The following is a 57154-nucleotide window of genomic DNA, read 5'->3' as shown; positions in this document are numbered from 1 at the left end:
ACGGAACGCTGACTGTGCAGGTCACTGAGACGCCGCAGGTTATCCAGCCTGAACCGTTCTCACGCGGGGTCACCGCCGTTCAGCCGCAGACCTATATCTCTACGCAGAAAACCGGCGGGGCCCTCGCAGTCATCAACGGACCAGACCTTCGAACCCTTGTCGCAGGTCTCAATAACATTGGCGTCAAACCGGATGGTATCATCGCAATCCTGCAGGGTATCAAATCTGCAGGTGCGCTGCAGGCGGAGCTCGTACTGCAATGATCGTTTCGAAATTCGGCCTGAATATCTCTGGGCTGTTGCGGAGCCTCGCGCTGCCGGCTGCCGCAGTTGTCCTTCTGTCCATCCCGGGCGCTTTTGCCCAGGAGGCGGCAAGCCCCACCGGCAACCTCACGTCGGAAGAGGAAATCAAACAGTTCTGCACCAATATTGCCGATCCGGCACGTGACCAACGCTATTTGCTGCAGAAACAGGAACTCGAAAAGCTGCAGGCGGATATCGACTCCCGCATGGCAGAGATGGGCAAGCGCACGGCCGAATATCAGGATTGGCTGAAGCGTCGCAATGACTTTCTCAAACAGGCTCAGGCAGGCCTTACCGACATCTATAAGAACATGAAGCCGGATGCCGCGGCGCTGCAGCTCCAGGAAGTGAAGACCGAGGTCGCGGCCGCGGTGATCATGCGGCTCAGTTCACGTCAGTCGAGCCTGATCCTGAACGAGATGGATCCGCAAAAGGCGGCGGTCCTCGCCAATATCATCGCAAGTGCGTCCGATCCCAATACGTCGAAGGATCCCTCATGAACAAACGTTTCCCGGCTGCCATTGCCGCTGTTGCTCTTCTCGCAGGCTGCCAATCGCCGCAGGCTGTGAGGGAGATCGGCCGGGCGCCTGCCATGAGCCCGATCGGCAGCGGCCTGGCCTATGGCCAGACACCGCAGATGTCGCTTTATCCGAAGAATCCGCACCAGGTGGCGCAGGGGTATTCCCTGTGGAACGACTCGCAGTCAGCCCTTTTCAAGGACGCGCGCGCGCTTAACGTCGGCGATATCCTGACGGTCGATATCCAGATCAACGACAAGGCATCGTTCGACAACGAAACCAGTCGTAGCCGGCAGAATTCGAGCGGGCTGAACTGGGACGTCAACGCGCAGATCTTCGGCTGGACGCCGCAATCGAAGACCGATGTCACCTATGGGTCCGACACCAGCACGGATGGCAAGGGCAAGATCGAACGCACGGACAAGCTAACGCTTCTCGTCGCCGCCGTCGTCACCGGCATTCTGGAAAACGGCAACCTCGTGATCAGCGGCTCGCAGGAGGTTCGTCTGAACCAGGAACTGCGCATCCTCAACGTCGCCGGTATCGTGCGCCCGCAGGATGTCAACTCCGACAACCAGATCTCCTACGACAAGATCGCCGAAGCGCGCATCTCCTACGGCGGCCGTGGCCGTCTGATGGAAGTGCAGCAGCCACCAAGCGGCCAGCAGGCCGTCGATCTTTTCTCGCCGCTCTAGGGCCTCACAGCTATGGCAGACGCAGTGGAAAACGAAGGCAGTCCCAAAAAGAGGCCTGCGATGCTGATCATGGCGATCGGCCTGCTCGCGCTGACCGTGCTCGGCGGCGGCGGGGGCTGGTTCCTTGGCACGATGATCGCCCCGAACGTCAAGAGCGCCGAGCAAGCGGCCGCGACCGAAACGGTCCCGGCTGGCGCCGGGGAAGGCAAGGAAGCAGAAGCCGGGCTTCCTCACATCTCCACCGAAGCAAACAACATCGTTCAGCTTGAGCCGATCACCTCTAACCTTGCCTATCCCTCGGAAAATTGGGTACGGCTCGAGGTGGCGCTACTTTTCGATGGCCCTCCGGACGTGAAGATGGCCGAGGATATCCACCAGGATATCATGGCCTACATCCGGACCGTTTCCCTTCAGCAGATCGAAGGGCCGCGCGGCTTTCAATATCTCAGGGATGACATCCAGGAACGTGTTGACCTGCGCTCCAAAGGGCGCGTATCGAAGGTCATGTTCAGGACCTTTGTCATCGAATGATTCGATTCATAGCTTTATTTGCCGCCATGATGGCGGTGCCGGAACTGGCGTTTGCCCAGCAGCTACCAGGCAATCTTTTGAATATCCCGGTCGATGGCTCCGTCGCGGCCTGGATTATCCGTACCTTCGGTCTTTTGACCGTCCTTTCGATTGCTCCCGGCATCCTGATCATGGTGACGAGCTTTCCGCGCTTCGTCATCGCCTTTTCCATCCTGCGCAGCGGCATGGGGCTTTCTTCAACGCCTTCCAACATGATCCTGCTCTCGCTGGCGCTCTTCATGACCTTCTACGTCATGTCGCCGACTTTCGATCAAGCCTGGCAGAACGGCGTGCAGCCGCTGCTGGCCAGTCAGATCAACGAGCAGGAGGCGGTGCAGCGCATCGCCGAGCCTTTCCGAACGTTCATGGCCGCCAACACGCGCGACAAGGATCTGGCGCTCTTCGTCGACCTCGCCCGTGAGCGTGGCCAGACGGTCCAAACGGGTGCCCAGATCGACTACCGCGTTCTCATTCCGGCATTCATGATTTCGGAAATCCGGCGTGGGTTTGAGATCGGCTTCCTGATCGTTCTGCCGTTCCTCGTCATCGACCTGATCGTTGCGACGATCACCATGGCGATGGGTATGATGATGCTGCCACCGACGTCGATCTCGCTTCCCTTCAAGATTCTGTTCTTCGTGCTGATTGACGGCTGGAATCTGCTGGTCGGCAGCCTCGTGCGGTCCTTCCACTAATTCGCACACCCGATCGACCAGAGTGACCGCAAATGAAAACCGCCGGGCGCGTGACCGGCGGTTTCGTTCACCTCGTGCGGCCTGTTACTCGGCCCTATCCAAGAAGGGGGCTGCGCGCGCGGGCAGCGCCGGCACGTCGATGTGATCCGGCTCCAATCCTGCCCTGGCGCGCTCAACCATCATTTCATAGGCCTTTTCCAGATGACGGCAGAGACGTTCTGCGTCAAACAATGGCTTGACAAACCGGTTGGCGATCAGCCGTTCTTTGTATGCCGCGACGCGTCCGTGATCTTCCGCCAGCGCCACCGCCATTTCCTCGTACTCGTCGACGTCCTGCGCCACCAGCTCCGGCAGCCCGATTGCATTCAGCAAGCTCTCGCTCACGCGGGAGGCAAAATGCGTTCCCTTGACCGTCAGCACCGGCAATCCGCTCCAGAGCTGCTCCGAGGTCGTGGTGTGGCCGTTGCAGGGAAAGGTATCGAGCGCAAGGTCGGCCGCCGGCAGGCGATTGAGGTGGAGCTCGAACTTCAGCTTCGGAGCAAAGAAGATTCGCTTCGGGGAGATGCCGCCCTGCTGAAATTTTTTGATGATATTGGCTTCTGTGCGCGGATGTTGCGTCATGATCCAAATCACGCTGTTTTTCGTCCGCTTCAGGATCCGGGTCCACAGCTCGATCGTCTTCAGCGATATCTTGCGGTTGGCGTTGAAGGAAGCAAAGACGAAGGCATCGTCCGGAAGCCCCAGTTCAGCACGCGTGACAGGTTCGGGAAGCGGCCGATGCACAGCGTCGTTGGGCTGGTAGCTCTCCGGAAGCCGGGCTAGCTTCTGGTCATAGTGGGGCTTGCATACCTCTGGCAGGACATAGGGGTCGCCGATGACATAGTCGAGGTCGACGTGGATGGTGCTGCCGGGATAGCCAAGCCAGGATACATGTACCGGGGCCGTCCTATGATTGAGGATAGCAGCCCTGGTGAAGTGCGTGTGGCCTTTCAGATCGACGAGAACGTCAATGTTATGCTCACGAATCAGTTGAGCGGCAGCCTGGTCGCTGAGATCGTGAATACGTACGACTTTCCCCCACTGGGAGCGCAGAGTGTCGTCTTCCGTAATGAACTGCAGCGGCGTATGGCAGAACAGCGTTACGTCAAAACGATCCCTGTCATGGACCTCGAGGACGCGCCGCAGCAGCTTCATGGTCGCATGGTCGGCGAAAAAATCCGCGGAAAGATAACCGATCCGGATTTTTTCACCCCAGACATGGGGCACCTGACGCCGCTCTTGCGTGATGTTCGCCGGCATCGTGGGGGTGGTGGCTTCCGCCAAGCGATTGATGCTTTCATCCCCGCACCAGGTGAAGTTATAGAACGCATTGTCCTTGCGGAAGATCTCGTGATTGCCCGAAGCAATGATCGCATCCAGATCGCGTTGATGCTTCTCGACCGCATCGTATTCGCAAAATTCACGGCAGAAGATGAGATAGATGAAGCGGAATGTCGCATCGCTCGCGTATTTGCTGAGGATCTTGCGAGCAAGATGCAGGTTCGCCTCGTCCCCCAGATCGTTGGTCAATAGCCGCGTGGCCAGATGCAGATGCTTTGGATCCGAGCTGTCGGTCAGCGGCTTGCGGAAGGGGGGAAGCAGGTCGTCCTTGCCCTGTTTCAGAAAAATCGAAGCCAGGGCGTATGCAATTTCGGCTTCGTTGGGATGCTTAATGAAAAGCTTCATGCCGATGAGAAGCACCTGCTCGTCATCCTGCAGTTCGAAGTAGATCCGCAGTGCCTGCTTCTGATATTCTGACACGTTTTGAGTAGGTTGTTCCGACGCGAGTATGTATGCCCTGGCGGCGTCAGCCTTCATTCCGAGCGTCTCGAGCGTTTTGGCAAGAAGCGCGTATGTTTTCGCATCTTTCTGGACGTCGATGAGTTGGTTAAGCATCTCGAGGGACTTCGTGTACTGTCCCTTTTGAAGCGCCTGCGACGCGGCTGAGAAGGTTACGGCTGCTTTCAATTCTTGCTACTCCCTCAAAGCTCGGAAGCCATGTCGGTCGTTCGACCCTGTGCTGGCTGGCAGTTTGCCGCAGTAACAGTTGAATCTTGCTCGAAACAGGTGGATGCGGCCAGGCGAACTGTCACTCCCGTGGCACACTTTTTGCGCACGACCTAACTTCGGCTTAACCATATAATGGCGGGGCGGTTCAGCCTTTTCTGGGCTTAAGGAATTAGCAAGCAATAGCGACGAGATTGGCCTGACATGACGGGTTTGGTTTTAAGATTGATGAACCGAGTGGCATGAGGCTGGTCCGTCATTACCGGTATTAAAAGTCCGGTATGTCCTCCTTTTTTGTACCGAGTTTCAGGGGACAACTATGACAAGTATTGTAACGAACACGTCCGCAATGGCCGCTCTGCAGACGTTGCAGGGAATCAACAAGAGCCTTTCGAATACGCAGGCTCACGTTTCGTCCGGTCTGCGCGTCGGTTCCGCTTCCGACAACGCCGCCTACTGGTCGATCGCAACGACCATGCGCTCCGACAACAGCGCGCTTTCCGCCGTTTCCGACGCGCTCGGCCTGGGTTCCGCCAAGGTTGATACCGCCTATTCCGGCATGAACGCCGCCATCGACGTCGTCACCCAGATCAAGCAGAAGCTGGTCGCCGCTACCGAAGACGGCGTCGATAAGGCGAAGGTCCAGGGCGAAATCAAGCAGTTGCAGGACCAGCTGAAGAGCATCGGCGATGCTGCCTCGTTCTCCGGCGAAAACTGGCTCCAGGCCGACATCAGCGGCGGCTCAGTGACGAAGAACGTCGTCGCCTCCTTCGTGCGCGATGGCTCGGGCAACGTCTCGGTCAAGAAGGTCGACTATGCCCTCGACAGCACCTCGGTTCTGTTCGACACCGGCGCAACCGGCGGCTACGGCAACGGCCTTCTCGACAATAACGTCCGGTTCACCGGCACCGACGGTGTAACGGTCTCCGTCAACATCAATGGTGTTGCGTCGACCCAGACGGTCAAGGGCTACTCGACCGACAATCTGCTGAATGCGACCCCCAGTCTGACGTTCTCGACGAACGCCAGCGGTCAGACGGTGGCCCTCGATGCGGGCGGTACGCCTCAGTATCTGCAGCTCAGCGGTCAGGACAAGTGGGTACAGCTGACTGCGGCTCAGCCGACGGCAGGGCAGGAAGTGGCCTATGACGACGGTGCCGGCACGTCCTACTATATCGATACCGGCAATGCGGCGACCGCAGTAACGAACCAGGCGGCCGGCTTCTCGGTGTCAAATCTTGACATCACCGATCTCCAGACTGTGGCAACCAATATGGGCGGCAGCTTTACCGCGTCGGATGCTCTGGACTTTATGATCCAGTCTGTCGACTCGGCTCTCAAGCAGATGACCAGTGCGGCAGCGTCGCTCGGTTCGCTGAACTCGCGCATCGACACGCAGACCGACTTCGTCTCGAAGCTCATGGACTCGATCGACTCCGGCGTTGGCAAGCTCGTAGACGCCAACATGGAAGAGGAATCCAGCAAGCTGACAGCCCTACAGACGCAGCAGCAGCTCGCCATCCAGTCGCTGTCGATCGCCAACTCCTCGTCGCAGAACATCCTGTCGCTCTTCCGCTAAGAGCGACGCAGGATTTCGAATGAACTCGCGGCCGGGTCGTTCCCGGCCGCGAATTGTTTAAGAGTAGGTTAATGTTGGCCGTGTAAGTTACGGTTTTGTTTACACTTTTTCAATCCAGCGTTCAGTGTTCCTTAACCATATTGGTGTCTTCTAGGACCATCGAAACGGCGGTTAACCTAACTAACCGGTTAGCAGGCATGATGCTGATAGCCGTTCCCGGTAAAGGTCCGGAATGTCCCCTCCCATTCCTTTTCAATAAGGGACACTAGTATCATGACGAGCATTCTCACCAATGGCGCGGCCATGGCCGCTCTGCAGACGTTGCAGGGCATCAATAAGAGCCTTTCGAATACGCAGGCTCACGTTTCGTCCGGTCTGCGCGTCGGTTCCGCTGCCGACAACGCCGCCTACTGGTCGATCGCAACGACCATGCGCTCCGACAACAGCGCGCTTTCCGCCGTTTCTGACGCTCTCGGCCTCGGTTCCGCCAAGGTCGATACCGCTTATTCCGGCATGAACGCCGCCATCGACGTCGTCACCCAGATCAAGCAGAAGCTGGTCGCAGCCACCGAAGACGGCGTCGACAAGGCGAAGGTCCAGGGCGAAATCAAGCAGCTGCAGGATCAGTTGAAGAGCATCGGCGATGCTGCCTCGTTCTCCGGCGAAAACTGGCTCGAAGCCGATATCAGCGGCGGCGCGGTGACGAAGAACGTCGTCGCTTCCTTCGTACGCGATGCCTCCGGCAACGTCTCGGTCAAGAAGGTCGACTATACCCTCGACAGCACCACGATCCTGTTCGACACCGGCGCGACAGGCGGCTATGGCAAGGGCATTCTCGACAACGAGGCCCTGTTCACCGGTACGGATGGTGTATCCGTAACCGTCAACATCAATGGCGTGGCAACGACTCAAGCGATCAAGGCCTATTCGACCGACACTCTGCTGAACGCGACCCCCGCCCTGACGTTCCAAACGAACGCAAGCGGTCAGACGGTTGCCCTCGATGCCGGCGGTGTGCCTCAGTATCTGCAGCTTAACGGCCAGGACAAGTGGGTAGAGCTGACCGCGACTCAGCCGACGGCAGGGCAGGACGTTGCTTATGACGACGGTGCCGGTACCTCCTACTATGTCGATACCAGCAAAGTGGCGACCGGCGTAACGGCCGCACAGGCCGGCTTCTCGGTATACGATCTCGACATCACCGACCTCGCCACGGTACAAGGCAATATGGGCGGCAGCTTCAGCAACTCGGATGCCCTGGACTTCATGATCCAGCACGTCGACTCCATGCTCAAGCAGATGACCAGTGCGGCCGCGTCGCTCGGCTCGATGAACTCGCGCATCGACATGCAGACCGACTTCGTCTCGAAGCTCATGGACTCCATCGACTCCGGCGTCGGCAAGCTCGTAGACGCCGACATGGAAGAGGAATCCAGCAAGCTGTCGGCGCTGCAGACGCAGCAGCAGCTGGCTGTCCAGTCGCTGTCGATCGCCAACTCCTCGTCGCAGAACATCCTGTCGCTCTTCCGTTAAGAGCGTCAGGCTCGTCGGATTGGCTGACGAAAACAGGCGCTGGCCGGCTTTTCTCCGGCCGGCGTCATTTTCGCTATTCGGCGTTAACCCTGCGTTAACCATATTGCTGTTTCTTGGCTGCATAGAAACGGTGAGTTAACCGACTTTAAGCGCGGGTTAACAGGCATGAAGCTGGCACCGTTGCCGGTGAAATCCGGAATGTCCCTTTTTTAAGCAGCCAACAGGGGCACCCTTTCCATGACGAGCATTTTGACGAATACGTCCGCAATGGCCGCACTCCAGACGCTGCGCGGCGTTAACGCCAGCCTGGAGGATACGCAGAACCGTGTTTCCTCCGGTCTGCGCGTCAGCGACGCTGCCGACAATGCCGCCTACTGGTCGATCGCAACGACCATGCGCTCCGACAATGGCGCGCTTTCCGCGGTTTCCGACGCTCTCGGCCTCGGTTCCGCCAAAGTTGATACCGCCTATTCCGGCATGAACGCCGCTATCGACGTGGTCACCGAGATCAAGAACAAGCTGGTCGCCGCCACCGAAGACGGCGTTGACAAGGGAAAGATCCAGACCGAAATCAAGCAGCTTCAGGATCAGCTGAAGAGCATCAGTGACGCTGCCTCGTTCTCCGGCGAAAACTGGCTCCAGGCCGACATCAGCGGCGGCTCAGTGACCAAGAACGTCGTCGCCTCCTTCGTGCGCGATGCCTCCGGCAACGTCGCAGTTACGAAGGTCAACTATATCCTCGACAGCACCACGGTCCTGTTCGACACGGGAGCAGTGGGCAGCTACGGCAAGGGCATTCTCGACACCGAGGCCGTGTTCAGCGGTACTGATGGCGTATCAGTGAACGTCAACGTCAACGGCGTGGCAACGACTCAAATCGTCAAGGCCTATTCGACCAATACTCTGCTAAACGCTAGCCCCGCCCTGACGTTCTCGACGAACGCCAGCGGTCAGACGGTTGCCCTCGATGCCGGCGGTGTGCCCCAGTACCTGCAGCTTAACGGCCAGGACAAGTGGGTATTGCTCACAGCGACTCAACCGACGGCAGGGCAGGAAGTTTCCTATGACGACGGTGCCGGCACACCCTACTATGTCGATACCGGCAATGCGGCGACCGGCGGAACGAGCAATGCCGGCTTCTCGGTGGCCGATCTCGATATCACCGACCTCACGACGGTGTCTGGCAATATGGGCGGAGGCTTCGACGAGAAAGATGCCCTAGACTTCATGATCCAGTTCGTCGACACCACCCTCAAGCAGATGACCAGCGCGGCAGCGTCGCTCGGCTCGATGAACTCGCGCATCGACATGCAGACCGATTTCGTGTCGAAGCTGATGGACTCGATCGACAAGGGTGTCGGCAAGCTCGTAGACGCCGACATGGAAGCGGAATCCAGCAAGCTGACGGCACTGCAGACGCAGCAGCAGCTCGCTGTTCAGTCGCTGTCGATCGCCAACTCCTCGTCGCAGAACATCCTGTCGCTCTTCAAATAAAAACAGCAACGCCGGCAGCGCACCGGCTCTGCGAACGGAGAATCAGAGCCGCGCCTCCCGGGCGCGGCTCTTGCGTATTTACGACCAGGAATTGCCCGCTCACGGCGACTTCTCTTTCGCGAAATCAAGAGCTTGCCTAAAGCTTGCGTCGACGGTTCGCGGGCACTTGCCGCCGAGGTAAATGTCAGGTTAATTTCAGCGAAGAGTTGATTTGATTGCGACGCACCGGTTGGAGGGACCAGCCGGAGGCATGAAGCCAGCTAGGTCGCTGCCGGGAAACCGGCCTGTCCCTTTTCCTTCATTTCGAGGATTTATCGATGGCCTACACCATAACAGACGTAGGCGCGTTGAACGTGCTCACCGTTCTTCGCGGCGTTAACAAGGAGGCTGACTCCATTCAGCGGCAGATATCGTCGATGATGCGTGTTGAGACGGCCGCGGATAATGCGACCTCCTGGGCGGCTGCGACGACTCTGCGATCCGACGACAACGCGATGAAGACGATCGACGACGCCCTCGGTGTCGGCGGCGCCAAGGTCGACACGACGTATACCGCGCTGACCTCTCTCATCGATGTGGTTTCGAAGATGCGCTCTACGATTGTTTCGGCGACCGACCCGGCCAACGACCGGGGTAAGCTCAACATCACCCTGGATCAGTACAAAGCGCAGCTGAATACCGTCGTAAATTCCGTGAATTTCAACGGCGAGAACTGGCTGCTGAACCGCGACGCGACCGCGCCGACGCAGCGGTCCGTTACCGGCGGATTCGTGCGCGGCCCGAATGGTGAATTCTACCCGCAGAACATTACTTACCCGGCTGCCGACGCAATCATGATCGATACGGCCGACGCCAACCGCGGCCTGCTGACGAAATCGATAAGTGCCGATCCAGCTGCCGTGCCAGCCCGCAACTACTATCTGCTCGATGCTGGTTCGACCACGCCCGCAACTGGCACCCAGATATCGATCTCGGTCAACTCGACGTCGCAAGACCTGCAGGACATGCTCAACGTGTTGGATAACGTCCTCTCGAGCCTCAATACCACGGCCACCGGGCTCGGCACGATGAACGCGCGCATCGAGGATCGGCAGAGCTACGTGGAGACGCTTTCGAAATCCCTGAAGACGGGCATTGGCGCTCTTGTCGATACCGATATGGATGAAGCTTCGGCCCGACAGGCCGCGTTCGAAACGGCGCGGGACATGGGGACTGAAGCACTCTCGATCATGAACACCTCCGCGAGCAAGATTCTCATCCTGCTTGAGTAGTTGCGCCTCGCGAATGGCAGGCGGGAGACTGCCATTCATCCTCGCGCAAGTTTGGCTTTCTAGTTTCGACCAGAGACGTTGTGAGCCGTGCCGAGGGCTGCCGAAGGCCTTCGAAGCCGCTGCTGGCGTAGGTTTGATTCGTTTGAGGCGGGACGCGCGCATGCCGAAACTGATTGCAAAGGCCGGGTGGTTTTGATGAGCGCTATGCTTTCCCGGTATTTGAAGGACTTCGGAGAGACGAAACCCGCTGAGCCGGTCATCGACCTTAACAGCTTTGCGGACGATAGCTACGGCGGCTTGCCGGACACATCGGAAATGCCGCCGGCGGTCGACGTCGAGGCCGAGCGCCGCGAGGCCTACAGCGAAGGCCACGCGGCGGCTACGGCCGAGTTGACCGAGAAATACGAGCTCGAGGCCCAGGCAATCGCGCTTGTCCACCAGCGGGAGAAAGACGACCTGGTGGCAAAGCATGCAGAAGAGATGGCGGGGGTGATCGCACGCCGGCTAGATGCAATTGCCGCGGAGGTCGCCAATCTCGTGAGCGCCGCGACCGCGAAAGCGATAGCGCCGGTGCTGACGGAAGCGGTTGCTGCCGAAGCCGTCTCAAGTCTTGCGACGTTATTGCACGAGGCAATCTTGGAAGGCGCGCCAGGCTCGATGACAGTCAAAGGCCCGGCACAGCTCTTTGAATTGCTCAAGGCCGAAATGGGCGAAAGACAGAATCTGCTGCGCCATCAGGAGACCGATGATGTCGATCTCGCTGTTGAGGTCGAGGATTCCGTCCTGGTCACGCGCATTTCCGCTTGGTCTGCCAGCCTGAAGAAAGTTCTTGAATGAGCGAAAGCGAAAATCATCACCACGGCAGGAACGAAGTCATCATCGTCAAACGGCATGGTGGCGGCGACCATGAGGGCGGGCATGGCGGAGCATGGAAAATCGCTTATGCCGATTTCATGACCGCGATGATGGCGTTCTTCCTCGTCATGTGGCTTGTCAACGCCGCGAACGAGGAGACGAAGGCGTCGGTGGCCACCTACTTCAATCCGATCAAGCTCGCGGATGAGAAGCCGACCGAAAAAGGCTTGAAAAAGCCTGTCGACCAAGCCGACGGCGAGGAGAAGCAGGACAAATCAAAGGAAAAGGAGGATGAGCCCACCAAGGGCGCGTCTGCAGCCAATGGTGACGATCAGACCTCGTCCTCCGGCGACAAGACGAATTACTCCGAAGCCAATTTCTTCGAAAATCCTTACTCTGTTCTGGCTGAGATTGCACAGGAAGTCGGTCAGCAGGCAAATGTCAGCGTTAAGGGAGAGGGTGGCGCGAGCGATTCCGGCCCTGCAACCGGCGCCGATGGCGGGCAGGCTTATCGCGATCCGTTCGACCCGGATTTCTGGACGAAGCAGGTCGAGGTTTCACAGACAGACAAGGCCCCCCAGACCCCAGCCGAAAAGACCGCACAGGCTGCAGCCGATCAAGCCGACCCGAATCCAAAACCCGATGCGACGGAACTAGCGAAGGCGGAGGCTGTCGCCTCGAGCGCGGATCAGGCAGCAGAACCTGTCAATTTGCCACAGGACAAAGCGCCCAATGAAAGCGCCGCCCTATCCCCGGGCAAGCCGAGTGCAGCCGCAACTGGCGGACAGACATCTGCCGCGCAAACGGCGGCCGACGCACAGAAGCAGGCCGAGGAACTGCAGCAGGAAATCGCCAAGCAGATCGGTGGGGTCGCGGGTAAGCTTGCGGAGGGCTTGACCGTCACACCGGCGGAAGGCGGGCTGCTCGTAAGCCTCTCTGACCAGAGCGACAGCTCCATGTTCAATGTCGGCTCCGCCGTTCCGCGCAAGGAAATGGTGCTGGCAATGGAAAAGATTGGCGAAATTCTAAAGGATCGTCAGGGAGCGGTGGTAATCCGCGGCCATACGGATGGCCGCCAGTACAAGGGAACCGACAACGCAAACTGGCGCCTCTCGACGGATCGTGCCCAGGCAGCCTACTACATGCTCGTCCGCGGCGGGCTGGATGAGAAACGCATCTCCCAGGTTTCCGGCTTTGCCGATCGCAAGCTGAAGCTGCCGGATGACCCATTCAATGCTGCCAACCGCCGCATTGAAATCCTGGTTCAGGCGGATCAAGGATAAGCTCATGGCGCGCTTGCAGCACCGTCATCTTCTTCTGGCTGTCGGACTGGCGATCGCTTCGCCTGCCGTCGCGGCCGGAGGAGATCAGGAAAACGCGGCGCCGTACAAGATGCTGCGTTCGCTCCAGTTCGTGCAGGACTCGGTTGCTCTCGGGGATAGCTCGGCCGGCGAGATGCAGCGCTTCATGCTGGGGACGATAGATCAGCGCCTGCGGTCCGTGGACCCTTCCGTCTTCGAGGACGCCCGCAATGTCGATGCCGCACTCATCTATGCCATGAGCGGCGGCAATCCGGCTACGCTCGAGTATCTGATCGCTCGCGATGTGAACGGCTATTTCGACAATCGCGTGACCGATGTTCTACGCAAGTATCTAAGCGGCAAGGGCCTGCTCGTCGCGAAGTCACTGGTCGATATCGCCAACGAGTATCAGGACAAGAAGATCGGTCCTTACCTCGATCTGGTCGCGGGTAATGTCATGGTGGCGCAGAACCCTACCGAAGCGCTCAAGCTCTACGATCAGGCACGTCTTGTTGTCCCAGGCACGATCGTCGAAGAAGCAGCGCTTCGCCGTTCTGTCGCGATCAGCGTCCAAGCGGGCCTGGTCGACAGGGGGCTCGGCTACTCGCAGCGCTATGTGCGGCGCTTCCTTCACTCGCCCTATGCAAGCCAATTCGCTGATCTCTTCGTCAAGCTGGTGATCGAACACAACGAAGTGAAGACGGAAGATATCGTCGCCATCCTGTCCTTCATGGATGAGCCAAGGCGGCGCGAGGTCTATCTTCGTATCGCGCGCGCTGCCGGCATTGCGGGCAAGGCCGAGCTTGCGAAAACAGCGGCGACATATGCGCAGTCGCTTGCCGGTGCAGAGGATAATGCCCTCGGCCCGGTTGCGGATTTTTACGGAAACATGGCCTCAGTCTCCACCGCCGATGTCGACGCCGCGGCCAAAAGCATCAGCAGCGTTGCCGACAGCGAACTCTCCCCGCGTGATCGTGCGCTTCGAGCCGCGGCGCAATCAATTGCGGAGCAGGTGTTGCAAGAACCGGACGTGGCAAGCCTGACGCAAGCATCAAAATCTAAGCCTGCTAATGAAGAAAATACTTCTGGACAGGCTGCCGCATCGGCCAGCGATGGATCTCTGCCCGGGTCTTCGGCACCTTCCGAGCCCGTTGACGATGGGGCAGCGCCAGGCCCGGCATCCGGCAGCACTGAGGGTCAGCAGGATGCTGACTCGGCATTCACATCTTTCATGACGACGAGCCGTGCGAAACTCGATGAAATCGACGGGCTTTTAAGCAAAGAAGGCAATTGACGATGGACATGAGCGTTCCGGGAGGAGGCGTCGCCGCCGAGGCAGCGCAGGCTGCCAGAGGCAATGGTGCGGCTGCAAAGCGCAACGATCAAGATAAGGGCGGCTTTTCCGACCTGGTCTCCAAGGCCGGAAGCAGTTCTCAGAACAATGATTCTGTAAACCAGGCCGGCACCGACCGTGGGGATGCGCCAGGTAGTGAAGATGCACATGCAGCAGATGGCGTGCGCCAAGGCGCCCGGATGAAGCCCATGATTGATCTTCGCGACGCGTCCTTGAAGCAACAGGTGCTGACGCCGCCGGAAGCAGCAATCACGATTGGCAAATCCGGCAAGGGTCAAATCGAGGACGGCGGCGATACGGCCGCAGAGACGCTTGACGTGAAGAACGGCATAAGCCGCGACGACAAGGCCGAGGCTCATCCGGTGAAGGGAACCAAGCCAGCGAAAACGAGCGGGACCCGTGGAGACAAAAACGCCGACCCGGACCCAAGCTCCCTCTCTGGCACAGACTCAGCCTCTGATGTGCTCGGCCTGCTGAACAGCGATTCACCGGATGCCCGCGTCGCCACGGCGATACCCCTCGTGCATATGAATGCAAAGAACGACACTGCCGGCGAGAAGGCGAGTGGCGGCAAGGGGGGCGCGTCCACTGCGCGTTTACGCGGGGTGGAGACGGCTGAGCCAGGTGCTGCACAGACAGCCTTGGCGGCAATCGGTGCCAACACGAGCGGTGAGCAACTGCCTGCCACCGACGGGGCTGCCGACGCCGATGGAAAGACGAAATTCCGGCTAAGTCGCGCAGACGGACGTGGCCAGTCGATGGACATGCGTATCGCTGTTGATCAGGACAGCTCGGCCAGCGGCAAGGTCAAGGGCGATGGCGAGACCGTCACGGTCCTCGATTCGCGCCGCTTTATCGGACTCGCACAGAATTCTGCGTCCCTTACAGCGGCGATCAGCGGTGACAGCGAATGGGCGCGTGCGATGCAGCCCGGTTCCGCGCTCTCGAATGCTGCCGAATGGACGACCACCGGAAAGGTGGTCAATACCCTGAAGATCCAGATGGCGCCGGTCGATCTCGGGGTCGTCACGGCAACCATGCGGCTTTCCGGCGACGCTCTGAACGTCGATCTGAAGGTTGCGACCGGCGCCGCATACCGTCAGCTCAAGGAAGATCAGGACCACATCATCGAAGCGCTGCGCAGTCAGGGTTATGCCGTCGACAAAGTGACGATCAGCATGACCCCTGCGGCGCAGCCGGATGCCGGCAACCAGCCAAATGCGCAGGGACAGTTTCCGCAGCAGCAGCAATCGCTGCAGCAGGGGCAGGGCGGTGAAGCACGCGAGCGACACAGCCAACCGCAGAGCGGAAACGGAGGCTTCAATGGTGGAGGCGAGACCGATGCTGAGACTGCTTCTGGCGCCTCTGGCAGTAGTGCTCCTGGCAGCGTTTACCTCTAGCGCAAGTGCCTCCACCGGAGCCTGCGAGAAGGAGATCCAGTCTGCTGCCGCGAGATACGGCATACCGGAAGGCATTCTCTATTCCGTGGGGCTAACGGAGACCGGGCGCAAGGGTTCGCTTTATCCTTTCGCGCTCAACATAGAAGGCAAGGCAGTCTTTCCTCCGTCCGAGCAGGACGCGTTGAGACAGTTCTATTTGGCGCTCAATAGCGGTGCCAAGCTGATCGATATCGGGTGCATGCAAATCAACCATTACTTTCATGGTGAGAACTTCCGTTCAGCGGAAGACATGTTCGACCCGCATCGCAATGTCGAATATGCGGCGAAGTTCCTTCGCAATCTCCACGACCGCCATGAGACCTGGACCATGGCGGTAGCCAGATACCATGCTGGGCCGAACAATAACCCTGCCCAGAAGCAATATGTCTGTCGTGTTATCGCGAATCTGGTCGCTACCGGCTACGGCAAGTGGACTCCCAATGCGAGTACTTTTTGCCAGAACTGATACAATCAAAAATTGAAAAATGTGAACAAAACGGAATCGTGCCGCAATGTGGCAACTTTTGGCCCAAAATTGGATTCGCAAGGCCTAATTTACAGTTCATTAAACTTTCCACGCGATTTTTGTGTCGAAAGTCGATGAGACATACTAAATATAGAGCAAATCGCGGCCAAATTGTTAATCAACTATTAATTTCTGCCATTGAGTTCCAGCAGCTTGTCCCAGAATCGCGCGATTCGTACCCATAGGCGCATCGAGGTGCCACACTGATTCGGAGGCGGACGAATGATCGTCGTGGTTGATGAGCGTGAGCTCGTGAAAGATGGGTACACATCACTGTTTGGCCGTGAGGGCATTCCCTCCACCGGCTTTGATCCCAAGGAATTCGGAGAGTGGGTGCAGACGGCGGCCGAATCCGATATTGCGGCTGTCGAGGCTTTTCTGATTGGTCAGGGCAGGCAGACGTTGGAGCTGCCGCGCGCCATCCGGGATCGCTCCCAGGCGCCGGTGATCGCGGTCAGCGATCAGCCTTCGCTCGAAAACACGCTTGCACTTTTTGATTGCGGTGTCGACGATGTCGTTCGCAAGCCGGTTCATCCCCGCGAGATACTCGCGCGGGCTGCTGCAATCCGGCGGCGCCTGAAGGCGATTTCGACGCACACCGACATCGGCGCGATCCGCGTCTTCTCGGACGGCCGCGATCCCGAAATCAACGGCGAAGTCTTTGCGCTTCCGCGTCGCGAGCGCCGTATTCTCGAGTACCTGATCGCCAACCGCGGCCGCCGCGTCACGAAAACCCAGATCTTCAACGCCATCTACGGCATCTTCGACGAGGAAGTCGAAGAGAACGTCGTTGAAAGCCACATCTCCAAGCTCCGCAAGAAGCTGCGCAAGAAACTGGGCTTCGATCCGGTCGATTCCAAGCGCTTCCTCGGTTACTGCATCGACTGGAATTGATTTTACGGCAGCGGGCCGACGCGGACGTGCCTTTCAATATTTCGGTCAGGCAGTCCGTCCCAGACAGCTTCACGCAAGGCCCGCCAAATACTCTCCAGGCTATCAAGGAAAACGAGGTTTTCAGATGAGTATTTTCGGGAGCATGAAGACGGCCGTGTCGGGCATGAATGCACAGGCAAACCGCCTGAGCACCGTCTCCGACAATATCGCGAACGCGAACACGACCGGCTACAAGGCGGTTTCGACCTCCTTTTCTTCGCTGGTTCTGCCGTCGACTGCGGGCAACTACAATTCGGGCGGCGTGCAGACGTCGGTACGTCAGTCGGTCAGCGCCCAGGGTGATATGACCTACACCACGTCGGGTACCGATCTGGCGATCTCTGGCGACGGCTTCTTCATCGTGCAGAGCCCGGACGGCATTCCGGTGCTGACCCGAGCTGGCGATTTTAGCCCGGACAAGAACGGCAATCTGGTGAATGCTGCCGGCTTTACGCTCATGGGTTATCCCTACACCTCCGGCCCGCCGGCGGTCGTCGTCAACGGCTTCGATGGTCTCCTTCCGATCAATGTCAACCAGTCCGGTCTGACCGCCATTGAATCGACGGCAGCAAACTTCAAGGGCAACCTCGACTCCGATATGCCGGTCGTCCCCGTGGCTGACCTGCCAAGTGCAAACCAGGATCCGGGTGTTGACTCCACAGGCAAGGCGAACACCTTCAAAACGTCGATGGTTGTCTATGACAAACTCGGCGCGAAGGTTCAGTACGATCTCTATTTTACCAAGAGCGCGGGTGCGACGGGCACCACCTCTGGCGAGTGGGACGTCGCCGTCTATAGACACGACGCCGCCGCCACCGGCAGCAGCCCGTTCCCCTATTCGGCCGCTCCGCCTGCTGCCCCTGGTGACGCACTCGTCGGCTCAGGCACTATGGTTTTCGATACGAAGGGCAACCTCATAACGGACGCAACCGATCCGGATGCCGGCACTATCACGAGCAATCTCCCGCTCGTTGATAACATCAGCAACCTGAACATCGACATGGACCTCTCGCAGTTCACGCAAAAGGCTGCATCCAACAGCGGCACCGGCACGCCGAATGGGCAGCCGGCGAGCGAGGTAACCGGCGTCACAATCGACAAGGACGGCACCGTTTATGCCAACTATGACGAAGGCGATCCGAGGCCCATCTACCGCATTCCTCTTGCGACCGTCGCAAGTCCCGACGAACTGACCCTCCTCAGCGGCAACGTGTACCAGGCAAATGGACGTTCGGGCGTCACCGTTACCGGTTTCCCGCAGACGAACGGTCTCGGGTCCATCCAGTCCGGTGCCCTTGAAGGCTCGAATGTCGACCTCGCTGGCGAACTGACGGAAATGATCGAGTCGCAGCGTAGCTACACGGCCAATTCGAAGGTCTTCCAGACGGGCGCGGACATCATGGACGTCCTCGTCAACCTCAAGAGATAAGTAAGGTAACGACCAAGCCATGTCGCTCACTTCCGCACTTAATACGGCTCAAAGCATATTCAATACGACGGGCACTCAGAGCAGCGTCGTATCGAACAATATCGCCAATGCCGGCAATAAGGATTACGTGCGTCGGCAGGCGTTAATCAGCACATCGCTGAACGGGGCTCAGGTCGTCAAGATTGACCGCGCGAAGGAGGATGCCCTCCTTCGCCAGTTTGTGAATGCCAATTCAAAAGACAGTGCGCAGCAGACGCTCCTGAACGGTCTCGAGGACCTGAAATCCATTGTCGGTGGCAATGACTACGAAACCGCCCCTACCACATATTTGGCGAATTTCCGGAATGCGCTCTCCGCGTTCCGGACTACGCCGAACAACGCGATTGCCGCTCAGGGCGCGATCACCGCGGCGCAGGACCTCGCGAACTCGCTGAACAATTCGACGGACGCTGTCCAGCAGGTCCGTGCGAGTGCGGACAAGTCGATCAGCAACTCAGTTGACCAGCTCAACACGCTTCTCTCCCAGTTTGAAACCGCGAACAACGCGGTCAAGAATGCCGTCAACACGAATGCCGATCCTTCAACGGCGCTTGATGAACGCGACCGCCTCCTGAAGCAGATTTCCAATATTGTTGGCGTCAACGCCGTCACGCGCAACGGCAACGATATGGCGCTCTACACGCCGGACGGCGTCGTGCTTTTCGATACCGTCCCGCGCTCCGTCACGTTCCAGGGCCAAAGCACCTACGACACAAGCACAGTCGGAAACGCGGTTTACATTGACGGCGTGGCGTTGGTCCCTGGAAAGGGTGGAACGACGTCCGCAAGCGGCAGCCTCACGGCGCTTCTCCAGCTTCGCGACGAAGTCGCGCCGACATTCCAGTCGCAGCTCGATGAAGTCGCCAAGGGTCTCGTCAGCCTCTTTTCGGAGACGAATACGGCCGGAACCAGCACGCTGCCAGGTCTTTTTACATGGACGCAGCCGGACGGCACTGCGGGCGACACACCAACCGCCGGTGCCGTCATCGATGGAATTGCAGGCAGCATCAAGGTCAATCCGGCGGTGGTGACATCACTCGGCGGCGACCCGATGAAACTGCGCGATGGCGCGATCAATGGCGCCGCGTTCGATCAAAACCCCGCCCCCAACAAGAATGGCGGCTACGCGACACAGCTCGACAAGCTCTACAACGCTATGGGCGCCAAGATGGACTTCGATCCCGGCGCAGGCGTCACCGGCTTCAATTCGGCGACCGGTCTCGATTCGAATGTCAGCATCATGGACTTCGCATCGAACTCCATCGGCTGGCTGGAACAATACCGCAGCGACGCAAGCGGTGCGGCGGAAAATACTGCAGCAGCGCTTTCCCGATCGGATGAGGCTTATTCCAACGAGACGGGCGTCAATCTTGACGAGGAACTGACGCTGCTTCTCGACATCGAGCAATCCTACAAAGCAGGGACGAAGATTCTCAACGCCGTGGATGAGATGCTGAAGTCATTGCTGGATATAGCGAGTTAAGCCATGAAGAGCTCTTTCATTTCTAGTTCAGCCATTCAGAATGCCATGCGCCTGACGATCCGTCAGTCGCAGAACCAGATGGTCCAGGCCTCAATCGAAGCCACAACGGGAACCTACGCCGACATCGGCTTATCGCTCGGCATCGATTCGGCTAAAAGCATAAACTATACGCGCGAACTCGATCGCATTTCGTCCTTCAAGGACAGCAATTCGACCGTCGCGCTTCGTCTTGAAATGTCCCAGAGCGGCTTGGCCGAGATGCAGAAGGCCAGCGACACTCTTGTTGGCAATCTGACAGCGCTCAAGGGAAGCCAGACAGCGACCTCCATTGCTGTTACTCTCCAGTCCGCCACCTCAGCATTTGCGCAGCTGATGGACACCGGAAACATGATTTCCGGCGGTGAATACCTGTTCTCCGGCGTCAATACAGACGTTCCGCCGCTGACGGATCGCAGTGCGGCCGTAGAGGCGCAGATCGTCGCTGATTTGAACAGCTATGCGACCGGGTTGGGCAAGGGGGTCAGTGATCTGTCGGCGGCTGAAATGAATACCTTCATGACCAACACGGTCGAGCCGATGTTCAGCGTGGCGAGCTGGACGGATCCGGTGACCGGCTGGTCCCAGGCATCGAACCAGAACATGACGAGCCGCATCAGCAACTCGGAAGTCATCACGTCGTCCACCAATGCTAATTCCGACGGCATGCGTTATCTCGCGATGGCTACGGTGATGACGAACGCGCTGATCGATCAGGGCCTTGGTTCCGATGCCATGGACGCCGTCTCCGACCGGGCGATCGGCTATGCAGCGCAGTCGACCGCGGGTCTCGTCGCGCAACAAAGCCAGCTCGGTCTCTCGGAGGAGCGCGTCACGAAGGCGAACGATGCTCTCGATGCGCAGGCCTCCATCATCAACAACAAGGTCGTTGATCTTCAGGGTGTAGACCCGGCGGAGGCCTCCACCCTCGTCAAGTCTTTGCAGACACAGCTGGAAGCGGCCTACACGATCGTATCGAAAATACAGCAACTGAGCCTTGTAAATTACCTTTGATGATCAAAGGCGCGTAATCCAAAGAAGGATGCATGAATGTATCAGTTCTCTTATTCCGAGGTTATGCAAGACTCGGTGACCGATGCGAAGGAGCGGGAACGGCAAGTTCTCGATCGGTCAATAGAAATGCTCAAGGTGGCGCGCGACAAGGAAAAATACACCCAGGAAGCCGTTGAAGCACTGTTCTATACCCGGCGTGTTTGGGTGAGCTTTATCGAAGATCTCAAGCATCCCGACAATCAGCTCGAAATCGAATTGCGGGCCAATCTGATTTCGATTGCAATCTGGATCTTGAAGGAATGCGACAAGATTCGGCGGCGCCAATCAAGTAACTACCAAGGCGTTATTGACGTTACCACCATCATCAGGGATGGACTTAAATGAAAAGTACACTTCGTATTTCGCTTAAAGCTGGGGAGAAGATCTTCATCAACGGCGCAGTTTTGCGCGTTGATCGAAAGGTCGCACTGGAATTCCTGAATGATGTGACGTTCCTTCTTGAAAACCATGTTCTCCAGCCGGAAGAGGCCACGACGCCGCTGCGTCAGCTCTACTTCATCGCCCAGATGATCCTGATCAATCCGGAAGGCAAGGAGCAGTCGACGGCGATGTTCCGCAAGTCGATCACCATGCTGCTGACCTGCTTCAGGAACGAAGAGGTTCTGGCCGAATTGAAGCGCATCGACGGTCTCGTCTCGACCGGCCGTGCATTCGATGCCCTGAAGGCTATCCGCAGCCTCTATCCGATAGAGGACGGCATTCTGAACAACCAGGAAATGCATCCGACGATGGTCGAGCAGATTCGCAAGGAGATTGCGCCATGGCGGTAGACGGCGTTAGCGGGGTAGGCTCTTCGACCACCTCGGACGGCACACAGGCTGCGCAGCAGAAAGCCACGCTCAACTACGACAATTTTCTGCAACTGCTCGTCGCGCAGATGAAGAACCAGGATCCCACGGACCCGGTAGATGCCAGTGAGCAGATGGCGCAGCTTGCAAGCTTCTCGCAGGTCGAGCAGACGATCCAGACGAACAGCAAGCTCGACACGCTGCTTGCCAGCTCGAGCCTCACTCAGGCCGGCAGCTACATCGGCAAGTATATGGAAAGCGCCGACGGCAGCGTCAAAGGCGTCATCTCTTCGGTCAAGGTTTATTCCGACGGCATCATTGCAACGACGAAGGATGGCGGTAAGATTTTGGTCCAGGCCGGCGTCACCATTGCTGATTCGGCCCCAGTATCGAGCGGCGATAACGAAACCGATGGTGCTGGCGAAACCGATGGTGCTGGCGAAACCGATGGTGCTGGCGAAACTGGCGGTACCGGTACTTCGAATGAGACGCAGTCCAGCTGACGCTGGCTGCTTTCCAACGGCAATATGAGGTTGCCAGACGATGAATGAAGCCGACGCGCTCGATATTTTCCAGGCGGCCATCTGGACCGTTCTCATCTCGGCGGGCCCCGCGGTTGGCGCGGCCATGGTCGTCGGCCTCATCATCGCGTTGATTCAGGCGCTGACGCAGGTTCAGGAAGCGACGCTTACCTTCGTTCCGAAGATCGTGGCGGTTTTCGTTACCATAGGCTTATCGGCACATTTCGTCGGCTCGCAGATTTCCATTTTCACCGATATGGTTTTTTCGCGCATCCAGACAGGCTTCTGAGCCACCTTCGCGCAAGCTTCGCCAGTTAACTCTCGATCCGGAACTGGGCAGGACTGTACCTGCCTCCTCTCATGAAGAGACGGAATCGAAATGGCGCAACCACCTGCACTACCCCTTCCGAAATCTGCTCCGAACATGCGCGATATCGGCTTTGCCCTCGGCATCGTCGTCATCATCTGCATACTCTTCCTGCCGATTCCGCCTTTCTTGATCGACCTGGGGCTGGCCTTTTCGATCGCTTTTTCCGTTCTGATCCTGATGGTTGCACTCTGGATTCAGAAGCCTCTCGAATTCTCGTCTTTCCCGACCATTCTGCTGATCGCGACCATGACGCGATTGGCGCTGAATATTGCGACGACGCGTGTGATCCTTTCGCACGGCAACGAGGGCCATGATGCGGCCGGCGGCGTGATCGCGGGCTTTGCAAGCCTGGTCATGTCGGGTGACTTCGTGATCGGTCTGATCGTGTTCCTGATCCTGATCACCATCAATTTCATCGTCATCACCAAGGGCGCGACGCGTATCGCGGAAGTGGGCGCGCGCTTCACCCTGGATGCGATTCCCGGTAAGCAGATGTCGATCGACGCCGATCTTTCGGCAGGCATCATCGACGAAAAGGAGGCCCAGCGCCGCCGTAAGGAACTGGAAGAGGAAAGTTCCTTCTTCGGGGCCATGGACGGTGCGTCCAAGTTCGTTCGGGGCGACGCGGTCGCCGGTCTCCTCATCACCTCCATCAATGTCTTCGGCGGCATCATCATCGGCTATTTCCGGCACGGTATGCCGATCTCCCAAGCCGCAGACGTTTTCGTCAAGCTTTCGGTCGGTGACGGTCTGGTCTCCCAGATGCCGGCCCTTATCGTTTCGCTGGCGGCCGGCCTTCTCGTTTCGCGCGGCGGCACCGTCGGCTCGACCGATCAAGCCGTCGTCAATCAGCTGAGCGGCTATCCGCGTGCGCTTTCCGTCTCCGCCGTGCTGATGGCGGTCCTGGGCTTGATGCCCGGTCTGCCAACAATTCCTTTCATGTTGCTCGGCGGCCTGATGGCATTCGGTGCATGGTTCATTCCACGGCAGATCGAAGCGGAGAACAAAGCCCGCCGCGAGCAGGAGGAGAAGAAGGTCGTCCAAAGCAAGGAGCTGGAAAAGGACTCCGTCAAATCGGTGCTGCGGACGTCGGAAGTCGAACTTGCGCTCGGCAAGATGGTTTCGACGCGCCTCCTCGGCGCGCATCAGGAACTCGCCTTCCGTGTTGGCAAGATGCGCAAAAAGTTTGCGACCCAGTACGGCTTCGTCGTTCCGGAGATCAAGGTCACCGATGACATCACCATTCCCGAGAAGTCTTACCAGATCCGTATCCATGGCACGACAGTGGCATCGAACGAGCTGCGCGTCGGCGAAGTGCTGGTCGTCACCGGTTCCGGTCGCAAGCCGCGCATTCCGGGGGACGAAATCCGCGAACCGGCATTCGGCATGCCCTCGGTTTCCATTCTTGAGGCCTTCACCGAGGATCTGAAGCGCGAAGGTTTCCAGCCGATCGACAACGTCTCGGTCGTCCTTACCCACATGAGCGAGGTCATCCGCAACAACCTGCCGCAGCTTCTGTCCTACAAGGACGTCAAGGTACTGATCGACCGCCTCGACCCGGAATACAAGAAGCTCGCCGACGAAATCTGCACCTCGCATATGTCCTATTCGGGCCTGCAGGCCGTGCTCAAGCTGTTGCTTGCCGAGCGCGTCTCGATCCGCAACCTGCACCTGATCCTCGAAGCCGTAGCCGAGCTCGCGCCGCATGTCCGCAAGACCGAACAGATCGTCGAGCATGTGCGCGTCCGCATGGCACAGCAGCTTTGCGGCGACCTGGCGGACAATGGCGTGCTTCGCGTGCTGCGGCTCGGCAGCAAATGGGACATGATCTTTCACCAGGCGCTCAAGCGCGACAATAAAGGCGACGTCATCGAATTCGACATCGACCCGCGCAGTCTCGAGGAGTTCAGCGAACAGGCGACGAGGGTTATCCGTGAATTCATGGACCGCGGTCTGCCTTTCGCCCTTGTCACGTCACCGGAAACACGCTCCTATGTGCGCATGATCGTCGAACGCTTGTTCGCCACACTTCCGGTTCTCTCGCATGTCGAACTGGCCAAAGGTATCGAGATAAAGATTTTGGGCTCGATTTCATGATAACCGACCCGCAAGGGACAGTTCTGGCGGTCTTTCTGGTTTTCTGCCGGATCGGCGGCTGTGTCCTCGCGATGCCGGGCTTTTCCTCGGCGCGGGTGCCTGGATTGCTAAGGGTCTTTGTTGCGGGCGGCTTGTCGATCGCCGTGCTGCCGGTTCTTTGGAACACCGTTTACCCGGCAGTCAGCAATCCGGGAGCAACCTATATCGGGCTTATCTTCAGCGAATCGCTGATCGGCGTCATGTATGGCCTGCTGGCACGTCTTTACACGTTGGGCTTTCAGTTCGCGGCCAGCATTATCGCCATGATGCTCGGATACTCGTCCCCGGGCGGGATGGATATCATCGAAGATTCGCCGGAAACGAGCCTTTCCGGTTTCATCACCTTCGCGGGAATGATGATTCTCTTCATGATGGACTTCCATCATACTGTGTTCCGGGCGCTGATTGACTCCTACACGACCATGCCCTTTGGCGGCAGTGCCGACATGCGGGCCAATCTGATTTCGCTGACCGATACGCTGGAATCGACGACTTATATCATGTTGCGGCTCGCGAGCCCGTTTCTCATCTACAACATGATGTTCAACGTCTCGATCGGCTTCATCAACAAGCTGGCGCCGCAGATTCCGGTTTACTTTATCTCGACCCCTTACATGCTGCTTGGCGGTTTGTTCCTCTTCTACGTGTCGGTTGCCGCTTTGATTGGCCAATACGCGCAATCGTTCCCAAGCGTGTTTGTCGGTAGGTAGCCGGCATGGCGGAGAAGACCCGTTCCGAGAAATTGAAGCGGCTGGTCGCCGTTCAGCGGCATCTCGAACAGATGGCCGAGTACGACCTTGCAGAAACGAATCGCCAGCGTGCCGAGGTTAGCCGGTCGATTGACGCTGTCGTCACGGCCCTCGGCTCCATGGATCCGATTCATCGCGCCTTTTCCCAAAATTACGCTGATCGATTCGAACGGTTGAGTACCAAGGACAAGCAACTGACCGGCATGGAACAGCTGCACGAGATGCGCCTGCAGCAGGAGAGGGCCAAAGGCGACCGGCTGGAGGAGAGCATGAAGGGCGCTCTTGAGGAGGAACGCCGCGAGGCGGACGACAACGCGGTCTACGACATCATCGATCAGAAATTCGCGACGCCAGCCTCCAGCAAGCTTCAAAAACCATAATCCTCACAACGTAATTTAGAGGATTGCAACATTGGCTATATCACCTCCAAGTGATCTGGTGCTGGACGTTGTCAAAGCTGCCGACCCGACAGAGGTGCAGGCAGCCCAGGAGAGATTGAAAGCGACCCGCGCCGCTTTCCAGGCAACGAGCCTTGCCGAGAATGGCAACGGCTTTTCTTCCAAGCTCGATGTGGTTGAGAGCCCCACTCAGAAGACCGGGCTCGGTGACGTCAAGAACCGGACCAAGGCCGAAGAGATTCCGGAAACCTACCGGAAGTTCGAGGCGATGGTCCTGCAGAACTTCATCAAGAACATGCTGCCCAGCGATAGCGAACAGGTTTACGGGAAGGGCGCTACCGGCGATATCTGGAAAGGCATGATGGCCGAGCAGCTCGGCAACGTCATTTCCCAGGGCGATGGCATCGGCATTGCCAAGGAGATGTATCACGACGCGCTTCGCAAGAAGGAAGGCGCGATCGTCAATGCGTCGGCGGATCAGGATGACCGCAAGGTTGCCTTCAGCATGATCGACGAATTCCAGCGTAAGACATTCGGCACCCCCACGGCGGAAGCCAAGGCGGCCAAAGAAGCATAACCGAGGATAAAAATGGAAATAATCTCGAACGAATTCAGGATCAAATCGGTCCTTGGCCGGCTGGAAATGATCATCGACAACGAGAACTCTCGGATCGGCAGCGATCCCCAGTTCGATCTCAAGGTCTCGAATGCCCACAAGAGCCGCTGCCTTTATGAGCTTTCCATGCTCTTTCGCGATACCGATCCGGCCGAGCTTGCCGCCTCGCATCTCGAACAGCTTCATGGGCTGAAGAAGAAGCTGACGCTCAATGCCCGGCGCGTCGAGGCGCATCTCGAAGCCGTTCGTGCAGTGGCGGATCTTCTGAAGAATGCGGTTCAGGACGCTGACGCTGACGGCACCTATTCCCAGGAACAGTTCGTCGCGCGTGATGCCTGATGGTGAAGCTCGTTCTTACAGGCATCTGGGTCTGCGCCATCACGCTGGCTTCGGTCTATTTTTCGGTGAAGATGGCCACAGCACCGGCGGCGCCGGTCGACAGTTCGAAAGAGAGCCAGCTTGAGCTTGTTAAGGGCGAGACGATCACCGTTCCGATCATCGGAAACGGCGCGGTAACCGGTTATTTTCTAGGCCGCGTGTCGTACATGATGAACAAGGATACAGTAAAAGGCGTGACCCTGCCGCTGACCGAAATGACCACGGACGAGTTGTTCACGCTGCTTATGGGCAACAAGATGGTCGATATCAGCAAGCTGAAATCCTTCGATCCGCAGGCCTTCCGAGACGCGATCAAGAAAGACATGAACGAAAAGCTCGGGGGCGATTACGTGTCCGAGGTTATCCTGGAGCAGCTTGAGTACCTCTCGAAGGAAGAGGTGAAAGCAAACGCTTCCGGCCAGCAGCAGAAAACGGGCAACCCGATCAAAATCATCGATGCGCCGTCGCCTGCTGCAGCAGCCGCCGCTGCCGCCCACTAATCTAGCCGGCTTCGCTTGTGCCGTTCAGGTGGAGCGCGAAGCCGGTCGCATCCGGCTCCTCCAGCTCCGGGCGGAGCTGCATGCTGGGGATCAGATAGTCTCCGCCATTCTGCAGCCGGTAGGGGATGGGCGGAGTGTTCTCCAGCGTGCGCATCCTCGCGCGCAGGCGTTCAGCTGCGAGCTCGAAGCCCGCCCCATCGAGGCGATCGACCCTGTAGGCCACGAAGGGCGGAAGCACCTCATAGCCCGGATAATAGAGAATTCCGTGATTGATCGGGAACAACAGGTCGTCGATCGGTCCGTTGACCCCGCGGGCGGAGTAATGCTCTTCCCAGCCGCCGACAGTCACGATCAACATAGCCCGCTTGCCGGCCAGTGTTCCTTCACCGTAGCGGTCGCCCCATCGCTTGTCGCTGTGCTCGCCGACGCCATAGGCGAATCCATAGGCATAGACCCGCTCGACCCAGCCTTTGAGGATTGCCGGCATGCTGAACCACCAGAGCGGAAACTGGAGGATTAGGGCATCGGCCCACAGAACCTTGTCGATCTCGGTCTTGACGTCTTCGGTCAACCCGCCCGTTTCGAAGGCTTTCTTCGATGCCTCGACTGGTATGAACCGCGTGTCGGACGCCAGCGAGGGAAAGTCGGCACGGTCGATCTCGGACTTCCAGTCCTCCGCATAGAGGTCGGATACGCGCACGTCGTGGCCTTGGGCCTCGAGTTCCGCGATGGCGACGTCGCGCAGCGCGCCGTTGAGCGAGCGTGGTTCGGGATGAGCAAAGACATGCAGAACTTTCATGGTCGTGATCCTGTGACGTGAGAACTTGCCCGAAGGTAGACACCGCACAAATCATCCACTAGATGTAGCTAATGCATAAGATTATGCCGAATAATGGATAATTCAGACGTCACCTTGGAGCGCATGCGAACCTTCGTCCGCGTTGCCGAACGCGGCAGCCTATCGGCGGTTGCGCGCGAGTTCGGCGTCGGTCAGTCGACCGTCACGCGGCACTTGCGGGAGCTCGAGGAAGCCGTTGGCGTGCCTTTGCTCAGCAGAACCACCCGGCGTGTGACGCTCACCGATGAAGGCAGCCGCTACTATGCCAACGGCGTCCAGATCCTGCGCCTCGTGGAGCAGGCCGGTGATGAGGCGCGAGGCAAGCGCGGCGCGCCGGCGGGCATGATCCGGATATCTTGCACCGCGGCTTTCGGAGTCCTGCATGTCAGCCGGCGGATCTTCGCGTTTCAAGACCGCTATCCCGACATCGGGATCGACCTCAGTCTCACCGATGAGCGCGTCGACCTCGTGCGGGAGGGCGTCGATATTGCCCTTCGGCTAGGCCCGCTCACCGACAGCTCCATGAAGCTGCGGGCGCTTGGTCAGTCGCGGCGTTTGCTTGTCGCAGCACCGGCCTATCTGGCGGCGCGGGGCAGGCCGGTCGCTCCACAGGATCTGTCCGCCCACGAAGGCATCCGCATGTCGAATGTGGCGGGCAGCGACACGCTCGCCTTGAAGGGGCCAAACGACGAGCGCCATGTCGTGCCATTCGGAGGGCGCTTTCGGGTAGACCATGGGCTTGCGGCGCGCGAGGCCCTTATCGCCGGACGCGGCATTGCACCCGCTCATCGATGGCTTGTTGATGATCTCCTGGCGGTCGGCCGGCTGGAAGCGATCCTGCCCGAGTATTCGCTTCCTAGCACTCCACTTAGCATGCTGATTGTCCCAGAACGGGCGGGCATTGCCCGGGTCCGGCTACTGGTCGACTTCCTCGTAGAGCAGGCTGGCGGCATTCCCGGGATCGAGAGGGTGCAGCCGGAGCGATAGCCGGTGAGCATCAAGGGCACATTGAGGCCGCTTTGCTTTGCCCCGCAAGCTTAACAGAACCTTGAGAGCACCCTCGGAATTCGAACGACTTTTCTAAGAGTTGTTTGAAATCATCCTGCTATAGCTCGCCTTACAGCCTTGGAGCGGCATTCGGAACTACGGATGCTGCACGCGGCCGGCGCTGCCGGTTTACCAAACCTGCCGGCGCGGAATGTGTCTGATGTTTTCCGCAATGCTGGGCGCATGAAGCCCCTGCTGGAGGTTGGAATGAACCTGATCGCGAATTTCGCGGTTCTTGCATCACGCCGCACGATCTTCGACGTGCCGGTATGCGATCTCGGATGGGATGACGCACTCGTCTTCATCAACGAGCTTGCCTCGCTTCCCGTCGGCCAGACCGTCATTGCCTTTGCCAATGCTCACAACATGCTGATGACGCTACGCGATGGCGAATACCGGAATATCCTCCTGCAGAATCTCGTTCTGCCCGATGGCGTCGGTCTGAATATCGCTTCGAAGATTGCGCATGGCGCGCCATTTCCGGCCAATCTCAATGGCACGGATTTCGTTCCTGCGCTGTTGACCTTTATGGAAAACCGGCGCCGTGTCGGCCTTATCGGCGGCAGGCGCGAGGTTGTTGAAAAGGCGGCTGCAAAGTTTCGCCAGCATGCGCCCTGGCACGAATTCATCGTCATTTCGGACGGCTATTTCGACAAGGACGACCCGCGGGAGCTTATCGACGAGCTCAACCGCCAGAAGTGCGACATTCTCATCATCGGCATGGGGACGCCGTTGCAGGAGAAGTGGACGCACCGTCACGTTCGTGCCGATCACGCGCGGCTCGTCCTGACCGTCGGCGCGCTCTTCGATTTCGTTTCAGGGACCGTTCCCCGTGCTCCGCAGACCGTTCGTGCGATGCGGCTGGAATGGGCCTACCGCCTGCTGCAGGAGCCAGGCCGGCTCTGGCGGCGCTATGTGCTCGGCATTCCGGTCTTCCTGCTTCATGTGATGCAATACCGCTTCAGCCGCCGCGACCGCATCCTTAGCCATTCGGAGGAGCGCAGCGTTGCACTTCCTGTTCCGCAGAGGCGAAACGACCTGGCAAGCTGAGGTTGCTTCTTGCCTTCCGAGTTAACCATTTCTTTGCCGTAAATATTTAGAGTGCCTTAATCATCCGCTTCACGCGGCAAGGCAGTTCGGTTTGCGTGCACGAGATATGGCGTCATGTACGACAGCAGATTAAGAAGCAGCACTGACAGGAGACGATCGACAGCGGCGCGCGTCGAAGCGCTACCCATTCGTCCTTCCGAGGCCGAACTGTTGAGAGTGATCGGCAAGGCGCTTGAAGAGCAGCGCCTGCAGCGTAGCGTGCCTCCCGAACCTCCGCTCGTCGACCGCATCGAGACGATTCTCGGAACCCGGCTGCAAGCTGCCAACGATGTCCGCTCGCAGGAAGAGCCGCCCAAGCCACTGGCGCCGCCTGCCGTTCACGGCGAGATCGACGATGCAGATATCGGAAGGCCTCCGGAGCGTCGCGGCAGCGTGGCAAAGCCGCTCGCCGCAATCGCAGTTGCGGTCATGATCGGGGCGGGCATTCCGCTGTTGATGCCGACAGAACCGGCGCGTTATGCGGCGGAGACGGCATTTCGCATTCAGGCGGACAGTGCCGAGCGCCCAGCGATGACCGCCGCGGCCGTGCGGCGCCTGCTCTCCGCCAGCACCATATCCGCTGCGGTCGGGGCGCTGAAACTTGATCGCGACCACGAATTTACCGGCGGGCCGTCAAACGCCATCGGCGTCGCGTTCGACCTTCTCTCCGGCAGCGGCGCCGCTGCCGATGCGGCCTCCCGCGCGGAAAAGACGCTTGGAGGAATGATCGAGGCCGATGCCGACGCGGCTTCGGGAAGCGTGCACCTGAAAGTGACGACGGCCGATGGCGCCAAGTCTTCGCGCGTCGCCGTCTGGCTGTCGAACATGCTGACCTCCGGCGGCAATTCCGCGTCGGCGCAAGAGCGCACCGGGCTCCGCAAAGCCTATGACGATGCGCAGGCGGAACTGGGCGCCTTCACCGCCAGGAGCGGCGAAGGCAACGTCAAGGTGGCGGCCGACCTTCAGCAGCGCATCAATCAACTCGATGCCGATCTCAAGATTGCCGAACAACGGATCGCACTGGCAAAGGAGCAGGCTGATCGCCTGAAGAGAGCCAAAGCAGACGATGTCCTGAATGGTTCGCTCCCAGCTGAAACCATTTCGCCGGCGCTGCAGGCCGAGCGCGACAAATTCGTTACAGAGAAGGCCACTCTTTCTCAGCTTGCGAGCGACCTCGGCCCGCGCCATCCCCGCCTTCTTGGGCAGCAGGCAGTCGTCGATGGCATCAAGGAGAAGGTCGCGAAGGAACTTGCCCGACAGGCCCAGGACGCCAATGTCAGCCTCAAGACTGCTACGGACGCCCGAAAGCCGCTGAACGATCGGCGCAACGCACTGATTGCCCAGAGCCGCGATACGGGTGTCGATCTCGCCAAGCTCACCGAACTGCACGACAAGGCGGAAGCGGCAAAATCGCGGATGGAGAATGCCGTCACGGCGACCGCTTCCATTGTTCCACCGGTTGCCGTTGTCAAGCCGATGCACACCACCGTTGTCTCTTCAGGCAGCACGCTACCGCTTCGATCAGCGATTGGTGCCGCGATCGGATTGGCGCTTGGCCTTGCGGGTATGGTTGCTTTTCGCCGCCTGCGAAAACGTCCCGCACCCTTGCCTGAGACGATAGCGCCAACGCCTGCGGAACCACCGGAGCCGCAGGTCGACGAACTTGAGCAGTTGCGCGACCAGCTCGAGAGCCTGCGCGACAGGCTACAATCCTACGGTCCGGGCCGCCGTTGATCTTGCGATGCGGCATCATTGCTCTTGCATTTGCCGTTTTTAGGCAGGATAGGGCGTTCTGAGGCAATCAGCACGGCGCATGAACGCCTAGCTTGGCGCCATGGCATGGCAGGAGAATCGCGTGGCGACAGTGATCGATGGCAAGCAGGTGGCCGGTTCCGTAATCGAAACCGTGAAGATGGCGACCGCCGCACTTGAAAAGCAGAGCGGCGTCAAAGCCGGTCTTGCAGTCGTAATCGTTGGCGACGATCCGGCAAGCCACGCCTACGTCAATTCGAAGAGCAAGATGGCGAAGGAAAGCGGCTTCAAATCCGTTCAGCACACCTTGCCGGCGGAGACGACGCAGGAAGATCTTGCGGCGCTCGTCTCTTCTCTTAACGCCGATCCGTCGATCCACGGCATTCTCGTGCAGCTGCCGCTGCCGAAGCCTTTGAACAGCGAACCGATTATTCAATCGATCCTGCCGGAAAAGGACGTCGACGGCCTTCATGTCGTCAATGCCGGAAAGCTCGCGACCGGCGATCTGGCCACCGGTCTTGTCTCCTGCACGCCGGCTGGCGCGATGGTCTTCGTCCGTCGCGTGCACGGCGAGGACCTGTCAGGCCTGAATGCCGTCGTCATCGGCCGCTCGAACCTCTTCGGCAAGCCGATGGCGCAGCTGCTGCTCAATGCCAATGCGACCGTGACGATCGCCCACTCGCGCACCAAGGACCTGCCTGCGGTCTGCCGCAATGCCGATATCCTGGTCGCCGCCGTCGGTCGTCCGGAGATGGTCAGGGCCGATTGGGTGAAACCCGGCGCCACGGTCATCGACGTCGGCATCAACCGCGTTGCAGCTCCGGAAAAGGGTGACGGAAAGACGCGGCTCGTCGGCGACGTCGCCTTCGCCGAGGTGGAAAAGGTTGCTGGGGTGATCACGCCCGTCCCAGGCGGGGTCGGCCCGATGACCATCGCCATGCTGATGGCCAATACGGTCATTGCCGCGTATCGCTCGGCACGCCAGACGCCGCCGATATTCTGATGTTTAGCCCGGGGCAGGGCCGGTCGAGGCCCTGACGATCAGCTCTGCCTTCCAAAGTTCATGCTCGGGGAAAGGACCGGACTGCGTGACGGTGCCGATGAGCCGCTGGGCGATGCGCGCGCCCGCTGCGCGCAGCGACGAACGAGTGGTCGTTAGCGGCACGGAGAAATTTTCCGGCTTCAGCAGCGGCAGCACGTCGTCATGCGCGATCAGCGAAATATCCTCGCCGAGCTTGAGACCAGCCTGATTGATGGCCTGGATCGCCCCGAGGGCAAGCACCGTACTCGAGCAGAGAATGGCCGTCGGTCTCTCCGGAAGCTGCAGGAAGCGCTCCATGGCGATGAGACCTTCCTCGTCCGTCATCGGCGTGTGGCTCGTGCGGTTTTCGGAAAGCTCCAGTCCGCGCTCGCCAAGTGCTGTGACCACGCCATTCTTGCGCCGGATCGCGAAATCGAGATGCGCGGGGCCGTTCATCAGCGCGAAGTGCCTATGGCCGAGCTGCAGGAGCAGTTTCGCCGCATCGTAGAAAGCCGCCTCGTTGTCGATATCGAGATAGGGGTAGTCCGGCTCCGAGCCGAACGATCGACCATGGACGATGAAGGGCATCGACAGCGATTTCAGCATCACGAGCCGCGGGTCATGGCCACGCATATAAGCTATGAAGAGGGCGTCGACGTTGCCGCTTATCGCAAGGCGGCGAAGGGCCGCCACTTCGTCATCCGGATGCGCTGGCATGATGACGAAATGGAAGTCATGCCTTACGGATTCCTCGCCAAGCCCGGCCAGGAATTCGCCGAAGTGCACGTCTGATTGATGACCGGGGGCGGTCGGCATCACCAGCCCGATCGAGCCCGCCTTGCCGGTCGCAAGGCGTTGCGCGGCCTTGTTCGGCCGGTACCCGGTTTCCTTGACGGCGCGAAGGACGCGCTCGCGGGTCGCCTCATTGACTTCGGGGTAGCCGTTGAGCGCGCGGCTGACGGTCGTCTGCGAAAGACCGAGCAATTCCGATAGCTGTTTGAGATTCACGTGTTATGATTCCTCTCTAAAGGCTTTGGGCGCATCCCCCGTGCTCCCAAAGCGCTTTAAATTATGTACCAGCTGCGGCGCTTGACTCAAGAAAAATCGCTCCATATTCCCGTGAGGCGCGCTTGCATTCTACAACTTAGACACTTCATTTTGCTTATTTTCGAAATCACTTGACTCTTTTCTGCCGGGAGTTGAAATGCGTGATGTGTCAAAGCGCTTTGAGAATTCCTGAGGAGGGCGAAAGCGTGATTGCGATTGTGATGGGAGGTTGATCACATGAAGAAGATCCTTTTGATGGGCGTCGCCGCGGCTGCGCTTTTTGCCGGAGCGGCTTCCGCTGCCGACCTGAAATTCGCTCCGGGCGAGGACGCGAAGTTCAACTGGAAGAGCTACGACGATTTCAAGGCCGCTCACGCCGACCTGAAAGGCCAGCCGCTGACGATCTTCGGACCGTGGCGCGGCGAGGACGAAGCCTTTTTCCGCAGCATTCTTGCCTATTTCACGGAAGCGACCGGCGTTGACGCCACTTACTCGTCATCCGAAAACTACGAACAGCAGATCGTCATCGATACGCAGGCGGGCTCTCCGCCGAACGTTGCCATTCTGCCGCAGCCCGGTCTTCTGGCCGATCTGGCCAGCAAGGGCTTCCTGACGCCGCTCGGCGACGAGAACTCCAAATGGGTGAAGGATAACTACGGCGCCGGCGATAGCTGGGTCGGTTACGGCACCTACAAGGGCAAGGATGGCAAGGAAGCCTTCTATGCCTTCCCTTACAAGGCCGACCTGAAGTCGCTCGTCTGGTATGTGCCGGAGAACTTCAAGGAAGCGGGCTACAAGATCCCGACCACCATGGAAGAGCTGCATGCCCTGTCGGATCAGATCGTCAAGGACGGCGGCGTTCCGTGGTGCATCGGTCTGGGCTCGGGCGGCGCCACCGGCTGGCCGGCGACCGACTGGATCGAAGACATCATGCTGCGCCAGCAGAAGCCAGAGGTTTACGATAAGTGGACCACCAACGAGGTGAAGTTCACCGATCCCGCCGTTGTTGCTGCGATCGAGGAATTCGGCTCGTTCGCCAAGAATGAGAAGTATGTCGATGGCGGCGTTGCCGCGGTGGCGGCAACCGATTTCCGCGACAGCCCGAAGGGCCTCTTCGCCGTTCCGCCGAAGTGCTACATGCACCGCCAGGCTTCGTTCATCCCCTCCTTCTTCCCGGAAGGCACGAAGCTCGGCCAGGACGTCGACTTCTTCTACCTGCCGACCTACGCGGCGCATGCGGATCTCGGCAAGCCGGTTCTCGGCGCAGGTACGCTCGTGACCATCACCAAGGACTCCAAGGCGGCGCGCGCCTTCGTCGACTTCCTGAAGACGCCGATCGCACATGAGGTCTGGATGGCGCAGTCGAGCTTCCTGACGCCGTACAAGGGGGTGAGCACGGCAGCCTATGCCAATGATCAGATGAAGAGGGAAGGCGAGATCCTGACGACAGCTACGACCTTCCGTTTCGACGGTTCGGACCTGATGCCTGGCAAGATCGGGGCGGGTGCGTTCTGGACCGGCATGGTCGATTTTGTCGGCGGCAAGTCGGCGGAAGATACCGGTAAGGAAATCCAGGCCGCTTGGGACGCCATCAAGTAACCGTCGTGAGCCGGTGCCGCGGGGCAACCCGCGGCATTTGGCATGGGTGGCCGGAAGCATGGGGACCGGACAGCGCCGGACAATTTGATCAGCGCAACAAAGACGTTGACGGTAACCGGCGCCAGCCTTTCAGGGTCGACAAGTAGCAGGGGGAGGGACGAATGCTGTCGCAGATAGTTTCCGCGTTGGGCGTTGTGATCGTGGCGGTGTTTGCCTGCTCCGCCTATTTCTATTTCTCGAACAAGCTTCTCGATCTGGCGCTACCGGTCAAGGACGGCGACATCCACTCGGCTGCGCGCAACCTGAACCGCCGGGGCATGATTCGCCCCTGGCTGTTTATCGGGCCGGCGTTGTTTCTGCTGATTGTCTATCTCGTCTACCCGGTCATCGCGACGCTCATCCTGTCGTTCTACGATCGCTCAGGCTCGAACTTCGTAGGCTTTGCCAACTATCAGTGGGCGTACAATGACCGCGAATTCCGCCAATCGATCTTCAACAACATCCTCTGGCTCGCCGTCGTTCCGGCCGCCTGCACGTTCTTCGGCCTCGTCATCGCAGTCATGACCGATCGCATCTGGTGGGGGAATATTGCAAAGAGCATCGTCTTCATGCCGATGGCGATCTCCTTCGTCGGCGCGTCGGTCATCTGGAAATTCATCTATGAATACCGCGGCGGCAACGACGTCCAGATCGGCCTTCTCAACGCCATCGTCCAGCTCTTCGGCGGCTCGCCGCAAGTCTGGATCTCCGTTCCCTTCTGGAACAATTTCTTCCTGATGGTGATCCTCATCTGGATCCAGACCGGCTTTGCGATGGTCATTCTCTCTGCCGCCCTTCGCGGCATTCCCGAAGAAACCATCGAGGCCGCTGTGATCGACGGCGCCAACGGCTGGCAGATCTTCTGGCGCATCATGGTGCCGCAAGTCTGGGGCACGATCGCCGTGGTGTGGACCACGATCACCATCCTCGTCCTCAAGGTTTTCGACATTGTTCTCACAATGACGAACGGTCAGTGGGATTCGATGGTGCTCGCCAATCTGATGTTCAACTGGCTGTTCCGCGGCGGTGGCGATTCCGGCCGAAGCGCCGTCATCGCCCTCATCATCATGCTCGCGGTGACGCCGATCATGGTGTGGAACGTCCGCCGTGCGAACCGCGAACTCGGAGGCCACTGAGATGACCTTGTCGGAACGCTTCGTCAGGATTGGCGCGGCTCGTCTCTTCGTTCACTTCTGCGTCCTCCTGATCGTGATCATCTGGCTGATCCCGACGCTCGGCATCTTCGTCAGCGCCGTCCGCGACAAGAACCAGATCGTTGTCTCCGGTTGGTGGACCGCCTTTGCCGGCTCGACGCGCACGGTTGCCGGCCGCGTCGGAACCGCCGACCAGCAGAAACAGGAGGGAGCCGTCTACGTCATTTCCGGCAATCTGCTGGAGGGCCAGGAGGGCCGTTCGCTAACGGCTTTCGGCACGCGCATCCAGCAGCCGTCGGCCTACAAGGCGGGCGAGACCGCTGATCTCGGTGAGGGCCTCAGCCTTCAAGTCAATGAGGACGGCACGTATCGCTTCGTAAAAAGCGCGCCCTTCACGGATGACGATGCCGGCCGCCGCGTCTATCTTGCGGTTTTGACGCCTCCGGAATTCACGCTGCAAAATTACAAGACAGTTCTGACCGGCGAGGGGATCGGCCAATCCTTCATCAACTCTCTGACTGTCACCATCCCCGCGACCATCATCCCGATCCTCATTGCGGCCTTCGCCGCCTATGCGCTGAGCTGGATGGAATTCCCCGGCCGCGCCTTGCTGATCGCCCTCGTCGTCGGCCTTATCGTGGTGCCGCTGCAGATGTCGCTGATCCCGCTGCTGCGTCTCTACAACATGGTGGGTTCGGCTTTCGACGTGCCGTCAAAGACCTATGCCGGCATCTGGCTGGCGCATACTGCTTTCGGCATGCCGCTCGCCATCTATCTGCTGCGCGCCTATATCGCGGGTCTGCCAAGGGAGATTATCGAATCCGCGCGCGTCGATGGCGCAAGCGATTTCGAAATCTTCACCCGCATCGTCTTGCCCCTTTCTTTCCCCGCTCTCGCGTCTTTCGCGATCTTCCAGTTCCTGTGGGTGTGGAACGACCTGCTTGTGGCGATGGTCTTCCTCGGAACCGACCGGCAGCACCTCGTGCTGACCGGCGCGCTGAATGCGCTGCTCGGTTCCCGCGGCGGCAACTGGGAAATTCTAACGGCGTCCGCCTTCGTCACCATCGTCATACCGCTGCTGGTGTTCTTCGGGCTGCAGCGCTATCTGGTGCGCGGGCTGCTTGCGGGTTCGGTCAAGGGTGGCTGATCCAATTGAATATGCATATCCCACAGGAACAAACATGAGCATGCAATCCCAACCTGATTTAACGGTCGACAAGGACTGGTGGCGCGGCGCTGTGATCTATCAGATCTACCCGCGCTCTTTCCAGGATTCGAACGGCGACGGCATCGGCGATCTAAAGGGCATTACCGCCCGCCTGCCGCATGTCGCTGGCCTCGGCGCCGACGCGATCTGGATTTCGCCGTTCTTCACCTCACCGATGCGAGATTTCGGCTACGACGTTTCCGACTACGAGAACGTCGATTCGATCTTCGGCACGCTGGTGGATTTCGACACGATGATCGCCGAGGCCCATCGCCTCGGGATCAAGGTGATGATCGACCTCGTCATCTCGCACAGTTCGGACCAGCACCCCTGGTTCGTCGAAAGCCGTTCCAGCAAGACGAATGCAAAGGCGGACTGGTATGTCTGGGCCGATGCAAGGCCGGACGGCACGCCGCCGAACAACTGGCTGTCGATTTTCGGCGGCTCTGCCTGGGCCTGGGATCCCACCCGCATGCAGTATTACATGCACAACTTCCTGACCTCCCAGCCAGACCTCAACCTGCACAATCTTGAGGTCCAGGACCGGCTGCTCGATGTCGTCCGCTTCTGGCTGAAGCGCGGCGTCGACGGTTTCCGCCTCGACACGATCAACTTCTATTTCCACGACAAGGAATTGCGCGACAATCCCGCGCTGGCGCCGGAACGCCGCAACGCCTCGACCGCGCCGGCAGTCAACCCGTACAATTTCCAGGAACACCTCTACGACAAGAACCGGCCCGAGAACCTGGCGTTCCTGAAGCGCTTTCGCGCCGTTCTGGAAGAGTTTCCGGCAATCGCAGCCGTCGGCGAAGTGGGCGACAGCCAGCGGGGTCTTGAAATCGTCGGCCAATACACGTCCGGAAACGACAAGATGCATATGTGTTATGCCTTCGAGTTTCTTTCTCCCGATCCGCTTGCGCCGGAGCGCGTCGAAGAGGTGATGAAGGATTTCGGTGCTGCTGCCCCCGACGGCTGGGCCTGTTGGGCGTTTTCCAATCACGACGTCATGCGCCATGTCAGCCGCTGGGGCTCGCTCGTTGCGGATCACGACGCCTTCGCGAAGCACTATGCTTCCCTGCTGCTGACGCTGCGTGGTTCCGTCTGCCTCTACCAGGGTGAAGAACTTGGTCTGACGGAAGCTGACCTCGCCTATCAGGACCTGCAGGACCCCTACGGCATCCAGTTCTGGCCGGAATTCAAGGGCCGTGACGGCTGCCGCACGCCGATGGTGTGGGACAGTCAGGTCGCCCAAGGAGGCTTCTCGACCGTCAAGCCGTGGCTGCCGGTGCCGGTCGAGCACATCCTGCGCGCCGTCAGCGTGCAGCAGGGCGACGAGAACTCCGTGCTTGAGCACTACCGCCGCTTCCTCGCCTTCCGGAAGCAGTATCCGGCGTTCGCCAAGGGCGAGATCGAGTTCGAGCCGCCGCAAGGCGAGGCGCTTGTCTTCACGCGCAGATACGGCAACGAACAACTGCTCTGCATTTTCAATATGAGCCCGGCGGAAACCAACGTCACCTTGCCAATGGGAGAATGGCAGGCGCTGACGGGACACGGCTTCACCAGCAACAACTATGGCGACAGGATCGATATTCCGGCTTGGGGGGCGTATTTCGCCCGTCTTGCATAAGGAATCGGGAGGGGATCAGATGACTGGAGTTATGTTAAAGGATATCCGCAAATCCTACGGGGCCGTGGACGTGCTTCACGGCATCGACCTGGAAATCAATCAGGGCGAGTTCATCGTCTTCGTCGGACCGTCCGGCTGCGGCAAGTCCACGCTGCTGCGCATGATTGCAGGCCTCGAGAAGATCACCGGCGGGGAGATGTACATCGATGGCCAGCTCGTCAACGAGGTCCCGCCGTCGAAGCGCGGGATCGCCATGGTGTTCCAGTCCTATGCGCTCTATCCGCATATGACGGTCTTCGACAACATGGCTTTCGGCATGAAGATCGCCGGCGAGAATAAAAGGGAGATCGATCGGCGTGTGAGAGCCGCCGCCGAAACCCTGCAACTCACCAAATTCCTCGACCGCCTCCCCAAGGCGCTTTCCGGCGGCCAGCGCCAGCGCGTGGCCATCGGCCGCGCCATTTGCCGCAATCCGAAAGTCTTTTTGTTCGACGAGCCGCTGTCGAACCTTGACGCAGCGCTGCGCGTGGCGACCCGTATCGAGATTGCCCGCCTTAGTGAGCAGATGGCGGACACGACGATGATCTACGTCACCCACGACCAGGTTGAGGCCATGACGCTAGCGGACAGGATCGTCGTGCTCTCGGCCGGGCACATCGAGCAGGTCGGCGCGCCGCTGGAACTCTATGAGCGTCCGGCAAACCTGTTCGTTGCAAAGTTTATCGGCTCTCCGGCGATGAACATCATTCCCGCCACCATCAGCGAAACCGGCGCCGCGACGAGGGTCACGCTGACCGGCGGCAAGTCCGTCACGCTTGATATTCCGACGGCCGGATCAGAGAAGGACAAAAGAGCAAGTTTCGGAGTCCGCCCGGAAGACCTCCAGGTCGCCGATGGCGATGATTACCTTTTCGAGGGCGAGGTTGCGCTCGTTGAGGCGCTCGGCGAAGTGACGTTGCTTTATATCGAGGGGCTGGTGCCGGGCGAGCCGATCATCGTCAAGATTCCGGGAATAACCGGCATAAAGAAAGGTCAGAAGATGAGGTTCGCCGCCGATCGGTCGAAACTGCATCTTTTCGATGCGGAGGGGTACACTTACAGAAAGTAGGACTACATTGCCGGACTGCTCCTTTCTGCCTTGAGGGATGCGATCATCACCTTCTGTTAAGCAACCGATGCTAGGTTTTTCCCTGTCGTTTTTTAAGGGGAATTAAGGTTGTGGGTGCATCCAATCCATTGCCGCCAGGGCATTTTCTAAACAAGGAAGAATCCTTCATGTACGACCGCGAACAGCGGTTTAGAATGGAGGATACGATGAACGCAGCGCGCATCGAATATACCGAAAAGGGTGTCATGCACATGGCATCCCGCCGCTGCGATATCGTCCGAATCTCGATGAGCAGCGCAACGCTCGCCCTCCTGACGCAGTTCAATCTGCCAAAGCAGTTTTATCTGGATATTCCGGATGCGCGCATCACAAAAGTCGGCTGCATGCTGATGCGGGTAAACGCCAACAACACCATCGAAGTGCGGTTCCTGCGCATGCTGACGCAGAAGGAGATGAACAAGATATTCGTCTACAGCACGCATCCGGCCCATCGCGATTACGTTCTCGACGTTCGCGGCTGATCGGAGCACATTGCACTTGAAAAAGCCCGCGATTGCGTCGCGGGCTTTTTCTTCAGTGGAAGAGGACGGTCGCACCGTGGTCCGAGGCGCCGACGGCCCGGCGGAACGGGGCGAAGAGCTCGCGGCCCATGCCGAATTCGTTGTCGGACAGATCGGCCGTCACCGGCTCACGCTCCGCCATGGTGGCTGCGTCGACGAGGACTTCCAGCGTGCCGCGGACAGCATCGAGGCGGATGATGTCGCCGTCCTGAATACGGGCGATCGGCCCGCCTTCGACAGCTTCCGGCGTGACGTGGATCGCGGCCGGAACCTTGCCCGAAGCACCGGACATGCGCCCGTCGGTGAGGAGCGCAACGTGGAAACCGCGGTCCTGCAACACGCCGAGCGGCGGTGTCAGCTTGTGCAGTTCCGGCATGCCGTTCGCCTTCGGTCCCTGGAAGCGCACGACCGCCATGAAATCACGGTTCAGCTTGCCCTCCTTGAAGGCGTCCTGCAGCTCCTGCTGGCTGTGGAAGACGATGGCGGGCGCCTCGATGATATGGCGGTCCGGCTTTACTGCAGAAATCTTGATGACCGCCTTGCCGAGATTGCCGCGCAGCATCTTCAGGCCGCCATTCGCCTGGAAGGGCGTTTCGATGCTGGCAAGCACCTTGGAATCGTGGCTCTTTTCCGGCGCGGGCTCGCGGACGACAGTGCCGTTGTGTCCCAGGCGTGCGTCGATCGTGTAGGCCTGAAGCCCCTGGCCGACGACTGTGCGCACGTCGTCGTGCAGCATGCCTTTTTTCAGCAGTTCCTTGATGAGGAAGCCCATGCCGCCTGCGGCGTGGAAATGGTTCACGTCCGCCAAGCCGTTCGGGTAGACGCGGGCGAGCAGGGGGATTTCTTCGGAGAGTTCGGCAATGTCCTGCCAGCTGAGCTGGATGCCAGCGGCGCGCGCCATCGCGACGAGATGCAGCGTGTGGTTCGTGGAGCCGCCCGTCGCATGCAGGCCGACGACGCCGTTGACGATGGAGCGTTCATCGATCATCTCGCCGGCCGGCGTGAATTGGTTGCCGAGTGCGGTGATCGCCAGAGCGCGTTTGGCGGCCTCGCGCGTCAGCGCTTCGCGCAAAGGCGTGCCGGGATTGACGAAGGAAGAACCGGGCAGATGAAAGCCCATGATCTCCATCAGCATCTGGTTGGAGTTGGCGGTGCCGTAGAAGGTGCAGGTGCCGGGGCCGTGATAGGACTTGGACTCGGCCTCCAGCAGCTCGGCGCGGCCGACCTTGCCTTCTGCATAAAGCTGGCGAACGCGCGATTTCTCATCGTTCGGCAGCCCGCTCGTCATCGGCCCCGCCGGAACGAAAATCGATGGCAGGTGCCCAAAGGAGAGCGCGGCGATGACGAGGCCGGGCACGATCTTGTCGCACACGCCAAGGAAGAGCGCGGCATCGAACATGTTGTGCGAGAGACCGACGCCGGCAGACATGGCGATCAGATCACGGGAAAACAGCGAGAGCTCCATGCCCGGCTGGCCCTGCGTGACGCCGTCGCACATGGCCGGAACGCCGCCGGCGACCTGGGCAATGCCGCCCGCTTCGGCGGCGGCTTCGCGGATAATCGCTGGATAGGTTTCGAACGGCTGGTGGGCCGAAAGCATGTCGTTATAGGCGGTGATGATGCCGAGGTTGGGCACGCGCTCACCCGCCAGCGCATCCTTCTCGGCGGGGGAACAGACCGCAAAGCCGTGGGCAAGGTTGGCGCAGCCAAGGATCGAGCGCTGGACGCCCTTGGAAGCCGCGGCATGCAGGCGCTCGAGATATCGCTCGCGTGTCGGTTTCGATCTCTCGACAATGCGGGACGTGATCGCAGATATGCGTGCGTTAGCGGACATGGGAGTTATCCTGCCTTGGTTGCTGTTCAAATTGTACGTTCGCGGCTCGGCCCGGAGGCTTGGTCTTACGGAGCCCAGTAGATATCGACCGGCGTCACTGCCCGCCGCAGAACGGCGCGAATTGGCATCTCCGACTCGTCTCCGGCCCCTTCGGCTTTCGTCAGGGCGTCCTTCTTGCCGTTGCCTTCGATATGGAGCACCAGGAGCCCGGCATCCTGGAGGCTGGAGAAGGTGAAGGTCAGCCGAGGCTCGCCGGCACCCTCCGCCTCCATGGAAATGAGGCCACGCGGCGTCGCCGGATCGAGCGCCACGGCAAGGTTGTTGCCGCCGGGAAAGAACGATGCGGTGTGGCCGTCGCCACCCATGCCGAGGATCACCACGTCGAACGGATTGCCGATCGCTTTCGTCTCGACAGTCGCAAGCTTCGCCGCCTCTTCGGCGGAGCCCGCCTTCTGGTAGAGCGGCACGAAGCGCGCCGCTTTCGCCTTGTTCTGCAGCAGATTGTCCGCGACCAGAAGGTGGTTCGAACGATCATTGTCGGCTGGGACCAAGCGCTCGTCGACAAGCGTCGCCGTCACCTTGCCCCAGTCGAGATCGCGGGTAGACAGCTCCTGAAAGAACGCCTTCGGCGTCGAGCCGCCGGACACGGCAATGCTCGCCGCACCGCGCGCGGCGATCGCGGCCGAAAGCCTCTCCACCACCTTGTCCGCAAGGCTGCGGGCAAGATCTGCGGCATTGGCAAAAGCATGCATGGTCGCGGCCATCGCTAGTGCTCCTAAATGTTGTCGTGCCAGGTGCGGCCGTCACGCTCGATAAGCGCAATGGCTTGGCTCGGGCCCCAGGTGCCAGCGGTGTAGCCCTGAACGAGCTGGCCGGTCGTTTCCCAACCCTTGAGAATCGGATCGACCCACTGCCAAGCGGCCTCGACCTCGTCGCGGCGCATGAAGAGTGTCTGGTTGGAGCGGATAACGTCCATCAGCAGGCGCTCGTAGGCGTCCGGATTGCGCACATGGAACGCTTCCGCAAAGCTCATGTCCAGAGAGACGTTGCGCAGGCGCATGCCGCCTGGGCCAGGGTCCTTGATCATCAGCGACTGCTTGACGCCCTCATCCGGCTGCAGCCGGATGATGAGCTGGTTCTGGCTGATGCGTCCGGCCGCCTGATCAAAGATTGCGTGCGGGATCGGCTTGAACGTGATGACGATTTCCGACACGCGGCCAGCGAGCCGCTTGCCGGTGCGGATGAAGAACGGAACGCCTGCCCAGCGCCAGTTGTTGATCTCGGCCTTGATGGAAACGAAGGTTTCGGTGTTGGATACGCCGCCCTCAAGCTCTTCGAGGTAGCCCTTGACAGGGCCGCTGCCGGAAGCCCCGGCGCGGTATTGCCCGCGAACGGTCACCTGTTCGACGTTGGAGGCATCGATCGGCTTCAGGGCGCGCAGCACCTTCAGCTTCTCGTCGCGAACCGCTTCGGAATCCATCGATCCCGGAACTTCCATGGCGGTGAGGCAGAGAAGCTGCAGAATGTGGTTTTGCACCATGTCACGCAATGCGCCGGCGGTGTCGTAGTAACCGGCGCGGCCCTCGAGGCCGACAGCCTCGGCAACGGTGATCTGCACGTGATCGATGTAATTGGCGTTCCACAGCGGCTCGTAAAGGGCGTTTGCAAAGCGCAGCGCCATCAGGTTCTGCACCGTTTCCTTGCCGAGATAATGGTCGATGCGGAAGATCTGCTCTTCCTTGAAGACGCGGCCGATTGTGTCGTTCAGCAACCGTGCCGAGGAAAGATCACGGCCGATGGGCTTTTCGACGACGATACGCGACGCCTTCGTGATCAGCTTGTGCTCGGCAAGCTTCTGCGAGATGTCGCCAAAGATCGCCGGCGCGACGGCGAGATAGAAAGCGCGGTCGCGATCCTTGCCTTCATCGAGCAGCTTCTTGAGCTGATCCCACCCGGCGTCCGACCGTGCATCGACGGGAACGTAGTGGAGGCGCCGGCAGAATTTTTCGACCTCTTCCTCGTTATATTCGCCCTTTTTGAGATGCTCCTTGAGGGCATCCTGCGCGAACTTCCGGTATTCGTCATTGGAAAGCGGGCTGCGCGAAGCGCCGATAATGCGTGTCGGCTCGGTGAACTGAGCCTCAATCTGGCGATGATAAAGGGCAGGAAGGAGCTTGCGCTCGGCAAGGTCGCCGCTGCCGCCGAAGACGACGCAGTCGAAGGGTTCAACGGGAATGATCTGGCTGCTCATGAGCTTTTCTCTCAATCAGGCTGGTTGCGGCCTTTTAATCTAATCGATTTAAAAAAGCCAGCGTTCGATGCGATGAATTTGTCGGCTCCCGGTTTTAGAGCGAATTGCCCAACGAGGAAATCCCGCAATCGCGTTAAAACTTATCCCGTAGCGCAAACCATGACAAAGCCAGGAACAGCAGTGGTGCGCGCATTGTCGCACCCCCGGGGAACGCCGGGATATCGAGTGACTTGAAGAGCTCGAGATCGGCCGACTTTCCCAGTACTGTTTCTGCATAAAGTTTGCCGCAGTAATTTGACAACATCACTCCATGGCCCGAATAACCACCGATCGAGGTAACGCCCGGCATGACTTCGCGCACAAAGGGCTGGCGCGGCATCGTTATGCCGACGGAACCGCCCCAGGCATGAGTGATTTCGATCTCCTCGAGAGCTGGGTAGATCTCGGCGATCTGGCGCCGGATATGTTTGCTGATATCGCGCGGGTTGTCTGAGGTGTACGCCTCGCGGCCTCCGAAGAGCAGCCTTCCGTCCCTCGATTTTCGGAAATAGCGCACGACGAAACGCGAGTCCGCGACGGCCTCGCCGCCGGGAAGCACGGCTGGATATTGGTCAAGCGGCACGGTAGCGCCGATGAAGGAGCGGATCGGCATGACATGGCTTGCCGTCACCGGCTCCAGATTGCCGATATAGCCGTTGCATGCGATCAGCGCACGGTCGGCGTTGATCAGGCCTCTCGGCGTTTCGATCGTCACCTTGCCGCTGCCTTGACGGATGGCCGTCGCCTTGGTCATTTCGAAAAGCTCAGCCCCGGCATTGGCCGCAACGCGCGCCAGCCCGATCAACAATTTCAGCGGATGAATATGACCGGTGCCCGTATCGCGCACGCCGCAGTAGTAGCGCTTCGAGCCGAGACGCTCCTGCGTCTCCTCCGCATCCATGAAACGCAGATGCGGATAGTCGTAACGCAGGGCGGCGATTTCCGCGTTCTCGGAATAGAAACGCTTGTAGCTCGCCTTATGCGAGACATTCATCTGGCCCGGCATGAACTCGATATCGATCTGATGCTCGTTCGCGAAGTCGAGGAGATGTCTCTTGGCGGCTTCGGCAAGGTCGAAGAGCGCCTTGGAACGCTCGTGACCGATCTTCTCTTCAAGTTCCTCCGGCCACGCGCGCTGGCCGGTGCCAAGCTGTCCGCCGTTGCGGCCGGATGCCCCGTCGCCGAAGCGGCAGGCATCGATCAGTACAACCGAAACGCCGGCTCTTGCCAGGTTGTAAGCCGCCTGCAAACCGGTATAGCCGCCGCCGACGATGGCGACGTCGCATGTCTTCGACCCATCGAGCTCGGGATAGGTCGGCCGCTCGCCCACCGTTGCCTGATACCAGGAAACGCCGGGCGCGATTGGGCTCTGCCAGTTCTCTTGCACCGTCATGAGGCGGGCCTCCTCATACGTTGAGCAGCAGGAATTCGCGTTCCCAGGGGCTGATCACCTGCATGAAGGTCTCGAATTCGCCTCGCTTCACGCCAGCATAGAGGCCGATGAATTCCTCGCCGAACACCTCCTCGAATGCCGGCTCGTCTTCCAGCAGAGCCACGGCCTCGAGCAGGCCCCTGGGAAGGTCGATAGACCCCTCGTTGGCCGCGTCTTCGGTCGGTGCCGTGGGCTCGATCTCCTTCATGATGCCGAGGAGGCCCGAAGCCAGTGAGGCGGCGAGCGCCAGATATGGGTTCGCATCGGAACTCGGCAGACGGTTTTCCACGCGTCGCGCCTGCGGATCGGAAACCGGAACGCGGAATGCCGTCGTGCGGTTGTCGTAGCCCCAGGCGTTGTTGACCGGGCAGGACATGTTCGGTGCAAGGCGCCGGTAGGAATTGACGTAGGGCGCCAGCATCACAAGTGCGCTCGGCACGTATTTCTGCATGCCGCCGATGAAGTGGAAGAATTGTTTCGAAGCCGATCCGTCGGGATTGGAAAATACGTTCTTGCCGGTCTCGATATTGACGACCGACTGATGGATATGCATCGCCGAGCCTGGCTGGCCCTGCATCGGCTTCGCCATGAACGTCGCGTAGATATCGTGCTTCAACGCAGCCTCACGGATGGTGCGCTTGAACATGAAGACCTGGTCGGCAAGCTCGATCGGGTTGCCGTGGCGCAGGTTGATCTCAAGCTGCGCCGGGCCTTCTTCATGGATCAGCGTGTCGATCTCGAGGCCCTGCTTCTCGGAGAAGTGATAGATATCGTCGATCAGTTCGTCGAATTCGTTGATGCCGGCGATCGAGTAGCCCTGACCGCCGAGGATGGAGCGGCCGGAACGGCCTTTCGGCGGCCGCAGCGGATAATCGGGGTCATCGTTGTTGGCGACCAGATAGAATTCGATCTCTGGTGCGACGACCGGCTTCCAGCCGCGTTCCGCATATAGCCCCATGATCCGCTTGAGGAGGTTGCGCGGCGTATAGGGAACTTCCTCGCCTTCCGAATTGACGATATCGCAGATCACCTGCGCCGTCGGATCTGTCTCCCATGGAACCACGGAGAGCGTCGAAAGATCAGGCATCAACTTGAGGTCGCTGTCGCGCGGCTCGTAACGGAAGCTTTCGGTCTCCTCCGGATATTCACCGGAGATTGTGTGCCGGTAGATCGCCGAGGGTAAGGCGAGCGACGTATTCGAGGTAAATTTCGAGGTCGGCATCATCTTGCCGCGCGGAACTCCGGCGAGGTCCGGGGTGATGCATTCGATGTCCTCGATACCACGTGCGCGAAGCCACTGCGCCGCTTCCTTCCAGTTTGCCACACCGCGCGAAGATCCGGGATCCGGAGGAATTTTCGTGGAGGCAGGCACGTTTCTGGCAGGCTTCAGCGTAGTCTTTTTTGGTGACATGACACACATGTTCGCGTTGATCGAAAGGCCATCATAACCGGAGTTTGGCAATTGGCGAGAGGTGGCGTTGACTTTCGCCGTCTGATGGAAAAAGAAGGCGCCTTCGCAGAGGAAAATGGGTTTGAGACGCAAGAGCGACGTGATCGTGATAGGCGCGGGCGCCGCCGGAATGATGTGCGCCATCCGCGCCGGGCAACGCGGCCGCTCGGTCGTCGTGCTCGATCACGCGAAGGCGCCGGGCGAGAAGATCCGGATCTCGGGCGGCGGGCGCTGCAACTTTACCAATGTCAACGCCGGCCCGAAGAACTTCCTTTCGGCGAACCCGCACTTCTGCAAATCCGCACTCGCACGCTTCAGCCCGGCCGAGTTCATCGCCATGGTCGATCGGCACGGAATCTCCTGGCACGAAAAGACGCTCGGCCAGCTCTTTTGCGATGATAGCGCCAAGGACATCATCCGGATGCTGCTCGACGAGATGAGAGCTGCGGGTGCTGAGCTGCAACTGCAGACTGAGATACAGGCTGTCGAAAAAAGCGGTGACGGTTTTCGGATCCGGACCTCCGATGGCGAACATGAATGCGCCGCGCTCGTCGTGGCGACCGGCGGCAAATCGGTTCCGAAGATGGGCGCGACGGGTTTTGCCTACCGCATCGCCGAGCAATTCGGGCTGGGTCTTGTCGAAACCCGCCCGAGCCTCGTGCCGCTGACCCTCGATCCGATCTTGCTGGAAAGCATTGCTGCGCTTTCGGGCATCTCGGCACCTTCCGAAATCCGGCATGGAAAAACCGGCTTTCGCGAGGCGCTGCTCTTTACCCACCGCGGCCTCAGCGGACCGGCAATCCTCCAGATCTCGTCCTATTGGCGCGAGGGAGACGAGATCGCCGTCCATATCGAGCCTGATGTGGATCTGCTGCTGCATCTGAAGAAAGCCAAGCAGGAGAACGGCCGCCAGTCGGCACAGACGGCACTCGGCGAAATCCTGCCGAAACGGCTGGCACAATATGTGACGGAGCGGGAAGGCATCTCGGGCAAGATGGCCGACCTTGCCGACAAGGCACTCGCCCGCCTTTGCGATGCCGTGCAGAACTGGAAGATCAAGCCGTCCGGCTCGGAAGGCTATCGCACGGCCGAAGTGACGCTTGGAGGCATCGATACTTCTGGGCTCGATTCCCGGACGATGCAGGCGAAGGGCGTGCCCGGCCTCTATTTCATCGGCGAATGCGTCGACGTCACCGGATGGCTTGGCGGCTATAACTTCCAGTGGGCCTGGGCTTCGGGCTTTGCCGCTGGCGAATCCTTATAGATAGGCACGGATCTGGAGAAAGAGATTCAAGACTTCTTAAGAAGGGTGCGCCATCGTGTCCCAATGGTGGTTTGGAAAGAGCTTCCTAAATTAAGCTTTACCGGCAAGCCATTTTAGTGGATTGTTGAGTTATGAAGGAAGTGAGGTTCTCGCATGAACAGGAACACACGACGCGCCCGCGCCATTGCAATCGCTCAGGCCAAGCCTGATACAAAGCTCGTCACCCTCCGCTTTCTGATGCTCGCGACCGGCGCAACCGCAGCCGTGATCGCATTTCTGATCTCTCACGCGATCTGATCTCTTCCATCCTATTTCACGAAGAGCGTTTGCCTGCCGCAGTGCTTATTTATGCTTGCCCGCGGCATACCTGATCCCGCCTTAAGCGCTTATCCGAATATTAATAGATGTTCGGTCAGAATTGCCGATGAATATTGGGCGTTTCCTTCTTACGGAAGCGTATTGGCAATGACTGCCGCCTGATCCGTCGGGTTCCCAGAGTCCACAAGAAATCAGCTCGAGATGCACTCGGCAGGCGCTGTCGTCAGGCCTGCGGGAGGAGTGTGTATGGAAGGCCGGAACCGACATGTTTATTGACAAGATCCTTTCGCGCTTCAAGATCAAGACCAAGGTACTTATCTTCGTTCTGCCCTTTGTGATCAGCATTTCCGCGGTTGGCCTGACTGGCCTTTACGCGTCGGGACTTCTGCAAGGGCGCATGGAGATATCGAACAGCGTTCTGCAGTCGCTGAGCGGATTCAAGGATCTCTACGGTTCGATGGACGACTTCCTGCGCACGGCAAATGAGAAGTCGCGCGACAAGCTGCTTGCCGACCTCCAGACACAAGAGGGCGTGCTGGACGCGACGCTCGCGCAGATCGGCGAAGATGCTTCCGGTCGTGAAAGCCTCGCGGAAGCTGCGCGGCGCACGAAGGATGTGTCCGATGTCGTCGGCAAACTCTGGGCTCTTCACGAACAGGAAGTCGCCCTCCATAAGGCCATCGACAAGTCGCAAAAGAACCTGGTCAACACCCGCTTCATGGTTTCCTATCAAGCTGAGGAGCTTCAGACGAAAGTCCGGCGTGATGAGACTGCGGCGACGACCATTCTCCGCACCGCCGATCATCTTCTCAAGGGGGGTGATTTCCTCGGCGGCATCGCCACCGATTTCAACAAGGCGGCAACGACACAGGACAAGATCGACTACATCAAGAAGCAGCTACCGGGCATGACGGATGCCCAGCGCCTCATCTCTATTTCCGTGCCGGGCAGCCAGAAGAGCGTGGTCGATACCATCGCTTCGACGATCAAGGATATAAAGACGCTTTCCGAGACGGCTGCGCCGACCGACGAAACAGTCGCGGACCTCAACCGTCTGGTCTCCCGCTTCCGCCAGACCTCCACCTATACGCAGCTGACGGCAACGCAGAAGATGCGTGATGCCACGCAGCAGTTTGCCGAGCTCGACGGACGTATCGCTCAGGCTAACTCGGTTCTCGAAGACACCCGCACGCTGGAAAACGCCGTCTATGCGCTGCAGATCGCCCTTTCCGATTTCCTCGGGAATTCCAGCAAGGACAATCTGGTAGCGCTGCAGCAGGCGATCGACGGCCTGGACAAGGACATTGAAGTTCTGGCGGCCAGCGCCAAAGGGATGGGTTTCGCCGAGGGCATCTCCGGGGCGATCAAGCCTGAGCTCGCCAACATTTCTTCGAGCGGCACGAAGATCGTCGATACAATCAGCCAGCGTGTCGGCGCTTATGCGGCAGCACGCCAGGAACTCGACGATATCTGGATGAAGCTTACCGATTTCGCCGAGCTTCAGAAGCAGACGGCCGGTACGGAGCGCACTCAGGCAAACAGTATCTCGGTTCTCACGACCGGGCTCGGGATTCTGCTTTCCATCATCGGCGGCATTGCGCTGGTGCTGACGCTGCAGCGCCCAATCGGCCAGATCACTGCCGCAATGCGCCGCATCGCCGATGGTGCGCTGGACACGAATATCTCCGGCGAGCAGCGCCATGACGAAATCGGCGACATGGCGCGCGCCCTCGGCATCTTCAAGGAAAATGCGATCTCCAAGATCCGCATCGAAGAGCAGAGCGACGAAGAGCGTCAGGCCGCCGAACACGAGCGCCAGCGCAACGATGCCGAAAAGCGCGAGATGGACCGCCAGATAGAATTCGCGGTCAACGAACTCGCCGCCGGTCTCGAGCGCATGTCGCAGGGCGATATCTCGACGACGATCGACACGCCCTTCATCGGCCGTCTCGAACAGCTACGCGAAGACTTCAACGGCTCGATGCTGCGCCTCCAGGCGACCATGAGCCAGATCCGCGACAACGTCGAAATGATCCAGGGCAACGGCAACCAGATGGCCCAGTCGGCCGAAGATCTTGCCAGGCGCACGGAACAGCAAGCCGCTTCGCTCGAAGAAACGGCTGCGGCTGTCGATGAGATCACCGTTACGGTCCGCTCTTCCGCGGAACGGGCTAAGGATGCCGACCAGATCGTCCGCCAGGCAAAACGCAGCGCCGATGACTCGGCCACCGTCGTCAGCAAGGCGATCGACGCCATGGGCCGCATCGAGGAAGCCTCCCGCCAGATCGAGCAGATCATCGGCGTCATCGACGAGATCGCCTTCCAGACCAACCTTCTGGCGCTGAACGCCGGTATCGAAGCCGCGCGAGCCGGCGAAGCGGGCAAGGGCTTTGCAGTCGTCGCCATGGAAGTCCGTGAACTCGCCCAGCGCTCCGCCGCTGCTGCCCAGGAGATCAAGGGCTTGATCAACAAGTCGACGACCGAAGTCAGCTCCGGTTCGCACTCGGTTCAGGAAACCGGCACGGTCCTCGCAAAGATCAGCGAGCAGATCGTCACCATCAGCCAGCATGTCGAGATGATCGCCCGCGCAAGCCACGACCAGTCGAGCGCATTGCAGGAGGTAAATTCGACTGTCAATCAGATGGATCAAATGACCCAGCAGAATGCCGCGATGGTCGAAGAAACGACGGCAGCAAGCCGCGAACTTGCCAGCCAGGCGGATGCGCTTCTCCACCTCGTGCAGCAGTTCAAGATCGACGGCGAAGGCATCGCCGAGACAGCGATGTACCGCGCGGCGTGAACCGCCTAATCAAGCCAGTCGAAAGCGGCTCCGTCTCGGGGCCGCTTTTGTTTTGCGTATGATCGGCCCCGTTGAGGGAACAGTCTCGGCGACCGCCGAAGGATGCTGCCTTTGATATGCAAGCGATCCCCGTTAAGGAAAATTTTCCTTAACGCTTTTCCCTTAAATTTGAGGGAGTTCATGGCGGGAGATTTTTATGCCGCGTTTCTTTTCGACGTCCATCGTGCGTCAGGTAGTTGCGATCACGCTCGCATTGCTTGCCGGCAGCACCGCGGCGATCGTCGCCGTCACCTACTACAATCTCAGCCGTTACGTCATGGAGAGCGCCGTCTCGGATGCCAAGGGAGCGAGCCGCACGATGGCCGTACTCTATGGCGCAGCGGACGCGGGCGCGGCTATCGGCGTGAGGGACGATGAACTCTTCTCGGTCACGGAAGATGCCATTCCCGAACTCAAGGATCATGCTCTGGTCGATCGCACGGCCCAGTCGATCGCAGGCGTCGCCACGATTTTTCAGAAGCAAGGCACGGACTATGTCCGCGTTTCGACCAACGTGAAGAAGGAAGACGGCAGCCGCGCCGTCGGGACCAAGCTTGCCGCCGATCACCCGGCGCAACCGGTTCTTTCCCAGGGGAAAACCTACTACGGCCCGGCACAGCTCTTCGGCCGCAATTTCATGACCGGTTACTTCCCGGTCAGGAGTGCGGCGGGCGCCAATGTCGGTATCCTCTTCATCGGCATTCCGATGGAAGTCTATTACGCCCGGCTCAATCATCTGCAGGCTCTGGTCGTCGGAGTGGGCGCTGCGGTGATGTTGCTTGTCGGCGTGCTGGCCTTCTTCGCGATCCGATCGTCCGTCAAGCCGCTGCTTGGGCTAACGAACACCGTTCACGCGATCTCCGCAGGTAAGCTCGACGGCACGATACCCTGCGTTGAGAAGAAGAACGAATTCGGCGAGATCGGCCGCGCGCTGGAAGCTTTCCGCGATAGCGCCAGGGCCCGGCAGGAGCTCGAGACCCAGGCTGCCGAACAACGGGCGCTGAGCGAAGCTGAGCGTGCCCGCAACGACGCCGATAAGCGTTCGCTCGACGGTCAGATCGACTTTGCGGTCAACCAGCTCGCAGCGGGCCTCGGACGTCTCGCCCGGGGGGATGTCTCGCAGACGATCGAGACGCCTTTTGTCGGCCGGCTCGAACGGCTTCGCGTCGATTTCAACGCGTCGCTCGTCCGCCTGCAGGATACCCTGGTTCAAATTCGCGATAACGCCAATGCCATCCAGCGCAACAGCGGTGCGATGCTGACCTCCGCCGGCGAGCTTTCCAAGCGCACGGAAGCACAGGCGGCGAGCCTGGAAGAAACCGCCGCTGCCGTCGAAGAGATCACCGTGACCGTACGTTCGTCCGCTGAGCGTGCCCGCGAAGCAAACAATGCCGTTGCCGTGACGAAGAAGACGGCGGACAGCTCCGGCGCCGTCGTCAGCGATGCCGTTGCCGCCATGGGCCGCATCGAGCAGGCTTCGCAGCAGATCGAGCAGATCATCGAAGTCATCGATGACATTGCCTTTCAGACGAATCTTCTGGCGCTTAACGCCGGTATTGAAGCCGCGCGCGCCGGAGAGGCAGGCAAGGGCTTCGCGGTGGTAGCTCAGGAAGTCCGCGAACTGGCGCAGCGCTCGGCCGAGGCCGCGCGGGAGATTAAGGGCCTGATCGAGAAATCCAGCCAGGAGGTCACGGCGGGCTCGGCGCTGGTGCAGAAGACAGGCAGCGTGCTCGCTTCGATCAGCCAAGAGATTATCGCGATCAGCAAGCATGTCGAGACGATCGCCACCGCAAGCCAGGATCAGTCTGCAGCGCTGCAGGAGGTCAATGGTTCCGTCAACGCTATGGATCAGATGACGCAGAAGAATGCCTCGATGGTCGAGGAGACAACCCAGGCCAGCCGCCAGCTCGCCGACGAGGCCGATCTGCTGATGAGCCTATTGCATCAGTTTAGGATCGAAGGATCGCGACAGGCTCAGGGCCGGATGAGGCAGGCGGCCTGACTGGGCTCGCAGCTTGAGGTAATGGTGGAGGATCGCGCCGGCGACGCGCGGTTCTCTTTCTCTTTTGGGCCGATCCTTGCGAGCCACGCAGCAAAGCGCGCGACAAGCGAGTTTCCAAACTCTTCGTAGAAATCGTTCTCGCTTCGTGCGCGCCGGTGGATTGGCAGGCCGTGTGAGGCCGCGAGGAGATTTGCGACGGTGATCTGGTCGATCATGTGATGTCCTCCGTTCAAGACATCCCTTCAACTACACACCAAAAATCGCTTCATAAACAACTAAAATCCGATTATGTTTTTCACCAATGAAAAACACTCCATGGGATTCCTATCAGCTTTTTCTGGAGGTCGCTCGCCTTGGGGGGCTGACCGGAGCAAGTTCGGCAAGCGGTCTGAGCCCTGCTACCATCGGCCGGCGCATGCTTGAACTGGAGCAGGAAACGGGGCGGACGCTCTTCGGTCGCAGTCAGACCGGCTACCGCCTGACAGCCGATGGCCAGATGCTCGTCGATCACCTTCAGGAGATGGAGGCGGCCGCGCGGAAAGTGGATGCCTGGCGCCAGGCCGGCGAGGGCGGCACGACGGTGAAGATCGCAGCCGGTACATGGGTGGCCTGGCTGCTGACCGAGAATTTCTCCGCGATCCGAACGCCCGCCGATGGTTTCCACATCGCACTGACGATCGGCGAGACGCGGGCAAATCTTGCCTACCGCGAGAGCGACATCGGTATGCGTGCTTTCGAACCGGACGAATCCAATCTTGCCGCGCGGCGCCTTGGCGACGTCGCCTATGCCGTTTATGTCCGGCGCAATGCCGGCGAGGTGGAGAACCGATGGATCGCGGTAGCCGAGGGCGACGCCATTTCCGCCTATCTTCGCTGGCCTTACCGTCATGCGTCGGAATCCATAGTGGCGACGGTCAATAGGCCTCGTTCGCTCCCGGATCTCGTTCGTGCGGGCGCGGGGAAGGCGGTCCTGCCTTGTTTTGTCGGTGATCTCGACACAGATCTGCAGCGGCATGGCGGCGAACTGACAGAGCTGCGGCATGGGCAGTGGATCGTGATGAACAACGAGGACCGACACCGCCCGGAAATCCGCACGGTGGCCGACCGAATAACGAAGCTGCTGAAAAGCTACTCCGATCTTTTCGCGGGAAAACGCGCCACCCGCAGCTAGGTCGATGACAACAGCAGCAATGGCTTCGGAGGGGATCCGTGATCCCCAATGAGCGGATACTTATTATGCTGCCCTTAGGACGGGAACAGTTACGTCGAGTGATGCAGATGGCGGCGCTGCAGGCGCCGCCATCTCGAATTTTACGTCCGGTTGGCGACGATAACCGGGATCAGCAGATCGCCCCAATTGCCGTTGCCGCCATGGTGGCGGGCGGAGCGCACGAGCTCGACGGATACCCCCGCCTCAACTGCCTGCATGACGGCATGGTTCAGACGGTGCAGGTCATTTGCGAGCATGCGGATCATGGCCTGCTGATCGGCGCTCATGCTGGACGACTGTTCTTCCGCTCTTTCGCGGACACGTGCGATGGAAGCCATGTCTTTTCTCCTTCGGTATGGCTACTCGGCTGCGGGTTTGAACTGGGCATGTTCTGTCGATTCTTTCATCGCCGTGGTCGAGGACCGGCCGCCGGTGATCGCGAGCGACACGGCGTCGAAATAGCCCGTACCGACTTCGCGCTGATGCTTGGTCGCAGTATAGCCGTGCGCCTCGGCGGCGAACTCGGCCTGCTGCAGCTCCGAATAGGCCGACATCTGCCGGTCCTTGTAGCCGCGTGCCAGCTCGTACATGCCGAAGTTCAGCTGATGAAAACCGGCGAGCGTGATGAACTGGAACTTGTAGCCCATGGCGCCAAGCTCCCGCTGGAACCTCGCGATCGTCGCGTCGTCAAGGTTCTTCTTCCAGTTGAAGGATGGCGAGCAGTTATAGGCAAGAAGCTTGCCGGGATAGGCATTGTGCACGCCTTCTGCAAAGCGCCGCGCCTGCTCCAGATCCGGTT

The 57154-nt window shown here is 59.5% G+C and carries 52 protein-coding genes and 2 pseudogenes; 43 read left to right on the top strand and 11 right to left on the bottom strand.

Annotation, left to right across the window (positions count from 1 at the left end; genetic code table 11):
* The 5 genes from ACPYOI_RS12025 to fliP form a co-directional block, all read left to right on the top strand.
* Positions 1-263: flagellar basal body P-ring protein FlgI (locus ACPYOI_RS12025; protein ID WP_481422897.1), on the top strand; the 263-nt coding region annotated here is incomplete at its 5' end.
* A complete protein-coding gene (locus tag ACPYOI_RS12020) occupies positions 260-802 on the top strand; it encodes a MotE family protein (protein WP_481415101.1) in 543 nt (180 codons plus the stop codon). The genes ACPYOI_RS12025 and ACPYOI_RS12020, both read left to right, overlap by 4 nt.
* On the top strand, positions 799-1515 hold the full coding sequence (gene flgH, locus ACPYOI_RS12015; RefSeq protein WP_481415100.1) for a flagellar basal body L-ring protein FlgH: 717 nt from the start codon (positions 799-801) through the stop codon (positions 1513-1515). The genes ACPYOI_RS12020 and flgH overlap by 4 nt, the downstream gene beginning before the upstream one ends.
* A 12-nt stretch (positions 1516-1527) precedes the next feature.
* Positions 1528-2046, top strand: a complete 519-nt coding sequence (locus ACPYOI_RS12010) for a flagellar basal body-associated FliL family protein (protein ID WP_481415099.1) — start codon at positions 1528-1530, stop codon at positions 2044-2046.
* Entirely contained in the window at positions 2043-2780 is a 738-nt protein-coding gene (gene fliP, locus ACPYOI_RS12005; RefSeq protein ID WP_481415098.1) for a flagellar type III secretion system pore protein FliP, read from the top strand. Before ACPYOI_RS12010 ends, fliP begins: the two co-directional genes overlap by 4 nt.
* A gap of 84 nt (positions 2781-2864) precedes the next feature.
* Here the strand turns inward: fliP and ACPYOI_RS12000 are convergent, their stop codons facing one another.
* Entirely contained in the window at positions 2865-4637 is a 1773-nt protein-coding gene (locus tag ACPYOI_RS12000; protein ID WP_481422896.1) for an O-linked N-acetylglucosamine transferase, SPINDLY family protein, read from the bottom strand.
* Positions 4638-5145: 508 nt separating this feature from the next.
* Between ACPYOI_RS12000 and ACPYOI_RS11995 the strand changes: the two genes are divergently transcribed.
* The 23 genes and pseudogenes from ACPYOI_RS11995 (at position 5146) to ACPYOI_RS11885 (ending at position 27628) form a co-directional block, all read left to right on the top strand.
* Positions 5146-6405, top strand: coding sequence for a flagellin N-terminal helical domain-containing protein (locus ACPYOI_RS11995; protein WP_481415096.1), 1260 nt, complete (start codon positions 5146-5148; stop codon positions 6403-6405).
* 273 nt (positions 6406-6678) lie between these two features.
* Positions 6679-7938, top strand: a complete 1260-nt coding sequence (locus ACPYOI_RS11990) for a flagellin N-terminal helical domain-containing protein (protein ID WP_481422895.1) — start codon at positions 6679-6681, stop codon at positions 7936-7938.
* Between the two features lie 237 nt (positions 7939-8175).
* Positions 8176-9432, top strand: coding sequence for a flagellin N-terminal helical domain-containing protein (locus tag ACPYOI_RS11985; RefSeq protein ID WP_481415094.1), 1257 nt, complete (start codon positions 8176-8178; stop codon positions 9430-9432).
* Positions 9433-9749: 317 nt separating this feature from the next.
* Positions 9750-10703, top strand: a complete 954-nt coding sequence (locus ACPYOI_RS11980) for a flagellin N-terminal helical domain-containing protein (RefSeq protein WP_481415093.1) — start codon at positions 9750-9752, stop codon at positions 10701-10703.
* 195 nt (positions 10704-10898) lie between these two features.
* On the top strand, positions 10899-11540 hold the full coding sequence (locus ACPYOI_RS11975; protein WP_481415092.1) for a hypothetical protein: 642 nt from the start codon (positions 10899-10901) through the stop codon (positions 11538-11540).
* On the top strand, positions 11537-12841 hold the full coding sequence (locus ACPYOI_RS11970) for a MotB family protein (protein WP_481415091.1): 1305 nt from the start codon (positions 11537-11539) through the stop codon (positions 12839-12841). Before ACPYOI_RS11975 ends, ACPYOI_RS11970 begins: the two co-directional genes overlap by 4 nt.
* Positions 12842-12845: 4 nt before the next feature.
* Positions 12846-14153: a chemotaxis protein MotC gene (motC, locus tag ACPYOI_RS11965; RefSeq protein ID WP_481415090.1), complete on the top strand. Its 1308-nt coding sequence runs from the start codon at positions 12846-12848 to the stop codon at positions 14151-14153.
* A gap of 2 nt (positions 14154-14155) precedes the next feature.
* Complete coding sequence (gene fliK / locus ACPYOI_RS11960; protein WP_481415089.1) at positions 14156-15613, top strand: flagellar hook-length control protein FliK; 1458 nt, start codon at positions 14156-14158, stop codon at positions 15611-15613.
* Positions 15555-16118, top strand: a complete 564-nt coding sequence (locus ACPYOI_RS11955; RefSeq protein WP_481415088.1) for a transglycosylase SLT domain-containing protein — start codon at positions 15555-15557, stop codon at positions 16116-16118. The genes fliK and ACPYOI_RS11955 overlap by 59 nt, the downstream gene beginning before the upstream one ends.
* A 282-nt stretch (positions 16119-16400) precedes the next feature.
* Complete coding sequence (rem, locus tag ACPYOI_RS11950; protein ID WP_481415087.1) at positions 16401-17072, top strand: transcriptional activator Rem; 672 nt, start codon at positions 16401-16403, stop codon at positions 17070-17072.
* A gap of 124 nt (positions 17073-17196) precedes the next feature.
* Entirely contained in the window at positions 17197-18540 is a 1344-nt protein-coding gene (locus ACPYOI_RS11945; protein ID WP_481415086.1) for a flagellar hook protein FlgE, read from the top strand.
* A 19-nt stretch (positions 18541-18559) separates the two neighbouring features.
* Entirely contained in the window at positions 18560-20062 is a 1503-nt protein-coding gene (gene flgK / locus ACPYOI_RS11940) for a flagellar hook-associated protein FlgK (RefSeq protein WP_481415085.1), read from the top strand.
* 3 nt (positions 20063-20065) lie between these two features.
* On the top strand, positions 20066-21112 hold the full coding sequence (locus ACPYOI_RS11935; protein WP_481415084.1) for a flagellar hook-associated family protein: 1047 nt from the start codon (positions 20066-20068) through the stop codon (positions 21110-21112).
* Between the two features lie 36 nt (positions 21113-21148).
* The gene (gene flaF / locus ACPYOI_RS11930) at positions 21149-21496 is read left to right on the top strand and encodes a flagellar biosynthesis regulator FlaF (RefSeq protein WP_168828417.1); all 348 of its coding nucleotides are present in this window, start codon (positions 21149-21151) and stop codon (positions 21494-21496) included.
* Entirely contained in the window at positions 21493-21942 is a 450-nt protein-coding gene (gene flbT / locus ACPYOI_RS11925; protein WP_168828418.1) for a flagellar biosynthesis repressor FlbT, read from the top strand. Before flaF ends, flbT begins: the two co-directional genes overlap by 4 nt.
* A pseudogene (gene flgD, locus ACPYOI_RS11920) lies at positions 21933-22355 on the top strand (flagellar hook assembly protein FlgD); the annotation flags it as partial. The gene flbT and the pseudogene flgD, both read left to right, overlap by 10 nt.
* Before the next feature lie 148 nt (positions 22356-22503).
* A complete protein-coding gene (gene fliQ / locus ACPYOI_RS11915) occupies positions 22504-22770 on the top strand; it encodes a flagellar biosynthesis protein FliQ (protein WP_168828420.1) in 267 nt (88 codons plus the stop codon).
* A 90-nt stretch (positions 22771-22860) separates the two neighbouring features.
* Positions 22861-24948, top strand: coding sequence for a flagellar biosynthesis protein FlhA (flhA, locus tag ACPYOI_RS11910; RefSeq protein ID WP_168828421.1), 2088 nt, complete (start codon positions 22861-22863; stop codon positions 24946-24948).
* Positions 24945-25697, top strand: coding sequence for a flagellar biosynthetic protein FliR (locus tag ACPYOI_RS11905; RefSeq protein ID WP_481415083.1), 753 nt, complete (start codon positions 24945-24947; stop codon positions 25695-25697). Before flhA ends, ACPYOI_RS11905 begins: the two co-directional genes overlap by 4 nt.
* 5 nt (positions 25698-25702) lie before the next feature.
* Positions 25703-26116: a hypothetical protein gene (locus ACPYOI_RS11900; RefSeq protein ID WP_481415082.1), complete on the top strand. Its 414-nt coding sequence runs from the start codon at positions 25703-25705 to the stop codon at positions 26114-26116.
* 31 nt (positions 26117-26147) lie between these two features.
* Complete coding sequence (locus ACPYOI_RS11895; RefSeq protein WP_168828424.1) at positions 26148-26711, top strand: rod-binding protein; 564 nt, start codon at positions 26148-26150, stop codon at positions 26709-26711.
* Between the two features lie 12 nt (positions 26712-26723).
* Positions 26724-27089, top strand: coding sequence for a hypothetical protein (locus ACPYOI_RS11890; RefSeq protein WP_481422894.1), 366 nt, complete (start codon positions 26724-26726; stop codon positions 27087-27089).
* The gene (locus ACPYOI_RS11885; protein ID WP_481415081.1) at positions 27089-27628 is read left to right on the top strand and encodes a hypothetical protein; all 540 of its coding nucleotides are present in this window, start codon (positions 27089-27091) and stop codon (positions 27626-27628) included. Before ACPYOI_RS11890 ends, ACPYOI_RS11885 begins: the two co-directional genes overlap by 1 nt.
* Before the next feature lies 1 nt (position 27629).
* On the opposite strand, the gene ACPYOI_RS11880 is transcribed toward ACPYOI_RS11885, so the two are convergent.
* Entirely contained in the window at positions 27630-28427 is a 798-nt protein-coding gene (locus ACPYOI_RS11880) for an NAD(P)H-dependent oxidoreductase (protein ID WP_481415080.1), read from the bottom strand.
* Between the two features lie 93 nt (positions 28428-28520).
* Between ACPYOI_RS11880 and ACPYOI_RS11875 the strand changes: the two genes are divergently transcribed.
* From ACPYOI_RS11875 to folD, 4 genes are all read left to right on the top strand, one after another.
* A complete protein-coding gene (locus ACPYOI_RS11875) occupies positions 28521-29453 on the top strand; it encodes a LysR family transcriptional regulator (protein WP_481415079.1) in 933 nt (310 codons plus the stop codon).
* Positions 29454-29720: 267 nt separating this feature from the next.
* Positions 29721-30563, top strand: coding sequence for a WecB/TagA/CpsF family glycosyltransferase (locus ACPYOI_RS11870; protein ID WP_481415078.1), 843 nt, complete (start codon positions 29721-29723; stop codon positions 30561-30563).
* Between the two features lie 114 nt (positions 30564-30677).
* On the top strand, positions 30678-32336 hold the full coding sequence (locus tag ACPYOI_RS11865; RefSeq protein WP_481415077.1) for a GumC domain-containing protein: 1659 nt from the start codon (positions 30678-30680) through the stop codon (positions 32334-32336).
* Between the two features lie 121 nt (positions 32337-32457).
* Positions 32458-33357 (top strand): bifunctional methylenetetrahydrofolate dehydrogenase/methenyltetrahydrofolate cyclohydrolase FolD, encoded by a 900-nt coding sequence (gene folD / locus ACPYOI_RS11860; RefSeq protein WP_481415076.1) that lies wholly within the window; start codon positions 32458-32460, stop codon positions 33355-33357.
* Between the two features lie 3 nt (positions 33358-33360).
* On the opposite strand, the gene ACPYOI_RS11855 is transcribed toward folD, so the two are convergent.
* Positions 33361-34383 carry a LacI family DNA-binding transcriptional regulator gene (locus tag ACPYOI_RS11855; protein ID WP_481415075.1) on the bottom strand — a complete coding sequence of 341 codons (1023 nt, stop codon included), beginning with the start codon at positions 34381-34383 and terminating at the stop codon, positions 33361-33363.
* Between the two features lie 276 nt (positions 34384-34659).
* On the opposite strand from ACPYOI_RS11855, the gene ACPYOI_RS11850 reads away from it, so the two are divergent.
* The 6 genes from ACPYOI_RS11850 to ACPYOI_RS11825 all read left to right on the top strand — a co-directional run bounded on the left by ACPYOI_RS11850 (position 34660) and on the right by ACPYOI_RS11825 (position 41677).
* Positions 34660-36021, top strand: coding sequence for an ABC transporter substrate-binding protein (locus ACPYOI_RS11850; RefSeq protein ID WP_481415074.1), 1362 nt, complete (start codon positions 34660-34662; stop codon positions 36019-36021).
* A gap of 161 nt (positions 36022-36182) precedes the next feature.
* Positions 36183-37196, top strand: a complete 1014-nt coding sequence (locus tag ACPYOI_RS11845) for a carbohydrate ABC transporter permease (protein WP_481415073.1) — start codon at positions 36183-36185, stop codon at positions 37194-37196.
* Position 37197: 1 nt separating this feature from the next.
* On the top strand, positions 37198-38361 hold the full coding sequence (locus tag ACPYOI_RS11840; protein ID WP_481415072.1) for a carbohydrate ABC transporter permease: 1164 nt from the start codon (positions 37198-37200) through the stop codon (positions 38359-38361).
* Between the two features lie 34 nt (positions 38362-38395).
* Positions 38396-40048 carry a beta-galactosidase BglA gene (bglA, locus tag ACPYOI_RS11835; RefSeq protein ID WP_481415071.1) on the top strand — a complete coding sequence of 551 codons (1653 nt, stop codon included), beginning with the start codon at positions 38396-38398 and terminating at the stop codon, positions 40046-40048.
* 19 nt (positions 40049-40067) lie between these two features.
* Positions 40068-41156: an ABC transporter ATP-binding protein gene (locus ACPYOI_RS11830; protein ID WP_481415070.1), complete on the top strand. Its 1089-nt coding sequence runs from the start codon at positions 40068-40070 to the stop codon at positions 41154-41156.
* A 167-nt stretch (positions 41157-41323) separates the two neighbouring features.
* Entirely contained in the window at positions 41324-41677 is a 354-nt protein-coding gene (locus ACPYOI_RS11825) for a hypothetical protein (protein ID WP_481415069.1), read from the top strand.
* Positions 41678-41729: 52 nt separating this feature from the next.
* Here the strand turns inward: ACPYOI_RS11825 and edd are convergent, their stop codons facing one another.
* From edd to ACPYOI_RS11800, 5 genes are all read right to left on the bottom strand, one after another.
* A complete protein-coding gene (gene edd, locus ACPYOI_RS11820) occupies positions 41730-43550 on the bottom strand; it encodes a phosphogluconate dehydratase (RefSeq protein ID WP_481415068.1) in 1821 nt (606 codons plus the stop codon).
* 65 nt (positions 43551-43615) lie between these two features.
* Positions 43616-44314, bottom strand: coding sequence for a 6-phosphogluconolactonase (gene pgl, locus ACPYOI_RS11815; RefSeq protein WP_481415067.1), 699 nt, complete (start codon positions 44312-44314; stop codon positions 43616-43618).
* Positions 44315-44325: 11 nt separating this feature from the next.
* Positions 44326-45801: a glucose-6-phosphate dehydrogenase gene (gene zwf, locus ACPYOI_RS11810; protein WP_481415066.1), complete on the bottom strand. Its 1476-nt coding sequence runs from the start codon at positions 45799-45801 to the stop codon at positions 44326-44328.
* Between the two features lie 133 nt (positions 45802-45934).
* Positions 45935-47233 carry an NAD(P)/FAD-dependent oxidoreductase gene (locus tag ACPYOI_RS11805; protein ID WP_481415065.1) on the bottom strand — a complete coding sequence of 433 codons (1299 nt, stop codon included), beginning with the start codon at positions 47231-47233 and terminating at the stop codon, positions 45935-45937.
* 13 nt (positions 47234-47246) lie between these two features.
* On the bottom strand, positions 47247-48683 hold the full coding sequence (locus ACPYOI_RS11800) for a glutamine synthetase family protein (RefSeq protein WP_481415064.1): 1437 nt from the start codon (positions 48681-48683) through the stop codon (positions 47247-47249).
* Between the two features lie 115 nt (positions 48684-48798).
* Here ACPYOI_RS11800 and ACPYOI_RS11795 point away from each other — a divergent pair, with 115 nt between their 5' ends.
* From ACPYOI_RS11795 to ACPYOI_RS11780, 4 genes are all read left to right on the top strand, one after another.
* Positions 48799-49986, top strand: a complete 1188-nt coding sequence (locus ACPYOI_RS11795) for a BaiN/RdsA family NAD(P)/FAD-dependent oxidoreductase (RefSeq protein ID WP_481415063.1) — start codon at positions 48799-48801, stop codon at positions 49984-49986.
* A 153-nt stretch (positions 49987-50139) separates the two neighbouring features.
* Complete coding sequence (locus ACPYOI_RS11790) at positions 50140-50283, top strand: hypothetical protein (RefSeq protein ID WP_481415062.1); 144 nt, start codon at positions 50140-50142, stop codon at positions 50281-50283.
* A gap of 286 nt (positions 50284-50569) precedes the next feature.
* The gene (locus ACPYOI_RS11785) at positions 50570-53104 is read left to right on the top strand and encodes a methyl-accepting chemotaxis protein (RefSeq protein WP_481422893.1); all 2535 of its coding nucleotides are present in this window, start codon (positions 50570-50572) and stop codon (positions 53102-53104) included.
* A gap of 196 nt (positions 53105-53300) precedes the next feature.
* Positions 53301-55145: a methyl-accepting chemotaxis protein gene (locus ACPYOI_RS11780; RefSeq protein ID WP_481422892.1), complete on the top strand. Its 1845-nt coding sequence runs from the start codon at positions 53301-53303 to the stop codon at positions 55143-55145.
* Here ACPYOI_RS11780 and ACPYOI_RS11775 read toward each other — a convergent pair.
* Positions 55118-55360: a hypothetical protein gene (locus ACPYOI_RS11775; RefSeq protein WP_481415059.1), complete on the bottom strand. Its 243-nt coding sequence runs from the start codon at positions 55358-55360 to the stop codon at positions 55118-55120. The genes ACPYOI_RS11780 and ACPYOI_RS11775 overlap by 28 nt on opposite strands.
* 86 nt (positions 55361-55446) lie before the next feature.
* Between ACPYOI_RS11775 and ACPYOI_RS11770 the strand changes: the two genes are divergently transcribed.
* Complete coding sequence (locus ACPYOI_RS11770; RefSeq protein WP_481415058.1) at positions 55447-56316, top strand: LysR family transcriptional regulator; 870 nt, start codon at positions 55447-55449, stop codon at positions 56314-56316.
* 140 nt (positions 56317-56456) lie between these two features.
* On the opposite strand, the gene ACPYOI_RS11765 is transcribed toward ACPYOI_RS11770, so the two are convergent.
* Entirely contained in the window at positions 56457-56693 is a 237-nt protein-coding gene (locus tag ACPYOI_RS11765; protein ID WP_481415057.1) for an SMc00767 family acetate metabolism repressor, read from the bottom strand.
* A 21-nt stretch (positions 56694-56714) separates the two neighbouring features.
* Positions 56715-57154 (bottom strand): annotated as a pseudogene (locus ACPYOI_RS11760) (isocitrate lyase); the annotation flags it as partial.

It is taken from the genome of Rhizobium sp. SVR5-2C (assembly GCF_056755115.1).
Note: the sequence above shows the minus strand (reverse complement) of the source record. Positions and strands in the feature narration are given on the sequence as shown.

Excerpts from the sequence above, each read along its gene's own strand:
- ACPYOI_RS11845 (WP_481415073.1), top strand. The coding sequence starts at position 36,183 with ATGCTGTCGCAGATAGTTTCCGCGTTGGGCGTTGTGATCGTGGCGGTG.
- ACPYOI_RS11805 (WP_481415065.1), bottom strand. The coding sequence starts at position 47,233 with ATGACGGTGCAAGAGAACTGGCAGAGCCCAATCGCGCCCGGCGTTTCC.
- flbT (WP_168828418.1), top strand. The coding sequence starts at position 21,493 with ATGAAAAGTACACTTCGTATTTCGCTTAAAGCTGGGGAGAAGATCTTC.
- ACPYOI_RS11890 (WP_481422894.1), top strand. The coding sequence starts at position 26,724 with ATGGAAATAATCTCGAACGAATTCAGGATCAAATCGGTCCTTGGCCGG.
- ACPYOI_RS11785 (WP_481422893.1), top strand. The coding sequence starts at position 50,570 with ATGTTTATTGACAAGATCCTTTCGCGCTTCAAGATCAAGACCAAGGTA.
- ACPYOI_RS11935 (WP_481415084.1), top strand. The coding sequence starts at position 20,066 with ATGAAGAGCTCTTTCATTTCTAGTTCAGCCATTCAGAATGCCATGCGC.
- ACPYOI_RS12010 (WP_481415099.1), top strand. The coding sequence starts at position 1,528 with ATGGCAGACGCAGTGGAAAACGAAGGCAGTCCCAAAAAGAGGCCTGCG.
- rem (WP_481415087.1), top strand. The coding sequence starts at position 16,401 with ATGATCGTCGTGGTTGATGAGCGTGAGCTCGTGAAAGATGGGTACACA.
- ACPYOI_RS11985 (WP_481415094.1), top strand. The coding sequence starts at position 8,176 with ATGACGAGCATTTTGACGAATACGTCCGCAATGGCCGCACTCCAGACG.
- ACPYOI_RS11830 (WP_481415070.1), top strand. The coding sequence starts at position 40,068 with ATGACTGGAGTTATGTTAAAGGATATCCGCAAATCCTACGGGGCCGTG.
- ACPYOI_RS11900 (WP_481415082.1), top strand. The coding sequence starts at position 25,703 with ATGGCGGAGAAGACCCGTTCCGAGAAATTGAAGCGGCTGGTCGCCGTT.
- ACPYOI_RS11795 (WP_481415063.1), top strand. The coding sequence starts at position 48,799 with ATGGGTTTGAGACGCAAGAGCGACGTGATCGTGATAGGCGCGGGCGCC.
- ACPYOI_RS11775 (WP_481415059.1), bottom strand. The coding sequence starts at position 55,360 with ATGATCGACCAGATCACCGTCGCAAATCTCCTCGCGGCCTCACACGGC.
- ACPYOI_RS12000 (WP_481422896.1), bottom strand. The coding sequence starts at position 4,637 with ATGAAGGCTGACGCCGCCAGGGCATACATACTCGCGTCGGAACAACCT.
- flgK (WP_481415085.1), top strand. The coding sequence starts at position 18,560 with ATGTCGCTCACTTCCGCACTTAATACGGCTCAAAGCATATTCAATACG.
- ACPYOI_RS11880 (WP_481415080.1), bottom strand. The coding sequence starts at position 28,427 with ATGAAAGTTCTGCATGTCTTTGCTCATCCCGAACCACGCTCGCTCAAC.
- ACPYOI_RS11885 (WP_481415081.1), top strand. The coding sequence starts at position 27,089 with ATGGTGAAGCTCGTTCTTACAGGCATCTGGGTCTGCGCCATCACGCTG.
- pgl (WP_481415067.1), bottom strand. The coding sequence starts at position 44,314 with ATGGCCGCGACCATGCATGCTTTTGCCAATGCCGCAGATCTTGCCCGC.
- ACPYOI_RS11970 (WP_481415091.1), top strand. The coding sequence starts at position 11,537 with ATGAGCGAAAGCGAAAATCATCACCACGGCAGGAACGAAGTCATCATC.
- ACPYOI_RS11990 (WP_481422895.1), top strand. The coding sequence starts at position 6,679 with ATGACGAGCATTCTCACCAATGGCGCGGCCATGGCCGCTCTGCAGACG.
- ACPYOI_RS11765 (WP_481415057.1), bottom strand. The coding sequence starts at position 56,693 with ATGGCTTCCATCGCACGTGTCCGCGAAAGAGCGGAAGAACAGTCGTCC.
- bglA (WP_481415071.1), top strand. The coding sequence starts at position 38,396 with ATGAGCATGCAATCCCAACCTGATTTAACGGTCGACAAGGACTGGTGG.
- ACPYOI_RS11945 (WP_481415086.1), top strand. The coding sequence starts at position 17,197 with ATGAGTATTTTCGGGAGCATGAAGACGGCCGTGTCGGGCATGAATGCA.
- ACPYOI_RS11790 (WP_481415062.1), top strand. The coding sequence starts at position 50,140 with ATGAACAGGAACACACGACGCGCCCGCGCCATTGCAATCGCTCAGGCC.
- flgH (WP_481415100.1), top strand. The coding sequence starts at position 799 with ATGAACAAACGTTTCCCGGCTGCCATTGCCGCTGTTGCTCTTCTCGCA.
- ACPYOI_RS11825 (WP_481415069.1), top strand. The coding sequence starts at position 41,324 with ATGTACGACCGCGAACAGCGGTTTAGAATGGAGGATACGATGAACGCA.
- ACPYOI_RS11995 (WP_481415096.1), top strand. The coding sequence starts at position 5,146 with ATGACAAGTATTGTAACGAACACGTCCGCAATGGCCGCTCTGCAGACG.
- fliK (WP_481415089.1), top strand. The coding sequence starts at position 14,156 with ATGGACATGAGCGTTCCGGGAGGAGGCGTCGCCGCCGAGGCAGCGCAG.
- flaF (WP_168828417.1), top strand. The coding sequence starts at position 21,149 with ATGTATCAGTTCTCTTATTCCGAGGTTATGCAAGACTCGGTGACCGAT.
- fliQ (WP_168828420.1), top strand. The coding sequence starts at position 22,504 with ATGAATGAAGCCGACGCGCTCGATATTTTCCAGGCGGCCATCTGGACC.
- ACPYOI_RS11975 (WP_481415092.1), top strand. The coding sequence starts at position 10,899 with ATGAGCGCTATGCTTTCCCGGTATTTGAAGGACTTCGGAGAGACGAAA.
- ACPYOI_RS11780 (WP_481422892.1), top strand. The coding sequence starts at position 53,301 with ATGCCGCGTTTCTTTTCGACGTCCATCGTGCGTCAGGTAGTTGCGATC.
- ACPYOI_RS11870 (WP_481415078.1), top strand. The coding sequence starts at position 29,721 with ATGAACCTGATCGCGAATTTCGCGGTTCTTGCATCACGCCGCACGATC.
- edd (WP_481415068.1), bottom strand. The coding sequence starts at position 43,550 with ATGTCCGCTAACGCACGCATATCTGCGATCACGTCCCGCATTGTCGAG.
- fliP (WP_481415098.1), top strand. The coding sequence starts at position 2,043 with ATGATTCGATTCATAGCTTTATTTGCCGCCATGATGGCGGTGCCGGAA.
- ACPYOI_RS11865 (WP_481415077.1), top strand. The coding sequence starts at position 30,678 with ATGTACGACAGCAGATTAAGAAGCAGCACTGACAGGAGACGATCGACA.
- ACPYOI_RS11770 (WP_481415058.1), top strand. The coding sequence starts at position 55,447 with ATGAAAAACACTCCATGGGATTCCTATCAGCTTTTTCTGGAGGTCGCT.
- ACPYOI_RS11840 (WP_481415072.1), top strand. The coding sequence starts at position 37,198 with ATGACCTTGTCGGAACGCTTCGTCAGGATTGGCGCGGCTCGTCTCTTC.
- ACPYOI_RS11905 (WP_481415083.1), top strand. The coding sequence starts at position 24,945 with ATGATAACCGACCCGCAAGGGACAGTTCTGGCGGTCTTTCTGGTTTTC.
- ACPYOI_RS11980 (WP_481415093.1), top strand. The coding sequence starts at position 9,750 with ATGGCCTACACCATAACAGACGTAGGCGCGTTGAACGTGCTCACCGTT.
- flhA (WP_168828421.1), top strand. The coding sequence starts at position 22,861 with ATGGCGCAACCACCTGCACTACCCCTTCCGAAATCTGCTCCGAACATG.
- ACPYOI_RS11800 (WP_481415064.1), bottom strand. The coding sequence starts at position 48,683 with ATGTCACCAAAAAAGACTACGCTGAAGCCTGCCAGAAACGTGCCTGCC.
- motC (WP_481415090.1), top strand. The coding sequence starts at position 12,846 with ATGGCGCGCTTGCAGCACCGTCATCTTCTTCTGGCTGTCGGACTGGCG.
- ACPYOI_RS11850 (WP_481415074.1), top strand. The coding sequence starts at position 34,660 with ATGAAGAAGATCCTTTTGATGGGCGTCGCCGCGGCTGCGCTTTTTGCC.
- zwf (WP_481415066.1), bottom strand. The coding sequence starts at position 45,801 with ATGAGCAGCCAGATCATTCCCGTTGAACCCTTCGACTGCGTCGTCTTC.
- ACPYOI_RS11955 (WP_481415088.1), top strand. The coding sequence starts at position 15,555 with ATGCTGAGACTGCTTCTGGCGCCTCTGGCAGTAGTGCTCCTGGCAGCG.
- ACPYOI_RS11875 (WP_481415079.1), top strand. The coding sequence starts at position 28,521 with ATGGATAATTCAGACGTCACCTTGGAGCGCATGCGAACCTTCGTCCGC.
- ACPYOI_RS12020 (WP_481415101.1), top strand. The coding sequence starts at position 260 with ATGATCGTTTCGAAATTCGGCCTGAATATCTCTGGGCTGTTGCGGAGC.